Genomic DNA, 55736 nt, shown 5'->3' with positions numbered 1-55736 from the left:
GAACGGCATGTCGGATCAGTTCGTGGGTTCTGACATGAACGTCGATTCCGTAGAGGTGCTCGATGGCGAGCTCAAGCTCACCATCACCGGCACCGATGTTCCGATGAACGACATGGATAAACTGACCGGCGGCGGCGACTCCGCAGGCCAGGGCGGGGCTACTGGCAAGGGCGCGCCGCAGCGGGACGCGCAGAAGGAAGCCGTCTAAACCGCGGAAGCGGGAAACTCGAGGACCGGAAGTGTGGCTGCGGCCAACGCCGGTCCTTTTTTCATGCCTTCTTCACCGGCACCGGATTCTGCCCGATCCGCGGCCTCGCCGCTGTGCACGATGAGGCGCTGGTAGCCGGCTTGGTGGGCGGCGTTGATGGTGGCTTTGAGGGCGGAGTCGGCAAGCGGGGCGTCTGGCACAATGAGGCCCAAGCGGGCCGGATCCGGGCAGGCCTCGCGGATGGCAATGAGCTCAGAGAGCACGGCATTGGCATCCGTTAAGGTCTCATCGAGGCTGACCCACACCTCGCTGGCGCCCGATTGGATAGCCAGGCGGGCCTCGGAAGCCTTGATAAGAGTGTGGTGGCGGCCGGTGGGATAACCTGCGACGGAGATAATATCGTCCGCGCCGGCTCCCGCGGCAATAGAAACGTGGTGCGGGGAGACCACCACGGTACTATCAGCGGCGCAGTTCTTGACCGTCGCGGCCGAGGCAGCAAGCAAATTAAGCATTAGTAGCTGTAATCGCCGTTGATAATGGCCTTGAGTTGTGGGCGCACATCAAACCAGTACACGCCGGTAATAACCGCGCCGATCCAAGACAAAAAGGCCAAGCCGGTGACCATCGCTACCGCGGAGCCGGCCAGCAGGCCTACCCATACCCACTTACCTTGTCGGTCGCCGGCCCGGAAGGCATCCTCGCGCGTGGTAGCGGCGAGGACCGCTCCGACGATGGCGGTCAGAGCGAGGACTTGGAAGAGGTAGCTGTCTAGATGCAAGGCAAGATTATAAAGAAAATACATGTAGCTTAATTCTGTGGATCGTCAGTCTCGATTACTTCGCCATCGATAATATTATCGCCCTGCGAAGGAGCCGAATCCTGGCCAGGGCGCGCCGCATTCTTCTTTTCCGCACGGCGGGCCTGGGCGGAATTATAGGCGTCCATAACGCCCTCGCGGGTCTCGTTATAGGCCGTGGAGAACTTGCCCTTAGCGGCGTCGAAAGCAGCGGACTCACGGGTGCCATCCGCGGCCTTCTTCAAAGAGGCACCGAGCTCCTTCGCGGTGGTAGTGGCCTTATCCACCAAGCCATCCTTGTCAGATGCGCCATAGGGGCTGTTGGCCTCCGCGCCATGAGCGTACTGGGCGCGCTCCTCCTGCAGGCGTCCGCCGAAGTCCTTGACTACGTCAAAGGCAGCGCTGCCAGCATCCTTCAGGGAATCAAAAATCTTCTTATTATCGCTCATTGTTCATTACTCCTTTTGTCTAAGCGCCAAAGATAAGGTGATTGACCGCGAATATCACCAATCCTGCCAGGGAACCGACGACGGTGCCGTTTAAACGAATAAATTGCAGGTCCTTGCCCACCATGAGCTCGATATTTTGGGAGGCCTCCTCCGCATCCCAGCGCTTGATGGTCTCTGGAATAATCGCGATGATCTCCGGGGCGAATTTCTCTACGGCATAGCGCGCGGCCTTGTCCACCAGTGCATTGGCCTGGGCTAAAAATTCAGAGTCCTCGAGCAGACGGTGCGCCAGCTCCGTGACCTTGGCCGTAATCTTCTGTCGCAGGAAAGACTCTGGGTCATTGAGCTGGTCAATCAGCGTGGTAGATACCGTGCGCCACATGGCCGCCGGCGCCTGCTGCGCTTGCTCAGAGGCGAGCATCTTCTGCTTGATGCCCTCGATGCGCCCGCGCATTTCCTCGTCCCACTGCAGATCGGAGGCGAGCTTGGACAGATTGCGTCGAATGGCCAGGCGGGCCTCGTGGTTGCCATTGCGGCGGACCTCATCGGCGAACTCTACGAGCTCGCTATAAACCTTCTCCCCCACCATCTCGCGGGCAAAGCGCGGCGCCCAGCCCGGCATGCGCTCATCAATGGCGGTGACCACGGTGGACTCCATGCTTAAAATCTTGCCGTGTGCCCAGTCGATGAGGTCATCCTCCAGCGGACGCGCCTTACCATCTGCAATATAGCCCTCCAGCAGCCTGCCCAGCGGCGGGCCCCATTCCGGTTCGGCTAGGCGGTCCATTACCTGGGTGCGAATAAACTGCTCCGCCTCCGCAGGATCCAAATCTGACACCACGCTGGCCGCACGCTCACCAATCCACGCGGAGACCTCTTCCGCCTTGCCGGGTTCCACCCCCTGGCGTGCCAGCCACAATGGCAGCTCCGCCTCCCGCACCTTGGCGCTGAGCGCATCCGCGGTGAGGAAGTTCTCCTCCACAAAGTCACTCAGGGCATCGCCCACGCGGTCTTTGTTATTCGGAATCAGCGCCGTATGTGGGATGGGCAGTCCCATGGGCCGGCGGAAGAGCGCGGTCACCGCAAACCAGTCCGCCAGGCCACCTACCATGCCGGCCTCTGCCGCTGCACGCACGTAGCCCACCCACACAGGCGCCCCGCTTTCCGACGCCTGCCACCACGAACACCCCAAAAAGATCACCGCCGCACCAATCAGGAACGACAGCGCAATCGCCTTCCACCGCCGCAGGTCCGCCCGCCGGGCTTCCTGATTACCGGCCTGCGGCACGGGAGCAGCGCCCGACAATGCCGGCTCCGGTGCCGATGCGGTTGCCGATTCGAGGCCTTCGTCCGCGCGGTGCGTCATGAACTCTCCTTGGGATTGTGAAGATATTTTTGAGCTTTGTTCTCTAACCCTAGTGCCCGCACCGGACATGTCCGGTGGCAGCCATCGTTACAATGACTCCTCGAATCGCTATCACGCCCATCTGACATTGTCATTTGGACGGTGAGAGATCACGCAACCCCCGTCTCCTTGCATGGTTCGCATGCGAGGAGACGGGGGTGAGGTCGAGTCAGTACAGAAACTTGAGCAATGCCTAGGTGAGGCAAGCTCCTTAGTTAACTCGGCCGGTTTCCTTGCGGTACTTGCGGTAGTAGCGGCGACCGTAGTGGACGGTGCCTACTGCTGCGATAGCCACAATTACTAGGGCGATGATGCCGATGATCATGGTCAGGGTGTAGTCACCTTCGCCGGCGGTACCCAGCGGGGTATCCCACACGCCGAGGCCCCAGATGATGATTCCGGCAGCCGGAAGGCAAGACAGAATCAGACCCATGCCCACCCAGGTGGAGGTGCGCAGGAGAGAAGAGTGAGGAGCCCCGAAAGATACTGGATCGTAGCCCTCAATGTAGGTGTCCTGAATCTTGCCGGAGAACTCCGGGTAGGTCTCGCTGGCATAGTCAGCGACTGCGTGGGTGTTATCGCTCATGGCGGAGTCTTTCTGTCTTTCTCTCGTTCCTAGTATTCCTACGGAATAACCTTAGCTTAGTCGTCCTTGCCACGGAAAGCAGCACGTGCACGTTCGCGGGTAACCGCAGAAACTGCGGTCAGCGGAACGCCGGCCGGACAAACATCGGCGCACTCACCGTAAAGGGAGCAGTGGCCGAAGTTGGCTTCCAGGTCATCGACCATGTTGCGGGCGCGGCGCCCACGCTCTTCCTTGCCCAGCGGCATGAGGGAGAGGTGTACCAACTTCGCACCGGTAAACAGGTGAGCCGCGCCGTTCGGGCAGGCGGCAACGCAAGCGCCGCAGCCGATGCAGGCAGCGTGGTCCAGCGAGTACTCGGAAGTCTCATGGTTGACGTGCAGAGTATCCGCATCCGGAGCGGTACCTGCGTCCATGGAGACGTAACCGCCCTGCTCCATCACGTGGTCCAGTGCCGCACGGTCGACGATCATGTCCTTGATGACCGGGTAGGCAGCGGAACGGAATGGCTCCAGCTTGATGGTCTGTCCATCAGTGAAGTTGAACAGGCGCTGCTGGCAGGCCGGGGTGTTCTGGCCAGGGCCGTGTGGACGGCCGTTGATGGTCAGACCACAGGTACCACAGATGCCCTCACGGCAGTCAGAGGCGAAGGCGAAAGGCTCTTCGCCGCGCTCAATGTAGCCCTCGTTGACGTGGTCCAGCAGCTCCAGGATGGACATCTGCTCAGAGGCATCGTCTACCTGGACGGTCTCGAAGTGGCCTTCTTGGGTCGGTCCGGCTTGACGCCAGATCTCAAGTGTCAGTTTCATTACTTGTAGTTCCTTGTCATCAGCGGGATCGAATCAAAGTACAGCGGCTCGGCGTGGCGGATGAACTCGTTCTTATTAGCGCCCGGCTCCCAGGCGGATACGAAGCACCAGTTCTCGTCGTCGCGTTCTGCCTCGCCGTCCTCGGTGAGGTGGTCCTCGCGGAAGTGAGCGCCACAGGACTCGTCGCGATCCAGAGCGTCAACACACATGAGCTCGCCTAGGTCCAGGTAGTCAGCAACGCGCAGGCCGTATTCCAGCACCTGATTCATGTCGTTGGCCTCGCCCGGGATGCGGACATTAGCCCAGAAGTCCTCGCGCAGCTCACGGATCTTGGTGATGGCTTCCTTGAGGTCTTCCACGTTACGGGACACACCGCAGCCGTGGTACAGGATGTCGCCCAGCTGGCGGTGGTAGTAGGACGGACCGTGCGGGTTCTCGCCGCGCACACCCATGAGGCGGTCGATGCGCTCCTGGGATTGTGCCAGGGTTGCCTGTGCCTCTGGGGAATCCTCGGCCAGCTTCTCTTCGTTGAGGTGGTCAGCCAAGTAGTTCGGGATGGTAAACGGCAAGGTGAACCAGCCGTCGACGGAAGCCGAAAGCAGGGAGTTAGCACCCAGACGGTTAGCACCGTGGTAGGTCCAGGAACACTCACCGGCGGCGAAGAGGCCGTCGATGGAGGTCATCTCGTTGAAGTCGGTCCACAGGCCACCCATGGTGAAGTGGCAAGTCGGAGCGATACGCATCGGAGTCTCGTAGGCGGACTCGCCGATGGCCTCCTCGTACATCTCAATGAGGTTGGAGTAGCGCTCGCGAATCTTGTCCTTGCCCAGGCGCTCGATGGCGTCACGGAAGTCCAGGTACACCGAGTTGTGCAGGGGGCCAACACCCAGGCCAGCGTTAATCTGCTGGGAGATGGCGCGGGAAGCAACGTCACGCGGAACCAGGTTGCCGAATGCCGGGTAGCGGCGCTCCAGGAAGTAGTCGCGCTCTTCTTCCGGAATGGTATTCGGGTCGCGGTCGTCGCCCTCCTTCTTCGGGGACCAAATGCGGCCGTCGTTACGCAGGGACTCCGACATCAGGATGGTCTTAGACTGCCAATCGGAGTTGACCGGCAGGCCCGTCGGGTGGAACTGCACGAAGGCCGGGGAGGCCAGGTAGGCACCGCTGTCGTACGCACGCATCATGGCGCTGGCATTGGAGTTCTTAGCCAGGGTGGACATGTGGTAGACGTTGCCGTAGCCGCCGGTACCCAGCACGACTGCGTGGCCAGTGAAGGCCTTGAGCTCACCGGTAATCAGGTTGCGGGTAACGATGCCGCCTGCACGCTTCTTGCCATTGTCGTTGTAGACAATGATGTCCTGCAGATCATTATGGGCAAAGAGTTCTACGTTGCCCAGGCCGATCTGGCGGTAGAGCGCAGAGGTGGTGGACAGCTGCAGCTGCTGGCCTGTTTGACCACGGGTGTAGTAGGTACGGGAGACCTGCACACCACCGAAGGAACGGGTAGCCAGGGTGCCGCCGTACTCGCGAGCGAACGGTGCGCCGATGGCGTTCATGTGGTCAATAACGCGCACGGACTCGTTGGCCAAGCGCCAGCAGTCGGACTCGCGGCAGCGGTAGTCGCCACCCTTGACGGTGTCCTTGGTGTGGCGGTAGGCGGAGTCATTGTCCACCTTCTTGGCACGGGAGGCGTTGACGCCACCCTGCGCGGCGATGGAGTGCGCGCGGCGCGGGGAGTCGTGGTAGGTAAATACCTTTACCTTGTAGCCCAGCTCGCCCAGTGCGGCCGCAGCGGCACCGGCGGACAAGCCCGTACCAACCACGAGGACCTCAAACTTGCGGCGGTTTAGCGGGGAGACCAGCTGCATGTGGTCCTTTTGGTGGGACCACATGTCCTTCATTGGCACGCCGTGCGGTTCGTGGGATTCCAAGATGTTGCCGGCGGATACGCCCGGAACGATGGACTGTGGATGCGAGAACTTAGGGTGCTCGCGCTTGAGTTCAGTATTAGTCATGGGTTTCTAACTCCTTTAGCTGACCAAGCCCAGGGCAACGGACAAAGGCATAACGATGTTGCCGATGCAGACAACGGCCGGGATGACGTACGCCAGGATCAGGAAGGTCTGACGCCATTTAGCACCGGTGATACCCAGGTCAGAAGCAGCAAGGCGAATGCCGTGGGTGAGGTGCAGGAACAGGAAGCACATGGCGATCACGTACACGATGGTGACCGGCCAGCGGCTAAAGGTTGCAATCATATTGGCCTTTACTGCACCCTCCACAAAGTCACCTGGGGCGATGGGCTGCACGCCCATAGTCAGGTCCAGCAGGTGGAAGATGATGAACAGCAGCAAGACGATGCCGGAAACCAGCATGGACTTGGTAGCGAAGGAATCAAGGCCGCCCATCAGGTTGCTACGGCGGAACTTGCCGCGGGATGCCTTGGATCGTGCGGTGAGAGCAAACGCGCCGTAGATGTGGGCGATGATGGCAACCAGCAGGACCGCGCGGATAATCCACAGCAGGCCCTCGTGCGGGAACAGTGGCTCGCCCATGGAACGCAGGAATGCACCGTATTCATCCAGTGCCTCCTCGCCGCCGTGAGCAGGCAGGTACAACTTCAGGTTGCCGGCCATGTGGCCGACGACGAAAAGTGCAAACAGCAGGCCGGTGACGGCCATTATGAGCTTCAGAACCCAGGAGGGCACTCCCGGCTTCTGACGGATTGGTTCGTTAGTAATGTGGCCGTGAGCTACTGCCTCACGGTCGGGATTTCTTAAAGTCATGACACCTCCATTGTCGCCCTCACTTTAACTGGGCTTAACCGCTGGTTACCAGTCAATTCCTATGGTGTTTCACCTAACGGTACGGCGGTACGGTTAAAGCCAGAATTCTTTTAGGTAAGGGTTACCTTAGAAGGTTTGAGGCAAAACGTCGCTACCTTGGCCGCTCGCAATTCCGAAATATCTACGTTGCGTAATTCGCTTTCCAGATGTGAACTTGATCACCCAGTGTTACTAGAGTGACCGCCTTACCCCTTTATGTGTCAAACTTTCGCATGAAACCCACATGCGCCCCACAGGCGTGGTGAATATTCTTCGCAAGATCTTTGCGATTAAGGTGCACACCCGCAGGCCACCCAGTAACCTTTCCGGCATGAGTAAGACGTATGTGGGATCCCGCCTTCGCCAGCTTCGCCGCGAGCGCGATCTAAGTCAGGCATCCCTTGCCGCAACGCTTGGACTCTCCGCCAGCTACGTCAATCAGATCGAACACGACGTTCGGCCTCTGACCGTTCCGGTACTCCTCCGCATCACCGAGGTTTTCGGTGTTGATGCCACCTTTTTCTCTCGCGACGATGACTCCCGCCTCCTCGCCGAGATCCAGGACGTCATCCAAGACAAGGAGCTGTGCCCCTCCCCCGTCGAGTTGCAGGAGCTCTCCGAGCTGGTCTATAACCATCCCACCGTTGCCCGCACGCTGGTGGATGTCCACCGCCGCTACCGCAACGTGCGCGATAAGCTCTCGCTCGCCACGGATACCCGCCGCACCACAGAGGCCACCCAGGCCCTGTCCATGCCGCACGATGAGGTGCGCGATTTCTTCTACGCCCGCCAGAACTACCTGGACGACCTGGACCACCATGCGGAGCAGCTTGCCGACGCCCTCTCGGTCACCCAATTCGGCATCCGCGACACCGAACACGCCCTAGCCCAGCGCCTGCGCGATCACCACAACGTAGACATCCACATAACTTCACAAATGGATGGCACCCTGCACAGTTTTGACCGCGAGACCGGCGAGTTCCGACTCGCCTCGCGCTTGAGCGAGGGACAACGCGCCTTCCGCATGGCTGCGGAACTGAGTTTCCTCGAGGCTGGGGATCGCATCTCCTCGCTAGTAGAGGAAGAACCATTTACCTCGGACGCCTCACGTAACCTAGCGCAACGCGGCCTGGCCAGCTATTTCGCCGCCGCCACCGTGATGCCCTACGCCCTGATGCATTCCGAGGCCGAGCGCTCCGGCTACGACGTGGAATACCTCTGCCAAGTATTCGGCGTGGGCTATGAATCCGTCGCCTCCCGCCTGTCCACTCTGCAGCGCGATAATCTGCGTGGCATTCCTTTTACCTTCGTCCGCGTCGACCGCGCAGGAAATATGTCCAAGCGCCAGTCCGCCACCGGTGTGCACTTTTCCAATAATGGCGGCACCTGTCCGCTGTGGAATGTCTACGAGACCTTCACACAACCTGGCATCATCTCCCGGCAGTTGGCCCAGATGCCCGATGGCCGCAATTACCTGTGGATCTCGCGCGCCGTCCAGCACCATCAGGGACGCTTTGGCGATACCGATAAGCTCTTCGCCATCGGCCTTGGCTGCGAGGCCCGCCACGCCGACCGCACCGTCTACGCCGAGGGCCTTGATCTCAAAGACCTCTCCTCCGCGACCCCTATTGGCTCCGGTTGCCGCACCTGCCCGCGCGAGAATTGTGCGCAGCGCGCCTTCCCACCCATTAACGAGGTCATCAACGTCGATGCCCACCGCTCCGCCGTGGCACCGTACTAATTACGCATCGCCACGACGAACCTTTCGGGGGCGTAGACATACAAACGGCACCGCGGTCCCTCTGCCCGGTGGGCGGGGACGGCGCGGTGCCGTGGGCGTCGCTTCACGGCGACGTCGCCAAGCAGCCCTGCTTAGAGGTTAATCATGTGGCCGCCGATGCCTTCGGCAGCTTCCTTCATGGCCTCAGAGAGGGTTGGGTGGGTGTGGACGTTGCGGCCGATTTCCTCAGCGGTGAGGTCAAAACGCTGTGCCAGGGTCAGCTCCGGCAGCAGCTCGGAGACATTGGAGCCCACCATGTGGCCGCCGATAAGCTCGCCATACTCGCCATCCGCAATGAGCTTGACAAAGCCCGCGGTCTCGTTGAGGCCAGCAGCCTTGCCGTTAGCGGAGAACGGGAAGGTAGCAACCTTGATATCGCGGTCCGCGAACTTCTCCTTGGCAGCCTCTTCGGTGTAGCCGAAGGAAGCGACCTGCGGGTTGCAGAAGGTAGCGCGCGGCATATTCATGTAGTCACCCAGAAGCTGGGTCTCTACACCGGCGATGGTCTCTGCGGCGACAACGCCTTGTGCCTCAGCAACGTGTGCGAGCTGCAACTTCGCGGTGACGTCACCGATGGCGTAGATGTGGTCCACGTTGGTGCGCATGGTGTCATCGATGGCGATGGCGCCGCGCTCGGTGAGCTCAACGCCGGTGTTCTCCAGGCCGAAGCCCTCGGTGCGCGGGGCGAAGCCGATGGAAATCATGGCGCGGTCCACGGTAAGGGTGTCCTGCTTGGAGCCATCCTTGGACTCGACCTCAACGGTGACATTGTCGCCGTTGTCCTTGACGGAGGTGGTCTTGTAGCCAGTCAGCAGCTTAACGCCGAGCTTCTTGTACTCCTTAGCGATGGCCTTGGAGACGTCCTTGTCCTCGTTCGGCAGGACGCGGTCCATGAACTCCACGATGGTGACGTCCACGCCGTAGTTGGACAGAACATAAGCAAATTCCATGCCGATGGCACCGGCGCCAACGATGACCATGGACTTCGGGGCCTCATCGTTGAGGATCTGCTCCTCGTAGGAGACGATATTGCCGCCCAGCTCTACGCCCGGCAGAGACTTGACCACGGAGCCGGTAGCGATGATGCAGTCATCGAAGGTGACGGTCTTGCCCCTGTCATCACCGTCGGTGATTTCAATGGTCTTATCATCCTTGAAGGAGCCCAAACCATTGATCTCGGTGATCTTATTCTTCTTCATCAGGTAATGAACGCCCTTGACGATGCCCGCGGAGACCTTGCGGGAACGCTTGTGGGCAACACCGAAGTCGAAGGAGACATCGCCGGAGATGCCAAAATCCTTTGCTTCGTGATTGAAGGTGTGGGCAACCTCAGCATTCTTCAGCAGCGCCTTGGAAGGGATGCAGCCTACATTCAGGCAGACACCGCCCCAGTACTGCTTCTCGATTACGGCAACTTTCTTACCAAGCTGAGCTGCACGGATGGCGGCCACGTAGCCGCCAGGGCCCGCGCCGAGTACTACTACGTCATAATGTTCATTAGTCACGCCCTACAGGATACGTAACTTTCCCCTCCATGTCGCGCATTGGGTCACACTCCTATGCCCGAGCACCCCACGCTTCGGGGGTAAAACGCACAAAGGCCCTGCACGGGGGGCGTCGGCAAGCGCGCGACGCCGTGCAGGGCTATGGGCTCGGTGTTTTAGAACAGGCCGAGAGCCAGTGCGGCGGCGGAGGACATGGAGGAACCCATGTGCAGGAACTGGCCCAGAACTTCATTGATGGACACGAGGATGGAATCGAAAACGTTCATTGTGCTTCTTTCTGTGTTTTTACTTGCCTAGAGCGAGGTATGGGCCCGCGGACGGGACCGCACTTTCACACGTTTAGTACTAGCGGAGATTCTAGCGCCACCGTTACATACGCGCTGCGTTCAAAATTATGACATACAAACCACATGTGTCACAGGTTTTGCTACATTAAATAGGGACTATTAAAGCATAGAGCCTTGCTGATACTCTCGTTTTACGGAACGATATCTACTGAGAAGTTTCTTCTAATTCGAGGATGCAAAAATATGCATACCTTGCACTCAACCGGTTCCCGCGTGGTAGGCATCGCTATTGCGGCCGGAGGCCTCTCCACCACTCACGCCTCCGCCGTAGAGCCGGCCGAAATTCAGGGTGACCCCACCCCGTCCACCATCCGCGAGGCTAACCTCACTACCCCAGCAGATGCGGAAAACATCAACTACGTTATCACCACCGAGGGCGAAATCCTCGCGGTAGATATTGCCGGACTGAAGAACAAGGACAAGTGGAAGGGCCTCGCCTTTGGTCACGGCAGTGGCCAGCGTAAGCACTACGGCACCCCTGTAAAGGCCCTAACCGCCACCTCCGCCACTCTGGGCGGCCGCGAGGTTCCGCTTGCGGTCATCACTCCGAACGGCAACTTTGATAAGAAGCGCTCCACCCTGCATTTACTCAACGGCGCGGGCGGCGCTGAGCAGGACCTGTCTTGGCTGACTAACACCGTCAACCACGACATCGACCCCAAGACTGAGGGCGCACAGAACATAGTGACTTTCAACACGTCCAGGGATGCCAACGTGGTCATCCCGCGGGCCGGCGCTTTCCTTATTACACCGCCTGGGTATCTGCCCCAGGAAATAGCTACCTCAAGGTCCCCAGAAGTGGGAAACCTTCCTGACCAAGGAATTGCCAGGCGCTCTAGAGGCCCATATCGGAGGCAATAGCAAGCGCGTCATCGCTGGCATGTCTTTGTCCGCTACCTCCTCCCTGCTGTTGGCGGAGCATATCCCGGGCTTCCACAACGCGGAGGGCTCCTTCTCCGGCTGCGCGGCCACTTCTCGCCCGCTGCCACGCCTATACGCCCAGCTGACCGTCAACCGCGGCGGGGGCTCGGCCGATCAGTTGTGGGGCACCATGGGCAGCGAATACAACGTGTACAACGACGCGTTGGTCAATGCCACCCCGACGAATTTGCGCCCATCTGGGACTTACGATTCCGTGAACAGCGGTTTGGGCGGTACTAACGACCGGGGCGCACAAGGTTCCCCTACGCTGCTGGTTGAAAACGGTGTCATCGAGGCCGCAATGAGCCCCTGCATCTACAACCTCAAGGCCAAGATAGATTCCTAGGGCATGAAGGCGGACTGGAACTTCCGCAATACCGGCACCCACTTCTGACCAAGCTGGCACAATGACCTCTCCACCTCGTGGAAGACCTTCGAACGTGGCTTTGCCAAGGACGCCACAGAAGCACCGGCCTCACCCGGCTCACCGGCGGTAGAGGCTATTGAGCTTTCCATTCATGCGCCGCAAGCTCAGGAAAATGCGCAGATCAAGGACGCCCGGAGCACCGCTGACCAATCCCCGGATAAGGACTACGTCGAAGATATGACCACTCGCACTCCGGAGACCGCCGGCACTGCGGAAAAAGCAACGCTGCAGTATAATTAGCTAGTCCATAAACTACAGGAAGTAGTCTATTAACTACAGGAAAGAAGCACTATGAAGCATCTTAGCTCCATCCTTGCCTCCACCGCCGTGTGCGCAGGCTTGGCTTGCGCCCCGCTGGCGGGCGCCGCACAGCTCACCCCGCAGCAGGTAGCGGGCAATGCTGCCCAGTCCACCCTAGCCCCACTAGAGGTCACCCCGGAGTTGGAGCAGAAGACCTGGTACCAGAAGTACAAGGACGATCCGCGCGTCGAAAAGCTGCAGGCTACCTCCCCGGCCATGGACGGCCGCAAGATTCCGCTGGCGGTCATTCGCGCGACGGACGAGAACCGCCCAACCATTTACCTGCTCAACGGTGCAGGCGGCGCAGAGCAGGACATGGACTGGCTGAAGCTTTCTGATGCCGTTGATTTCTACCACTCCAAGAACGTCAACGTGGTAATCCCGCAGGCCGGTGCCTTCTCCTACTACACCGACTGGGTTTCCGAGCCAAACTCCAAGTACCTCAAGGGACCGCAGAAGTGGGAAACCTTCCTCACCAAGGAGCTGCCAGGAACTATCGAGGGCCACATCAAGGCCGATAACCACCGCGCCATCGCGGGCATGTCCATGTCCGCTACCTCCTCCCTGCTCTTGGCAGAGCACAACCAGGGCTTTTATGACGCCGTCGGTTCCTTCGCGGGCTGCGCGGCTACCGCCTACCCGCTAGAACACAAGGCTGTTGAGCTCACCGTCAACCGCGGCGGTGCTACCGCGGAGCAGATGTGGGGCCCGTTCGGCTCCCCCACCAACCGCTATAACGATGCGATGATGAACCATGAAAAGCTGCGTGGCACGGAACTATACATTTCTTCTGGTTCCGGTCTGGCTGGCAAGGAGGATACTTTCTCCTATAAACTGTCTGAGGGCAATAACCCCGTAGCGGCCGCTGCAGGCTCCGCCGTCCTGCAGGGTGAAGGCGGCGCCATTGAAGCGGGTGTGAACTACTGCACCCATAACTTCAAGGCCAAGCTGGACCAGGCCGGCATCCCGGCTACCTATAACTTCCGCAATACCGGCACCCACTCCTGGCCACATTGGATAGAGGATCTCAAGGATTCCTGGCCGGTGTTCGAGCGCGCTTTCAATAAATAAGCTCGTTTCTTTCCCCGGCTAAAAGGGCGGTAGGCTTGCAGCATTATGAAGTTGCTTCCTACCGCCCTTTCGCGCACTCATACCGATCCTTATACCGGCGTGGATTTTAACCTCGGTTTTGAGGTATCCCACTACACGCTGGATCTAACCTACCGCGTGGAGCCCAACCTGCTCCACGGCGAGGCCGTTTTAGCGATCCGAGCAACCGCTAATTTGACGTCCTTGACCTTGGACCTGGGCGGGGCGATGGTGGCCCGCCGCGTGACCGCGAAGGGCGCGCCGCGGGTGGCCAAGTTCCGCCAGTCTTCCGGCAAGCTGCGTCTTCGTTTCGCTGCAGAAATCGCTGCGGAGACGGAGTTTGAGCTGGTCATTCGCTACGGTGGCAGCCCGCGGCCAATCCGCACCACCTGGGGCGAGATTGGCTGGGAGGAAACCGAGTCCGGTTCGCTGGTAGCCAGCCAGCCCAATGGTGCGCCGAGCTGGTTCCCCTGCGACGACACACCTTCTGCAAAGGCGCTATATGACATCATCATTACGGCCGATGACCCCTTCATCGTGGTCTCTAATGGAGAACTGATTTCCCGCCGGGCGGGCGGCTCCACCACGCGCTGGCATTTCCGCACCCGCGAGCCCATGGCCACCTACCTGGCTACGGTACAGGTAGGCGAGTTTTCCAGTTTTGCCTTGGGCCCTTCCGCTCGGGCTTGGGCACCGGCCGCGCTGCGCGAGCGCGTCTTGGATGAATTTGCCCAGCAGCAAGAGATGGTGAACTTCTTCTCCTCCATTTATGGCCCGTACCCGTTTGCGGATTACCAGGTGGTCATCACGGAAGATGAATTGGAGATTCCACTGGAGGCGCAGGGCCTGTCCATCTTTGGTTCCAACCACATTAAAGGCGACCACGCCTTCGAGCGCCTCATTGCCCACGAGCTTTCCCACCAGTGGTTTGGCAATTCCGTGGGCCTAGGCGAGTGGAAGGATATCTGGCTCAATGAGGGCTTTGCCTGCTACAGCGAGTGGCTATGGGCCGAGCATAAGGGCGAGACCACCGCGCGCGAGGCGGCACGTTCCCACTACAACGTCCTAGGCCGCAAGGCGCAGAACCTCACCGTTTCTGACCCGGGTGCGCGCGATATGTTCGATGACCGCGTGTATAAGCGTGGCGCCTTGACCGCGCACGCCATTCACTGCCTGCTTGGCGACGCCTTCTTTACCACCCTCCGCAGCTACCTCACCGAGCACCAACATTCGGTGGTGGAGCCTTCCATGTTGCTAGATTCCTTCCGCGCCGCTGCGCCCGATGCCGCGCTTTTCGACGCCACCGTAGACGCTTGGCTCAACCAAAAGGCCCTTCCTCCATTCCCGAATTAGTGGTTTCAGCCCCGTTTCGCGGGATTTAATCTGCGTTTGTTTGGGGAATGTCTAATCTATTGAACACCCTCTTCTTTCCTGTTGACGGGGTGTTTTATCTAGGTAAAATAGAACATGTAAACGAATGGGAAAGGAGGGATTATGCAGACCACCAAGCATGCGGAGATAGACTCCGCCATCGCACAGGTTGCCACTGGGCTAACCCAACTGCGCGACCTCATGCAGGATCCTTCCGACTTATCTTTCGAGCTTCTTCACCCCCATTTCGAGCACTTGGAAAGGGCCTTGGGCAACAAGGCCGCTATTGACGCTGCCTTTGCTTTCATCGCGGAGCGCGATGACGCTGGTCGCCGCGTAGGCTCCTCAAAGGCCAAGGACTACCTAACCACCCGCCTAGGCCTTAGCGATGCCGAAGCGGCCGCTCGTCTGCGCAATGGCAAGAATCTCTTCGCGCCCCTACCCGAGCCGGAGCCCACTCCCCCACCTGCTGATCCCGATGCCGATGACGCTGCACGCGCACAGGCCGAGGAAGAAGCTCGCCGCCGCGCTGACCGTGAGCGCCGCGAAGAGGAGAAGCGCCGCAAGAAGCTCTTCGAAGAAGAACCCATTCCCGAGCGCGTCCTCAATCTCATCGAGAACGAGCTACGCAGTCTCAGCAAGTACGCCATTCCCGGCCCAAGCGAACTGCGCAACCAGGCCCTCGAACAGGCCAAGCGCCGCTCCTTAGATTCCCTGCGCGAGTGGCTACGCAAGGCCATCCGCAAGGCGAATAAACATGCCCTCAATCCTGCCGGCGAGCCCGATCCACACGCCGCAACCCGCAAGCGACGCTTCAGTATTTCCCGCCAAGACGCAGACGGCGGTGTGCACATCTCCGGATACCTCGACGCCTCGTCCGCCGCCATCCTCGCCAGCGCCTTTGCCCCTGCGAAGAATAAGGGCAGCGCCGATCTCAGCGCCGAGGATGATACCCGCACTTATGCCCAGCGCATGGCGGACCAATTGACCGCTGCGCTGTCGAGCTACCTTTCTGCCACCCAGAAGACCTCCGACGGCCTCGGTTCCTTCTTTGTCGCCACCACCTTGGAGGAACTGGAGGCGATGGGCGGAGATACCCGCTTCGCCACCAGCACTGGCATCGAGCTCACCCCGCTCGATCTCCTCCGCTTGGGTGCCGCGCAGCACGATTTTTTCTGCGCCGTGGACGAGAAGGGCTTTCCGCTCGAACTGGGCCGCACCAAACGCACCGCGTCCCTCTGGCAGAAACTCGCCCTCGCGGCCTCCGAACTTGTCTGCACCCACCCAGAGTGCCACCGCCCCTGGCAGGACTGCGATGTCCACCATCTGCAAGCGTGGTCGCACGGCGGCGCCACCGACCTCAAGAACCTCACACTCCTGTGCCGCCGACACCACGTGGACAATAACGACTACCGCGATGGCCGCAACGGAATGGGTCACGCCGAACGGGACCCCGGCACCGGCCGGGTGGGCTACCGAGCCGCCCACACGAGCGGCCTATCGCCCACGATAGAGGTCAACGAACACCCCGCCGCGGAACAAGCCCCGGCTCGCAGGCTCACCGATCCACCTTCGCCGCCTCCGTCACCCCCAGGCGCAGCCTGACCTCTTCCACGCGAGCCCGCGGCCTGCCACAGCCGTGCGCTCGACTGCCCTACACTGGATAACCATGCAAACGATGCTCGTCACTGGCGGCGCCGGTTTTATCGGCGCCAATTTCGTGCGCCTCATGCGCCAGGCGCGCCCCGATACCCGCGTTACGGTGCTCGACAAGCTCACTTACGCTGGAAACCGCGCCAACCTCGCCGATCTGGATATTGACTTCGTCGAGGGTGATATCGCCGATCCCGCCACCGTGGCACCGCTCGTCGCTGCCGCCGATCTTGTCGTCCACTTCGCCGCCGAATCTCATAACGACAATTCTTTGCGCGACCCTTCGCCCTTCCTCCACACGAATATCATGGGTACGTTCACCCTGTTGGAGGCGTGCCGGAAGCACGATACTCGCTTCCACCATGTTTCTACCGACGAGGTTTTCGGCGACCTTGAGATCGGGGCAGCGACCAAGTTTAATGAGAACACCGCTTACGCACCTTCCAGCCCGTACTCCGCTACCAAGGCAGGTTCTGACCACCTGGTGCGCGCGTGGGTGCGTTCTTTTGGGCTGCGCGCCACCATCTCGAATTGCTCCAATAATTACGGGCCGTACCAGCACATCGAGAAGTTCATTCCCCGTCAGATCACCAATATCCTCTCCGGGCGCACCCCCAAGCTCTATGGAACGGGCGAGCAGGTGCGCGATTGGATCCACGTCGATGATCACAATGAAGCGGTGCTCGCCATCCTAGAGTGCGGCCGGATTGGCGAGACCTACAATATCGGCGCTGACCAGAAGGATATTAATAATAAGCAGGTCATCGAGCTCATCTGCGAAATTATGGGCCACACCCGCGATGGGCGCGCCCTCTATGAGCACGTAGCGGACCGCCCAGGGCATGACCAGCGCTACGCCATGGACGCCACCAAGCTGCGCCGCGAGTTGGACTGGAGCCCGCGCTTCACGGATATCCGCACCGGCCTCGAAGACACCATCGCGTGGTACCACGACAACGAAGACTGGTGGAAGACCGAGAAGGAAGACGTGGAAGCCCGCTACAAGCAGCAAGGACAGTAGATATGCGTATTACCAAAACCGCCATCCCGGGACTGCTCATCATCGACCTCGACGTGCACGGGGATAACCGCGGCTGGTTCAAAGAGAATTGGCAGCGCGAAAAGCTCGCCGCACTCGCGCCCGAGCTCGCAAGCTTCCAGCCGGTGCAGAACAATATTTCCTACAACCACGCCGGATCCACACGCGGCCTCCACGCCGAGCCGTGGGACAAACTGGTCTCGGTGGCACAGGGCAAGATCTTTGGCGCGTGGTGCGATTTACGCGAGGACTCGGAGAGCTTTGGCGAGGTCGTTACCCATGAGGTCGGGCCGGAGACTGCGGTGTTTGTGCCGCGGGGCGTCGCCAATGGCTTTCAGGCCTTGGAAGAAACCTCGTATTGTTATCTGGTCAATGAGCATTGGTCGGCCGAGGCTCGCTATGCCGCAGTAAACCTCAACATCGTGGACTGGCCACTGGAGCCCACCGAGATTTCGGAGAAGGACAAGCAGCACCCCGGCCTCAAAGAGGTGAGCCCGATGCCCGCCCGGCGCATCCTTGTCACGGGCGCGAATGGGCAGCTGGGGCGGGCATTGAAGCGTCTGCTTGCCGACGCCGAATTTTGCTCCCACGCCGACTTCGACATCACCAATCCGCCGGAGCGGAATTGGAAGCAGTACTCGGCCATCATTAACTGCGCGGCGTATAACGATGTCAACGGCGCCGAAAGTAACCGCGCCGCAGCCTGGGCAGTTAACGCGGAAGCGCCCGCAAAGCTGGCGCGCATCGCCGCGGAAAACCAGATCACGCTGGTGCATGTCTCGAGCGATTATATCTTCGATGGCACTAACGAGGTCCACACCGAAGAGGAGCTACCGTCGCCGCTGAGTGCCTATGGGGCGTCGAAAGCCGCGGGCGAGACGGCTACCCAGACTGCGCCCCAGCACTACGTCATTCGGACCTCGTGGGTCTTTGGCGATGGTGAAAATTTCATGTCCACCATGCGTCGGCTAGCCAATAAAGGCGTAGAACCGAAGGTCATCCACGACCAACGCGGGCGGCCTACGTTTGCCGAGGATCTAGCCAAGGGCATCGTGCACCTGCTCGACTCCGGTGCGGAGTACGGCGTATATAACCTGTCCAATTCGGGCGATACCGTGGGCCGCGATGAGATTGCTATGGCCGTCTTCATCGGGCTCGGCCACGACCCGTCCGAGGTAACGCCGGTAAGTACTGAGCAATACCGCGAGATCACAGGACCTGAGGCTCCGCGCCCCAAGGAATCCACGCTTGCCCTGGACAAAATCGAGGCCACCGGCTTCAAGCCGCAAAATTGGCGCGCGGCCCTGGCCCTGTACCTGGCGCTGTACCCGGAGGACTAAATGAAGGGCATCATCTTAGCCGGCGGTTCCGGCACGCGGCTCTACCCGATTACGAAGGGCATCTCAAAACAACTCATGCCCATCTATGACAAGCCGATGATTTACTATCCGCTGACCACGCTGATCCAGGCGGGTATTCGGGAGATCCTCATCATCACCACCCCGGAGGATGCGGGTGCCTTCCAACGCCTCTTTGGTGACGGCTCCCAGCTCGGGCTCATGATCGATTATGCGGTCCAGCCGCGGCCGGAGGGGCTCGCGCAGGCCTTTTTGATTGGCGAGGATTTCATTGGCGATGACAGCGTCGCACTCGTGCTCGGCGATAATATCTTCCACGGCTTCGGCGGCGAGCTCGCTAACTGCCAGGATCCGGAAGGCGGCATCATCTTCGCCTACGAGGTTTCGGATCCGCAGCGCTACGGAGTCGTGGAATTCGACGCCGCGGGCCGTGCCCTGAGCATCCAAGAAAAGCCGGAGGTCCCGCGGTCGAACCACGCGGTGGTGGGCTTGTATTTCTATGACAACTCCGTCGTGGAGATAGCCAAGGGCATCGAGCCCAGTGGCCGCGGCGAATTGGAAATCACGGCCGTGAACGAGGAGTACCTGCGCCGCGATGAACTGAATGTCCAGCGCCTGCACCGCGGCAGCGTGTGGCTCGATACGGGAACGGTGGACTCGATGAGCGAGGCTTCCGCCTATGTCGAGGTAATGCAAAAGCGCACCGGGATCGTTATCGGATCGCCCGAGGTCGCCGCCTATGAGGCGGGCTTTATCGACCGCACCCAGCTAGAAGCACTCGCCGAGCCACTGCTTAAGTCCGGCTACGGCGAGTACCTGCGGGCGTACTAGCGGTTAGGGCTACCGGCTAGGGCTAGCGGTTAGAACTAACGGCCCAGGCTAGTAACCGCGCTCGATGTATTCGTCGATGCGCGCGGCCTCTGCACCGACCGTAGTGGCGTCGCCGTGTCCCGGCAGGACCTTGGTGTCCTCCGGCAGCGTGAAGACGACGTTTTTCAGCGACTCGATGATGACGTCGAAGTCGGAGTACTTGCGGCCGGTGGCGCCTGGGCCGCCGTTGAAGAGCGTATCGCCCGATAGCAACGTCTCGCCCACGTGCAGCACCACGCAGCCCGGTGAGTGGCCTGGGGTGTGGTAGACCGTGATCTTCTCGCCGCCAATATCGAACTGACCGCGATCCGCCAGCGGCGTGTAGGGGGCATCGCCGTTGGATTCTTGCCACAGCATGTCATCGTCCGGGTGCAGATAGACCTCGGTATCGAAGCGCTTGGCAGCCTCGGGGGCGAGCTCGCAGTGGTCGTTGTGCGCGTGGGTGAGCAAGATGCCTTCCACGCGGCGGTCGCCAACCAGCTCCGCTACGGCATCGAGGTCGTGCGAGGGATCCACCACATAAACGCTCGAGTCATCGCCTACGACGTAGACGTTATTGTCCACGTCCCACTCGCCGCCGTCGAGGCGGAACTTACCAGAAGCAACTGTGCTATCGATGCGCATTAGAACTCCACCACCGAACGCAGGACCTTGCCGGACCTCATGGTGGCGAAGGCCTGCTCGACGTCGTCAAGCGCAATGCGCTCGGTAACGAACTTGTCCAGCGGGAAGTTGCCGGCCTTGGACAGCGCTACATAAGCGGGGAAATCGCGCTCCGGCAGGCAGTCGCCGTACCACGCTGGCTTGATGGAACCGCCGCGGCCGTAGAGGTCGATGGCGGGGATGTCCACGTGGTCGGTGAGGTTAGGTACGCCCACCATGACCATGCGGCCGGCGTGATCGCGAGAATAGAAGGCCTGGCGCCAGGTGGGCTGGATACCCACGGCGTCGATAGCAACGTCGGTGCCGAAGCCGCCGGTGAGCTCGCGGACGGCGTCGATGACTTCCTGCTCCGACAGGTCCTTGGAGCAGATGGTATCGGTCGCGCCGAATTCGCGGGCGGTCTCCAGCTTGGACTCGTCGATGTCCACGGCGATGATCTTCGCCGCGGCTGCCAGCTTGGCGCCTGCAATGGCAGCCATTCCAACGCCGCCGCAGCCGAAGACGGCAACGGACTCGCCGAGCTGAATATCACCGGTATTCACGGCCGCGCCGAGGCCCGCCATGATGCCACAGCCCAGCAGGCCAGCAGCGGCTGGGTCGGTATCTTCCACCTTGGTGCACTGGCCCTCGTGGACGAGGGTCTTCTCTGCGAAGGAACCAATGCCCAGCGCCGGGGTGAGCTCGGTGCCGTCCTCGAGGGTCATCTTCTTAGAGGCATTGTGGGTATTGAAGCAGTACTTTGGCTCGCCCTTCTTGCAGGCGCGGCACTCGCCGCAGACGGCGCGCCAGTTCAAAATGACGAAGTCGCCTTCCTCCACGTGGGTTACCGCAGAACCTACGGTTTCTACCACGCCTGCGGCCTCGTGGCCGAGCAGGAAGGGGAAGGCGTCTTCGATATCGCCATCGCGGTAGGCAAGGTCGGTGTGGCATACACCGCAGGCCTGTACGCGCACGATGACGTCATTAGGGCCGGGGTCGGGGACAACGATATTGACGGTTTCGACTTCCGCGCCCTTGGAACGGGCAATAACAGCTTTTACAGTCATGCGCCCGAGCGTACCGATATTTTCAAAACCGGAGCATTATTGAAAATTCTTTTTAGGAGCGAGCGATGACATTGGCCGCATGCTCGTGGCCACGCTGGTTCATGTGGATAGGCAGGTTACCGTCGCCTGCGGTAAAGTCCACCAGACCAGCCCACATGCGCTGATTTGCATCGGCACACATGCCGTTATTGCGGGTGGTAGGCTTCATATCCAAGAACTGCACGCCGGTGCGCGCCGCCAAGTCCACCTGCATCCACTGCGCCTTATTCTCAAAGTCCTGGATTCCCGGCAGGAAGGTGGAATCGGCCGGGCGCGGTCCGAAGTGGAAGAGGCAGTAGTACGGGCCGGAACCGATGGTGGGATATCCCACGATCTGGACGCGCGCATTCGGAGCCGCACGCTTAATGCGCTCAACCTGTGGGGCGGTACGGTCCGCGAACTGCTTGCGGATCTGCGGCAGGTTCATATCGCGGTGATTGTAGGTGTCATTAAAGCCGGTAGTAATTACCACGCGGTTGGTAGCCGGGCTCAGCGCGCCACTGCGAATGGCAGCATCCACCTGCTGGGAAACCTGGGGGCCAGGGGACATGGACACGGCACCGGAGCAGGAGAAGTCTCGCACCGGCAGGCGCAGCTTGGCGCCGGCGCGCTTGGCGTAATTATTGGAGGTGGGGCAATCTACGCCTACACCCTTAGAGGGATCGAAACGGTGAGCAAAGTAAGAGCCAGCGTCTGGATCCGCGAGGACGGAATCGCCGAAGGCTACTAGGTTGCGCTCCGCGGCGGCGGCCTGTGGCGCTGCTACCACACCTACGACGGCCAGCGCGGAAGCCACTACGGAGAGGACTTTCAGCTGCAGAGATTTCATGAGATCCTTTTCTAGAAACACCAGTAACTTCAGGTCACTGCAGTCGCTTCTGTAACATATTTCGAGTTGGCGGCAACACAGCGCGCCTCTCTCACGATATCGTCCATGGTTATCCTTTTGTTATCTTCGCTTATTTGGAGCTACCCCGACCGTGAATTTTTCCGATTTTAAATTCCACGCAGCAGCCCTCGGCCGGTTCGTTCCGGCGCTTTATAACGCCGGACTCTTCAGCCACCAAGGCGGCGCGAGGGCCCAGCTTAGTTTGCTACCCAACCTGGCCCGCTACCGCTTCACCACCGCGCGCGAAATCGAACAGGGCTACCTCACCTGCCCAGAGCGCCTGGCGCTTATCGACGACGACGGCACCCTCACCTACCGCCAGCTGCGCACCCACACCCAGGGCTTCGCCCGCTACCTCCGCTCGCTGGACCTGCCCGAGATCCGTCTTGGCGTGATGGCACGCAACGGCCGCGGCATCATCATTCCGCTCGGCGCCAAAGGCTATGCGGGCGCTTCTATTTACCTGCTCAACGTTGGTTCCTCCCCGGAGCAGTTAGCGGGCTGCATCGAGGAAAACGGTATCAACGTCCTCGTTGTAGATGATGAATTCATCGACCGTGTGGACACCGATATCCCCGTCATCATCGCGCACGATACCGGGGCAAGTGATCTGCCAAAGCTAGACAAAATTGTGAAGAATCCACCGGCCGCGACGCTGCCACGATTCCCCAAACACGGCCCGATCGTGCTCATGTCTTCCGGCACCACGGGCATTCCGAAGGGCATTGTGCGGCCGGAGCCAACTCTGCCGGTGGTACTGGCCTCCATCGTGAACACGATTCCGTGGCGCGGCGACCAACGCCTGCAGCTGACTGCCTCTATCTTCCATACCTGGGGTTGGGCCTGCATCAATATTGCACTGGGCCTGCGCAATACCATTGTCACCCGCCGCGTATTCGACGCGGAGCAGGTGCTTGACGATGTCCAGCGCTACCGCCTCGATGGCATGATCTCCTCCCCCATCTTCTTCAAGCGCTTGGTGGAGCGGGATCCGGCCGGTGAGTTCGATACCTCGAGCTTGAAATTCATCGCCTCGGCCGGCAATGCGCTGACCCCGGAGGTGGTCAAGGAGACCAATGCGCGCTTCGGCGCCATCCTCTGCAATGTCTATGGCTCCACCGAGCTCGCGCTGGCGACGACCGCCACCATGGACCAGGTGGCCGCGAACCCCACCATCGCCGGACGCGTGGCCTCCGGCACGAAGCTGCGCATCCTCGATAAGGAAGGCCACCCGGTGCCGCGCGGCGAGCTGGGCGAGATTTACCTGACCAACTCCACCGCCATGACTGGCTATACCAACCCGAATCTGCGCCTCAATAAGGTGGACGGGCTCATTTCGATTGGGGACTTGGGCTATATCGATGAGCACGACTTCCTGCACGTGGTCGGCCGCGCCGATGACATGATCATCGTCGGCGGCGAAAACGTCCACCCGCAGTCCGTCACCGAGATCCTCGAGGCCATGCCCGGCATTCACGAGGTTCACGCCGGCGGTGTTGAAGATAGCGAAACCTTCCAGCGCATCGCCGTGTGGGCGGTGCCTACTGCCGACGCCACCGGAAAGGCCCTGACCGCCGATGCCATCCGCGAATGGGTCCGCACCAAGCTCGCTGACCACTCCGTGCCGCGCGATGTGCACTTCATGGACAAGCTCCCACGCAATGCCACCGGCAAGGTGGTCCCGCGCCTGCTGCACAATCACAGCGAGGCTTAACGCGCTGCCCCCACCGCCGCGCTTACAACAACAAAAGGCCGCAGGCTATTCACCTGCGGCCACTATGGAGCCGCCTGCGAGAATCGAACTCGCGACCTTTTCATTACGAGTGAAATGCTCTACCGACTGAGCTAAGGCGGCACGCTGCTTGGCATGCGCCAGTGCAGCAAGAGAAAGTTTAACCTAGGGGCGCCGCGGAATAGAAATCGGGCCCCGAGCGGGCACCCGTTTATAGGCACGCGCGGCGCAGGCGGCCCACCAGCCCATCAAAAGCAATTTGCGTGCCGACGTTTTGCGTCAGCTGTTCGCGGCATAACGTGATGGCCGCTTGGCAGTCCAGCAGGCCCTCCTCGCTCACGCGCTGCGCGAGCTCGCCAGAAAGACCAGCGAAGTCCGGATGAGTCAGATCCACCTGCGCGCCCACCTTCTGCATGAGCGCATCGCGGTATACGCCAGAGAGATCGATGAGCACTAGGTCCAGGTTGTCAATGACTCGGCGCTTCGCCCGCTTCTTGTGCTGGTCCTGGAGATCCTTGATGGCGGAGCGGGCGTCGCGCTGTGCTTTGGCCGCACCCTTGCCCTTCGCACCGACACCGAGGGTCTGCTCCAGCTTCGCCAGTTCGGCTTCTTCCTGTTCCTTATGCGATTCCTTTGCCTCCGAATCGACCAATTTCAGCAGCGAGGTCACCGCCTGGAAACCCTGGGAGCCGTGGAAGACCTCTTCTGCCAGGTTGATGGCCACCGCGCGGCGCTTTTGCACCGCCGGGTCGTTGACTAGGCGCCGAGCCCTGCCGACGTGGCGGAGGGAGGTGAGGGCGGCCAAGTGGGCGTCGTGATCCGAGGCGCCTTCGCTGACCAGCTGGGCGGTAATGCTCTCCACCGACGGGGAGGGAATGTAGAGGTGGCGGCAACGCGAGCGGAGGGTCTGGGAGAAGTCCTCGGGGGCGTCGGATGGGGCACACATAATGATCACAGTGCGCGCCGGCGGCTCCTCCACCGTCTTAAGCAGGGCATTCGCACCGTTATTATTGAGGCGGTCGGCATTGTTAAAGATCACCACGCGCCACGGCGCAACCGTGGGCAGGCTCGCGGCCCGGCCGATAACCTCGCGCACCGTATCCACCGGAATAATGACTTCCTGCGGATCCACCAGCACCAAGTCAGTATGCTGCTTAGCTCCCAGCACCGCCTGGCAGGCCTCGCACCGGCCGCAGCCCGGCTCCTCCGGGTCCGTACACATGAGCGCGGCCGCAAAATCGAGCGCGGCCAGGGAACGGCCGGAGCCCGGCGGGCCGGTAAACAGCCAGGAATGGCTCATCGCCCGCGGATCTGCCCCCGCCATCCCCCGCGCAGCCCGGGCGGCATCCAGAATGGTGCGGGCCACACCTGGGGTATCTGCCAATCTTTGCGCAACGCTTCCGGTATTCACTCGCCCTAGCCTACTGGTCTTACTAAAGTATGAAGGCATGAACAGACTACTGCGCGGCGCACGATGGCTCATGGGTACCCAATGGCCGGTCTATGCCGCCTTAGTCCTCGGCGCCAACCTTATCGGTGCCATCGCGATTATGACCTTTGTCCTCTATTTCCTGCCGATGCCGGAGATTAAAGACTTCGCCGCCGAATTGCCCAGCCTCATGGGCGTCGCCGCGGTGTATCTGATTTTTGCCGTGATCATTGGCATCGCCGTAACCCTGCTGCTATTCCGCCCGGTGCTGGACTGGCAGCGAAACCCGGACGAGCACGATCCGAATATGGTGCGCAACTTGGTGCTGCGCATCCCCGTCTACCAGTCCGTGGTGGCGGCCGCGGTGTGGCTCATCGGCATCATTCTCGCCGTGGTGATTTCCGGCCGGGAATCCGCCAAGCTCGGGCTCGTCGTGGGTGTTTCCGCAACACTCGCCGGTCTCGTGGTCATTATCTTGACCTATCTACAGGCTGAACGCCTTGTGCGCCCGGTCGCCGCCCAAGCGGTGGCACGGCGATTTGAGGATTCCACTCTCGAGCCGCCCATCAAATATCGCCTGATTTCTACCTGGTTAATGACCTCCGGCGTGCCACTGGTGGGTATCCTCCTCGTGCTCATCGCGCAGCGCACCGGACTTTTTCACGGCACTGCGGGAGACCTCGTCCCTGCCATTACCGCACTCGCACTGACCGCCCTGGCTACCGGGTTTATCGGCACCAGCTTCGCCGTGATGAGCGTGGTAGATCCGATCCTAGAATTGCAGGACGCTATCAAGCGCGTGCGCCGCGGAGAGACCAATGCCGAGGTCGATATCTACGATGGCTCCGAATTGGGAGTGCTGCAGGCCGGTTTTAATGAAATGATGCGTGGCCTGCGGGAGCGCAACCGCGTGCGCGATATTTTCGGCCGCTACGTCGGCAGCGAGGTGGCCCAACGTGCGCTGGAGGAGCGCCCAGAATTAGGCGGCGAGGATCGCAAAGTTGCGGTGCTTTTTATTGACGTCATCGGTTCCACCACCTTCGCCGTCAACCACTCCCCCGAGGAGGTGGTGGAGGAACTCAATAAGTTCTTCGAGCACGTCGTCGAGGTGGTGCACCGCAATAAAGGAATTATTAATAAATTCCAGGGCGATGCAGCCCTCGCCGTTTTTGGCGCTCCCCTCAATGTTTATGATTCCACCTCCATGGCCCTCCAGGCCGCCCGGGAGCTGCGCAGTGAATTGCGCGGACTCGAATTGCAAGCCGGCATCGGGGTGGCCGCAGGACACGTCGTCGCCGGGCATATCGGTGGTGCGGACCGCTTCGAATACACCGTCATTGGAGATGCCGTGAATGAAGCCGCGCGCCTGACCGAGCTGGCCAAGGACACCCCGGGCCAAGTGCTCACCAATGCCGCCACACTCAAGACCGCTAACGAGGCCGAGCAGGCCCGGTGGACTATGATGAAATCCATTGAGCTACGCGGTCGCCATCGCATGACCCAGCTGGCTCGCCCTATCCGCGCTACCCTGGCAGAACGTTCCGAGGTATAACGAGGTTTTAAGTGAGCTCAGCTCCTCGGCCCCGCATGATCGCGCCCGATGTGGCACGCGGCATGGCCCTATTAGGCATCGCCATGGCCAATATGACCACGGCGTGGATTATCACCACCGACCGGCCAGCAAGCTATTTCGGTGGCATCATCGACGGCAGCGCGTGGGACAAGGCCGCCGTCGTCTTCGGCGCCTTCTTTGTCCACAACCGCGGCCTACCCATGTTTTCTACGTTGCTGGGCTTTGGTGTGGGGCTCATCGCGTTGAGTCTGTGGCGGCGTGGCTTTCCGGTGCAGGCGGCGCGCGGGGTCATCGCCAAGCGCTATGCCTTCTTGGCTCTGATGGGCGCGGTGCATATGGTGCTGCTGTTTTGGGGCGACATCATGTTCTTCTATGGCGTGGCCGGAATCGTGATTGCATTCCTGCTGCGCAAGCGGGATTCTACCCTTATGCTCGTGGCCTATATTCTGTTCGCACTGTGCGCGCTGGGCGGGATCGTGGCCTTCATTTCCGGCGCTATGGATCCCCTCGGCGTGGTGGCTACGGAAGGCATCGGCACCATCGAGTCCTACCCCGATTTGCTGCTCAGCCAGCTTGTCACCCTAGGCAGCCAGGTTTTAGCCACGCCGATCATTTTGCTGATGTACCTGCCTGTCATGCTGGTGGGTTTTGTGTGGGCGCGCCAAGGCGTGCTTGCCGACGTCCCTTCTCACCGCCCCACCCTCCTCCGCTGGGTTGCCATCGCGGTGGTCATTACCGTGGTAATCGGCGCCCTGTGGTCTTTGAGCACGCTTGGGGTCATCGAGCAGCGCTGGGCGAATGCGGCCAATAATGCTAACTCTTTCCTCGGTGTCTTCACCGGCCCCGGCATCCTGGCCGGGCTCGCATTAGTGCTGCAGCCAGTACAGGAGCGACTCTCGGCCGGCGCACCGCTGCCCGCGGTATTGTGGCCCTTTGCGGCGCTGGGCAAGCGCTCCATGAGCGGCTATGTGGGCCAGTCCATCTTCTTTTTCTGCCTCGTACACCCGTTCATGCTGGACTTTGGCCACGAGCTAGGGGCTTTTTGGCCAGGCCGCGCTCGCTTTCGCGGTATGGCTGGCCACGCTCATCTTCGTCTGCGTGCTGGAGGCCTACGGCCGCCGCGGCCCCATCGAGTCCGTGCATCGCCGCTTGTCTTATGGCCCGACGATGCAACCGCAGTTACCGGGTGCGGCGAAGGCCGTCAATCAGCAGCAGGTGTCCGATAACTAGGGCGCTGGCTTCGGCCGCACGCACTAGCCGCGCCTTGCGCTTTCGCTGCTGCAGCGCCGCACGCAAGGCCGTTAGCCCCTCGGCCGCGACGAGCAGGTTGGCGCCGTGGCCAATGCCCTTGCCGGCGTCGGTGCGCAGCGCTGGGTCGCCCGCCAGTGCCGAGGTGGCAAGCACGGCCGCGCCACCTACTGCAACCGCGGCGGCCGTCGGCTGGGTACGGGTGGCGGCAACGCCCGCTCCCCATGCTGCCGCGCGCAGGCCCCAACCTAGGGCATCATTGCGCGCGCCGCGGCGATACAAACTCCAGGCATAGGCGGTGTGGCCTGCCGCCACGGCCGCCACTCCCAGCACAGAGGGGCGGATCAGGCGGCGGGTCTTTTCCACTCGAGCAATGACTCCGGTCAGGACTGCGGTGCCCACGGCGGGCTCCTCGCAGACCGAGGCGAGCAGCTGTGGCTGTGCGCTGATATCGGATACGGCGCGTCGCAGGGCCGCAGCGCCTTCCTGGGTGCGGGCAAGAAAATCGTTCATGCCCGCCACCTTACGCGGTTATTTCTTGCGCGAGCCGGCCTTCACCACGTTTTTCGTGCCGGGCGAAGGCTTCTTGGTTGCCTTCTTGCCGGCCTTCTTCGTGGACTTTTTGGTGACCTTCTTAGTCGCCTTCTTCTTCGTCGTCTTTTTAGAGGACTTCTTTGTGGACTTCTTCTTGGTCTCGCCGGATGCTTCCTTGGCGCGGCGCTCGGAAAGGAGCTCGTTTGCGCGGGCGTCGGTAAGCTGCTCCGGGTCATCGCCGCGGCGCAGGGAGGCATTGGTGGTGCCGTCGGTGACGTACGGACCGAAGCGGCCGTCCTTGACGGTCATGGGCTTGCCGGAGACGTCATTATCGCCCAGCTGCTTGATCGGCGGCTGGGCCGCGGCGCGACCACGGCGCTTCGGCTCGGCATAGATCCGGCGGGCCTCGTCCAAGGTGATGGTGAAGATCTGCTCTTCCTTGGCCAAGGAGCGCGAATCGGTCCCCTTCTTCAGGTACGGGCCGTAGCGGCCGTTCTGCGCGGTGATCATCACGCCGTCATCCTCGCCCACCTCGCGCGGCAAGGAGAGCAGCTTGAGGGCTTCTTCGAGGGTGACCGTAGAGGGCTCCATCGAGCTAAATAGCGAGGCCGTACCCGGCTTCAGCTTGTTCTCGATGTACTCCTTGACGCGCTTTTCCTTCTGCTTCGCGGCAGTTTTGGTTTCCCAGTTCTTAGCGCGCTTGCCTTCCTCGGCGCGTTGCTTGTCTTCCTCGGCACGCTCCTTGGCGACGACCTCCTCGGCCTCACACTCAGCCTTTTCCCGCTCATCATCGCGGACGACCTCGGTAACATATGGGCCAAAGCGGCCCTCCTTAGCCACAATCATGCGGCCATTTGCCGGGTTTTCACCCAATTCGCGGCCGCCCTGCGGGGTCGCGAAGAGCTTTTCTGCCAGCTCCTCATTCAGGCCATCAGGGGTGACGGTTTCAGAGAGGTTAGCGCGCTGGTATTCGATGGTGCCGTCCTCATTGGTGCCGACGGCGCGCTCGATATACGGGCCGTAGCGGCCCACGCGGACAAAGACATCGCGGCCCTCGGTATCGGTATAAAGGCGCAGGGAGTTGACCTTGCGAGCATCGATGGCTTCTAGGTTGACGTCGATAAGTGACTTCAAACCACCGTGACGGGCAATAGAGGCCGCCTTTTGCTCGTTAGCCTCAGCATTGCCGAAGTAAAAGCCGTTGAGCCAGGCGGTGCCGTCCTCGATACCGGTAGCAATCTGGTCGAGCTCATCCTCCATGGAAGAGGTGAAGTCATAGTCCACCAGCTCGGTGAAGTTCTCCTCCAATAGGCCCACGACGGCAAAGGCAACCCACGATGGCACCAGCGCATTGCCGCGCGAGACCACATAGCCGCGGTCCTGGATGGTCTTGATGATGGATGCGTAGGTGGACGGGCGACCGATGCCCAGATCCTCCATCTTCTTGACCAGGCTGGCCTCGGTATAGCGGGCCGGTGGATTGGTGGAGTGGCCTTCCGCGGAGACTTCCTTGGCCTTTAGGGCGCGTCCCTCCTCCAAGTGCGGCAGGCGGGTCTCGCCCTTCTTATCGCCCTTGGCGTCATCCGCGCCGTAGGCCTTCAGGAAGCCGGGGAAGGTAATGGTGCGGCCGGTGGCGGAGAATTCCACGTCATAGCTGCCATTATCCGTGGTGGCCGTGCCGGCCACGGTGACCTTCATGGAGGTTCCCTTGGCATCGGCCATCTGGGAGGCGACGGTGCGCTTCCAAATCAGGTCATAAAGCTTAAACTCCTCCGCGTCCAATTGACCGGAGAGCTGGCCCGGGGTGGCGAAGGACTCGCCGGCCGGGCGGATGGCTTCGTGAGCCTCCTGGGAGTTTTTCACCTTGCGGTCATACACACGCGGGGAATCAGAAACGTACTCTGCGCCATAGATGCTGGTAGCGGAGTTGCGCGCGGCTGATAGGCCCTGCTTGGACAGCGAGGTGGAATCGGTACGCATATAAGTAATGTGGCCGTTTTCGTACAGTCGCTGCGCAATGCGCATGGTGCGCTCAGAGGTAAAGTGCAGGCGGCGGCCGGCCTCCTGCTGCAGCGTAGAGGTCATAAACGGCGCATAAGGCTTGCGCGTATAAGGCTTGTGTTCTACCCCAGCAACCTGCATATCCGCGCCGCTCAGCGCGGTTTCTAACGCCTTGGCCTGCGGCTCGGTAATGACGATGACGTCTTTGCTCTTGACGTTGCCGCGGTCATCAAAGTCGCGGCCCAAGGCCACGCGCTTGCTATTGACGGCGGTAAGGCGGGCGTCGAATGTAGCGGGATTATCCGCATCCGCAGCGCCGGTATCTAGTGTGGCGGCTAGGTCCCAGTAATCGGCCGGGATGAATGCCATGCGCTCGCGCTCACGTTCGACGATGACGCGGGTGGCCACCGACTGCACGCGGCCGGCAGAAAGCCGCGGCATGACTTTCTTCCACAGCACCGGGGAGACCTCGTAGCCGTAGAGACGGTCGAGGACGCGGCGGGTTTCCTGGGCGTCGATAAGGTTGTAATCCAGATCGCGCGTATTATCCGCAGCTTCCAGGATGGCAGACTTGGTGATTTCATTGAACACCATGCGGCGCACCGGGACCTTGGGCTTTAAGACCTCGAGCAGGTGCCACGCAATGGCTTCACCTTCGCGGTCGGGGTCTGTTGCGAGGTAGAGCTGGTCGCACTGCTTCAGCTTGGACTTTAGGTCCGCGACTTTCTTCTTTTTATCTGGGCTCACCACATATAGCGGGGCGAAGTCATCCTCCGGGTTCACGCCGAGGCGCGCCCAAGATTCCTTCTTATACTTAGCCGGAACGTCCGCAGCGCCGCGGGGAAGATCGCGGATATGGCCCACGGAAGCCTCCACGATGTACTTATCCCCGAGGTAAGGCTGGATCTTCTTCGCCTTCGTCGCCGACTCGACGATCACCAAGGTCTTTCCCGGCCCGGCTGCTTCTGCCACTTCGACTTCATCCCTTTCGATGATGCGAACAATAAGGTTTGCACGCTTTCAGCAATCGCCCCTAGCGTACACAGATGATCTGCGTTTTCTTTCTCGCACCATATACGCGGTTGTGCCAAATGGCCGTTTTCAGGGGCACTATGTACCCCCACGGAACCGGTCTATACTGGCCTACTTAGAACGCCCAGTAGCTGTGAAAGCATTGTGGGGCACGATAGCACACCCAAGACGACGCCCGCGGAGGATACATGGTCGACACCATCACTATGTGGATCGAAACCGTCATGTCCACAGAGTGGATCTACCCGCTGGTAGGCGCACTGATCTTTGGTGACTGCTTCTTCCCCGTGCTGCCCTCTGAAATCCCGCTCAATATGGCCGGCGCCTGGTCCGGCTCGCAGGGCTTTCCACACCTGCCCACCATGTTTTTCGTAGCGCTAATTGCCGCCATGATGGGAGATAATCTCTGCTTCCTATTAGGCACACGGTTCATGCCCCTGCTCAAGCGCGTGCCTAAGGGATCCAAGGCCTACGAAGGGCTGAGCTGGGTCAAGCGCAATATGCGCCGCGGCGGCGGTGCTGCCATCATTATCGCGCGCTTCATTCCCTCCGCCCGGCTCTTCATGACTATCCTGCTGGGATCCATGCGGTTTCCCTGGCTGGTCTTCTTATTCTTCGACACCATCGGCGTGGCCCTCTGGGCCGCCCAAGCGCTAGCAATCGGCTATCTCGGCGGCATGGCCTTTTCCGATTCGCCGGTGCTGGCGGTGGTGGTCAGTATTATCGCCGCCGTCGTCATCGGCGTAGGCCTGCAGAAACTGCAGAATAAATTCACCGAGTGGTGGGATACCCGCCGCGGCTACGCCGAAACGCCGTAGCGGGGGAAGGCAGCCTAGATAACGGAAACGGACTGGGCCTGCTCGCCCTTCGGGCCGGAGCCAACCTCGAAGGTGACCTGCTGATTTTCCTCTAGGGTGCGGAAGCCGCTGCCCTGAATCTCGGAGTAGTGGACGAAGATATCGCCGGCGCCATCCGCGCGCTCGATGAAGCCGTAGCCCTTTTCAGAGTTAAACCACTTAACGGTTCCTTGTGCCATGGTGTGCAGTCCTTTTCTTGCTTATTGGTGCGGCGATTCCACACCGAGGGAGGTTTCGGTAAATGCGTCCTTTAGCAGTACCTTAAAGTGTAAACACCGCACCAAGACATCATTGGCCTCATATCAGTGTGACACGTTCCACGCCAAAGCGATAGACCTAACTCACGAGGGGGGTAGAAATTGGCTCACCCGGAAACGGATAATCCCCTAGGAAAAGAGCTCCTCGAGTACATCCAGCGCCGCCTTGATGAGTCTACTCTCACCTTTCACACCACCCTGCCACCGCAGCGCGCCCAGTATGCGCAGTGGCCAGAATGGGTGCTGCCAGAGTTGCGGGAAAAGCTGGAGGATGGGGGCGTCGCCAAGCTGTATAGCCACCAAGCGGAGCTGGCGCAGGCCGCCTGGGAAGGCGAGGATACGGTGATTTCTACCGGTACCTCCTCGGGCAAATCGCTGGGCTACCAGCTGCCCATTTTGAGCCGGTTGGCGCAGGACCCGACCGCCTGTGCGCTCTATATCACACCCACCAAGGCGCTGGGCTCGGACCAGCTGCAGGCGGTGCTTGAGCTGTGCCGGGGGATTCCGGCGCTCAAGACTGTGGTGCCCGCGCCCTATGACGGCGATACGCCGCAGGAATCCCGCGCGGGCGTGCGCGATCATTCGCGGTTTATTTTCTCCAACCCGGATATGGTGCATATGTCTCTGCTGGCAGCGCATGCGCGGTGGGCGCGGCTGCTGCGGCACTTAGAGTTCATCGTTATTGATGAATGCCACTCCTACCGGGGTGTATTCGGCGCGAACGTGGCACTGGTGCTGCGGCGCCTGCTGCGTCTGTGTGAGCACTATGGCTCGCGGCCGACGGTGATCTACGCCTCGGCCACCATGAAGGACCCGGCCCGGCACGCGCAGCGCCTTAGCGGCCGGCCGGCCCGCGCGATCACAGAGGACTCCGCCCCCACTGGCGCGCGCACGGTAGCGCTGTGGGAACCGGGCTTCATCGAGGGCGCTGAGGGCGAGCACGGGGCGCCGGTGCGCCGCGCCGCCACCACCGAGGCGGCCGAGATGATGGCTTCTTTCATCGCTGAGGGCGCGCGCACCATGACCTTTGTGCGTTCGCGTCGCTCGGCCGAGGTGGTGGCGATGCGCGCGGCCGAGGTGCTCTCCGGAAGCCTCGGCCGGCCCGATTTTGCCCAACGCATCGCCGCCTACCGCGCGGGTTACCTGGCCGAGGACCGCCGCAAGTTGGAGCGCGCGCTTGACGACGCCTCCTTGCTCGGCGTCGCCACCACCTCCGCGCTCGAACTGGGCATCGACGTCGGCGGGCTCGATGCCGTGGTCACGGCCGGCTTCCCCGGAACCGTCGCGAGTTTTTGGCAGCAGGCAGGGCGCGCTGGCCGCCGTGGGCAGGGCTCGCTCATAGTGCTCATCGCCCGCGATGAGCCGATGGATACCTACTTAGTGCACCACCCCGAGGCGCTGCTTGGCCGCCCAGTGGAGGCCAGCGTATTCAATCCGGCCAATCCCTATATCCTCTTTGGCCACGTCTATTGCGCCGCGGTGGAAAAGCCGCTGGATGATGCCACGATTGCTGCCTGGGGCGCACAGGATGTGGTCCACCAGTTGGCCGAATCTGGCCTGCTGCGCCGCCGCGAGCGCGGCTGGTTCGCCGTACCCATTCCTGCCCACTCGCCGGAAGAACTCTCCCCGGAGACGGCGCATTCAGCGGTTTCCCTGCGCGGCGGGGCGGGCGAGGAAGTGATGATCGTGGATTCCTCCGATGGCCGCCTGCTCGGCACCATTGACGCCGCGCGCGCCACCAGCCAGGTGCACCCCGGCGCGGTGTACCTGCACCAGGGCGAAAGTTTCGTCATTGAGGAGCTCATTCTCAGCGATTACCTAGCACTGGCCCGCCCCGAGGCCCCGGATTATTCCACTACTCCGCGCTCCACCACGGATATCCGCATCCTGCGCGAGGCCGATAACCTGATCAACTACTCTCCGGGCCTGTGGGTGGCGGACGTAGAGGTAGAAGTCACCGATCGCGTCACCGGTTACCAAGTGCGGCTTGCCGATGGCACCATTGGCGATGACATACCCCTCGATCTTCCCGAACAGCGCCTGGTTACTCGGGCGGTGGCCTATACCATCGACCCGCTGGTGCTTTCGGCCATGGGCGTGACTGCTTCCGATACCCCCGGCACCTTGCATGCGGCCGAGCATGCCGCCATCGGCCTGCTGCCGCTTATCGCCACCTGCGACCGCTGGGATATCGGTGGCGTTTCCACCGCGCTGCACCCCGATACGCAGCTGCCCACCGTTTTTGTTTACGACGGCCATCCCGGCGGTGCCGGCTTTGCTGAAGAAGGCTTTCGCCGCTTTCCTGAATGGATCGAGGCCACCTTCGAGGCGGTGCGCTCGTGTCCATGCGAATCCGGCTGCCCTTCGTGCGTGCAATCGCCGAAATGCGGAAACGGGAATAATCCACTCAGCAAAGACGGTGCGATCAAACTACTCGGTGCGCTGGTCACCATGACGCAGGGCTAGCCGCGCTACCTATTTCCGCCGGCTCACACCGGCCCAGCTTTCGCCTGGGTAGAGCGTCCGCGGACCACGGCGGTGACAATGACATCGCGACCAGATTCGGTGCAGGTTTCTAAGGTGGCATCGTTTAGCGCGGCCGTATCGCGCGCGGCGGTGCAGGCGTCCTCACCCGTGGCAAGGGCCCAGGCACCAGCGACCGCAGCGAGATCGGCCGCCACTTGCGCCTCGTGGCGCGCGGCCACGCGCGAGCCCACTGCCGCGACGAGCAGCAGTAGGCTTACGATGGCGACGATGATGCCGGCTGCGGCAATAGTGGCATAGCCTTCCTCGCCTCGGCGGTGCGGCTTATTCATTTCCGCCCACTTCGGCGGGAAAGACTGCCTCGGAGCGCATGGTTCCAACGGGCGCCTCTACGCTTACCGACGCCCTTACCAGCCCACCGCTTTCCTCCACGCTGATCTGAGCATCCTCGCGCGCCGGATGGTATTCGACGCCGATGGCATGCGAACGCGCGGCCGCGCCCGCCATATCTACCGCGGCGATATAGGATGCCAGCGTGGCAATGGCACCCACGATTCCCGCCGCGACCACGACCAGGGAGCTTAGAGCCAAGGCGGCCTCGATGGTCACGGAACCATCGTCATCAAATACCCAATGCATCATTCCTCCCTTCTGCCGGCAGGATGAGCCCGCCGGCCTTCATTGGGTCGCGGTGCTAGCTTGGGGTATTCGATAGGGCGTCGGTAATGATGCCTTCGATGGCATCCACCACCCCGCCGCCGTTGATGACCATGTAGAGCACCCCGGCGAGCGCGGCAGCCGCCAGAGAGCCCATGGCATACTCGATGGTGCTCATACCCTCATCATTGCGAATGAGCTGGGAATACTTAATGAGTGCGTGCATGATTAATGTCCTTTCAAGTGAGGTTTAGAGAAGTTGCGCGCCCAAGCTGATGACTACGGGCGCAAGTCCTAGAACGATGAATGCCGGCAGGAAGCACACCGCCAGCGGGAGGGCGATAAATACTCCTGCGCGCTCCGCCTGGGCCGTGGCATGGGCGGATGCTTCCGCGCGCAAAGAAGTACAGATTCGGTGACATCCGGTCGCAATGGTGGCGCCGGATTCGCCCGACATGATGACAAGCTGCGCTAAGTCCTCCAGCCCCGCGTGCCCCTTCATGTGACCCCACGCAGAGTGCGTGAGAACGCCCACACCCAGTAGCGCGGCCACGGTCTCCCACAGGTCCTGCGTCTGAGCATCCGCAGTGCGGGCCACCGCGGTGGCGGCGCCGTGCGCGGATAGCCCTGCGGCCAGGCAAGCTGCGAAGAGTTCGATGTCGCCGGCTACCGCAAGTGGGTCCAGCGGTGCTGTGGGCTTGAGCTTGCTTATCAGTCCCCCACGCGCAGTCGGGCCATCGCGCGGGGTCTTGGCGGAGTCTTTGGTAGCGTTCGCAGCTGCTAACCGAGCACTGTGTGGTGGTAGGCCAACGAGGACCGCGAGGGCGATACAGATAAGCGTGGTCATGCGGCCACCTTCCGAATGATGACACGCGACCAGGCGAATCCACCGCAGGCCAGGGCCACGCCTACTACGAGGAGGATGCCGCCCAGTCCGCCGCCGAAAAGGAAGCCCAGCGAGTTGGCGCCCATGGCCCCGCCCATGGCGATGCCGGCTATGGGTAGGCACGCGAGCACCGTGGCGGTGGCTTGGGGACCTTGCAGGCTAGCGGAGGTGGATTGCTGGTGGCGTCGGGAAGCGTCGAGGCGATTTTGGGCTTGGTCGAGCAAGCTAGCTACCGCAATACCGTGGTAGGTGGAAAGCTCCAGCAGGTGGCCTAGGCGGGTCAGCTCCGGCAAGGAGGCTTCGTCGTGCGCATCTGTCAGCGCCATATGCGGCGGCGCACCGCGGGCTGCGAGGGTGGCGGTCGATTCCAGTGCGGTGATTACCTCGCGCGGGGTCGTGGCTGGTAGGGAGTCCACGCCGCGGGCGAGCGCTCCGGTCAGGGTCGCCCCGGCACGCAGGTCCGCTGTGACAACGCCCAGGTAGGCTGCCAGCCCCTCGCGGCCGCGCCGCTGCGTGCGCGCGGCCACCATGTCTTTGGCGTACCAGGACACGCACCAGGCGATTATGGCGGCGGCGATAGCGATGCTGATGCGACCTACCGAGTAGAAGACCAAGCTGCCGCAAAACACCGCCCCCAAAATGACCACGGAGCTGGTTTGTACCTGGCGCGTGGCCGATGCCAATCGGCCTGCAATCGAGGGTGCGGGTAGAAGCAGCGCGGCGGCCAGTAAGAGGAAGCTAAGCATGGCTTTCCTCCCCGCCGGGCTCGCCTAGAAGTTGTGCGGAGAATTCCGTGAAGCCTTCTGCTGGGCCGTGCTCGGCGCTCCAGATGATGCGCGGGGTTACTGGGTTTCCCTCGAGTACTCCGATATGGGCGAGGCGGCGGCCCTGCGGAGTGCGTTCCATAGCCAGCACCATGTGCACGGCCGCGGCTAGTTGCGAGTGCAATGCCGCGCGACCCAGGCCGCCGAGGGCAGCAAGGGCCTCCATGCGGGCGGGAACTTCAAAGAGGGAATTGGCGTGCAGCGTCCCGGCACCGCCGTCGTGGCCGGTGTTGAGCGCAGCGAGGAGATCCACCACTTCACGTCCACGAATTTCGCCCACCACGATGCGGTCTGGGCGCATGCGCAGCGCTTGGCAGAGCAATTGTGACATCGTGACTTCACCGCTTCCCTCCGCGTTGGCCCGGCGCGAGACCACGCTGACGCAGTGCGAGTGATGTGGGGAGAGTTCGGCGGTGTCCTCGATGACAAGGATGCGTTCGCGCTCGGAGACGGTTCCCAACAGCGCGGATAACAAAGTAGTTTTGCCAGAGCCAGTTCCGCCGATAACCAGGAATGAGATGCGCTGGTTCACCACGGCGCGCAGTAGCGCAGCGATATCCTCTGACACCGTGCCATTTTCTACTAGCTGAGGCAGAGTGGTTTGTGCTTGGCGCAGTACGCGCAGGCTCAGGCAGGTTCCGGCCACCGCAGGCGGGCTCAGCAGGGCGTGGACGCGCAGGACAACACCATCGGGGCGGGTAACGCGGCCATCAGCAAAAGGCTGTGCATCATCGAGCCGCGTGCCTGAAGCTGCCGCCAGCCGGCTGGCTAGCTGACGGATTTCAGCATCATCACGGAAGGTAATGTCGGTGCGCTCGAGCCCGTCACCGCGGTCCATGAATACCGCGTGCGGCCCGTTAACCACGACGTCCGTGACTCCCTCGCGCCCCAGCAGTGCATCGAGTGGGCCCATACCGGTGGAATCTTGGCGCAGGCGGCGCAGCAGGTCGAGCACCGCGACGTCACTAATCACGCCGGCTTCTTGGCGGATCCGCCGGGCTAGGGCTGCCGCATCGTGCACCAAGTCGGGTTCGGCGGCGATGATACGCTGCATCTTTTCAAGCACTTCCTGTGTTGCTTGCTGCTCGCTCATGCGCCGACCTCCTCGAGTACCGCGCTTGCGGCCTTACGCAAGGCAGCGGGGAGACGCTGCGGCAGGCCGCCGATTTCCACCGCGCGCGTGAGCCCCCGCAGCGTCGGCAATTCTGCCAGCACCGCGCTATGGACGATGCGTTCTACTTCCGCTGCGCTTAACGACGCCCACTGGCGTTGCCGCAGCACCACCACACAACTGCGCCGCGCGGCATCGAGCTGGACAAGAAGCTGCGCAGCCGCTGCGGCCGACCGCACCTCCGCGGCCACCAAGACAACCACGTGGGTACACGCATCCGGGATGGTCTCTGGAGTGCAATCCACCACGCATAATCCTTCACCAGCGTGAGCCGCGCCTACCACCCGTGCGAGCAGGTCCTTTTCCAAATGGAAGGGATCCGCGACGGTGCTGCGCGCGGCAGATAGCACCGCTACCCCATCCGGTGCGCTCGGCAGCGCGCGGTGAAGATCGGCGGCATCGATGCTGCCATCACTTACGGTAAGCTCCGGCCAACGCGCCCCCGGTTCGGCTTCTACGCCAAGCAGAAGGTCGAGCCCGCCGGAGTGAGGGTGGGCGTCGACAAGCAAGGCGCGGCCATCGGTAGCGCATTGGGTGCGGGCCAACGCGGCGGCAAAAGTAGAGCTCCCCACGCCGCCGCTCGCGCCAACCACTGCGATGGTGGCGCTACCCGGCCGCGTTTCCTGCGGGGCGCCCGCCGCGGCAATACTCGCAAGCAGCTCCTTGACCTGGGCGGGAATAATAAAGGCACTCTCCGCGTGGCAGGCCAACGCCGCCTCATAATCAATCGGCCCGGGATCGGCAGCGAGGAAAAGCACCGGCATAGACGCGGTGTGGGTGCGCTGCGCTGCCGCCACCACGCGAGCCATGAGGGAATCAACTAACACCGCATAGGCCCCCGGCAGGCTGCGCGGGATATCGCGGGGATCGGTCACAGTAAGCACATCGTGGCTGGTAGCCGCCGCGGCGTGGACGGCCTCGGCGCGCAGTGCCTCATCACCAATGGCTACGACAATGGCTGCGGATTCAGGGTGTAATGCGTTCATGCCTCATAGCCTGAAGCATTCGCGCAACCGCAGTAAGCCACCGCAGCCAACGCTGTGGATAACCCTGCGCCGATCACTACCTAGGCCCGATTTTGTTGCTATTTCAACCAAAATTCTGTGGATAACTTTCTCCACACGGCGGTAGATATAGGTGACGGCCCGCGCATCGGGGGGTGTGCGCGCGGGCCGTCAGTAACCCGGCCTCGGGGGGTGAGCCGGGGCAGGCCGCACGGTATATCGGGGCCTTGCACGCATTATTATGACATGATCACTACTCAATCACAACAGCTAACAGGAGAATTCCACAGCCATGGCGCTGACCTGCACCGAATGCATGTTCACTAAGTACCACTCCGCGTGGGTCACCATTCCCTCATCATTGACACGCAAATCACCATTAACGGCAGCCACTTCTACACCACCAAGTACGAAGGGCGGCTAGACTCGGCAGCAGATCATGACTAATTCCCGCGAGCCCCATCAGTCCCGCCCCGCTAGCATGACTCGCGCCGGCGGTGACCACGCACGCACCGCGGCGTTTTTCGACCTCGATAAAACCATAATCGCTACCTCCTCGGCCTATGCTTTTGGCCGCGAGTTCCTACACAACGGGCTCATCTCCCCAACCGAGGCACTACAGCTCTCATTGGCTAAGGCCAGCTATATGTTTTCGGGCCTTTCCAGCGAAGGCATGGATACCACCCGCGATCAACTCACGGCGATGATTACCGGCTGGTCTGTGGAGGAGGTGCGCGCCATCGCCCGGGAGACCATGCACCAAGTAGTCACCCCCTCTATTTATGCCGAAGCCCGTGAGCTTATTCGCGCCCACCGCGCCGCTGGCGATCACGTCGTCATTGTCTCTGCCTCTGCCGCCGTGCTGGTAGACATAATCGCAGAGGAACTCGGCGTCGAGCACGTCATCGCCACGGAATTGGCAGAAGAGGACGGACTTTTTACCGGCGAGGTGCTCTTTTATTGCAAGGGCCCACATAAGGCGAAGGCGCTGGAGCGCACCGCAACCGCAGAAAACATCGACCTCAGTGCCAGCTACGCCTATTCGGATTCCGCTACGGATATCCCCATGTTAGAGAAGGTCGGCCACCCCGTTGCAGTCAATCCAGACAAGCACTTACACCGCCACGCCCTAGCCCACGAGTGGGATATACGTTCCTTTAAGGACCCAGTGCCACTATTGCCCGCTCCGTCTGCCAAGAAAATTGGCATCGGTGCCTCCGTACTGGCAGGGACCGCGGCGGCTATCGGCGCCGGATTGTGGCTCGCCCAGCACCCAAACCGCTTTGGGCAGCTAAAGCGAGACCCATAGCGCGCCTTCTAGGCCGCTCTGGCAATCGCGTCGGCTTCTTTGCCGCCGGCGGCCCAAGCGGCGAGGTGTGTAACAAGTGCTTCAGCAGACGCGGTGCGGTAGTTGTCTACCGCGGCGGCATATTCGCTGCGGTGGCGGGTGAAGTAAACCTCGGGCACAGCGAAACCGCGCGGATCCAAGCCTGTATGCACTGCGGCAAGGCGGGAAGCCACGCGGGCGACGAGGCCGCTGCGAGGGCCGAAAAACTGGCTGGCAGCAATTTCGGCATGAACCACGCTCGGCAGCAGGAAGTCGAAGGCAGGACCGCTCCCCTGCGCGATAAGCCGACCCAGCCCTTGCAGTCGTGCGCTTTCGCCGACTGGGATACCGGTGCCACCGGCCGCGACGTCGATGCGCGCTAATACCTGCAGTGGCGCCCGGGCGAAGGAGCGCACCGTGGCGTCGAGGAGCTCCGGCGCGGCCACGGAATAGGCGCTAACGGCGCTGGCCAGCGGTCCATCTTTCATATCTTCTGGGCCCGGATGTGGGGGGATGGCGTGTCCATCCAACGCCACGCTGGCACGGGCGCCGCGTATGAGGGACTCTGCGGAGATGACCTTAAACTTCCGCAATCCTGCAGGTCGGCGGTGCGCTCGGGCGATGGCGGCGGCGGCTTTTTCTGCACTTTCTTTCACCCCCGGCAGGCGAAACAGCGGGGATAACGCGTCATTTTCTGACATATCCATTAGGATAGCCGTGGAAGTCCCTAAGCATGCGTGGCACCATGGGATAATAGTGATTCCATTATTATTAGGGACATTACAAGGTTTAGATAAACGCGAGGAGATTTAATCGTGAGCAACGATGGACTTTTTACCGACGGTACTGATCAATTTGCACCGAAGGTGAACTCTATCCCTTTGAGTGACGTGGATACATCCTCGTCCGAGACTTCGGTGGGCCAGCTGGTCTCCAATGCTACCGAGCAGATGTCCCAGCTCGTGCGCTCCGAGGTGGAGCTGGCTAAGACCGAGCTGGCAGAGTCCGCAAAGAAGGGCGGCATCGGTGCCGGCTTCTTCGGCGGCGCTGGCACCATCGCGCTGTATAGCTCTTTCTTCTTTTTCTTCTTCTTGGCAGAGCTCCTCGCCGTCTGGCTCGACCGCTGGGCAGCGTTCCTGATCGTCTTTTTGATCATGATCGTGATCGCCGGCATCCTGGCCTTCGTTGGACTGAAGAACGTCAAGCAGGTCAAGGCCCCGCAGAAGACCATTGACTCCACCAAGGAACTCAAGAACCTGGTTCCGGGCAAGGCGCAGAAGTCCCTGGACCGTAAGAACACCCACGGCCTCTACACCTAAACCAACACGCGCCACGCACACGCACCACGCCACGCGTTCGTGCACTCTCTATCCGCCCTAGCTAGCCTGGGGCGGATTTTGTGTACTTCCTCCCTTTCCTCTACCGTTTCTGCCCCAACTATAGAAAGGCGGCACAATGGCCTTCGCACCCTTGCCTCCCTCAACGGTGGAGCTGGATGGACCGTTTGCGCATGAGTTCGTCCACACCCGCGGCATCCGCTTACACGTGGCCACAGCGGGCGATAGCTCGCACCCCCTGGTGGTGCTAATCCACGGCGCCTTCGGCGGATGGTTTGACTATCAAGACGTCATTGCGCCGCTTGCGCAGCGCGGTTTTCACGTCGCGGCCGTGGACATGCGAGGCTTTGGCATGTCCGATAAGCCGCCCATCGATGCGGGGCAGGATATCCGCACCTTGGTAGGAGATATTAGCGGCCTCATCCAGGCCTTGGGCCATGACGACGCCTTTGTAGTAGGCGCCGATACCGGCGGCGCGGTAGCGTGGTGTCTGGCTGCTGAGCGCCCCGAGCGGGTACGCGGCTTGGCTTCCATCTCTGCCGCTCACCCGGTAGATTTGCGCCGCGCGATTGCCGCCCGCCCGTGGGATTTCGGGTGGATCAACCTGCGTTCCCTATTGTGCCGCCTGCCCCGCATCACCCGCGCGCAGAACCTGCTGCTCAGCCCGCGCGCCTACCGCAAGGAACTGGAGCTGGATACGGGCGCTTCGCTTGCCGGAGCCACCTTTGACCGCATCCTCGATCTCCGCCTGCGTGCCTCCCGCATCGGCAGCGTGCGCCGCGGCATCCTCTGGAACCACCGCATGCGCACCGCAGTTGTACCCCTGACCTGGGTGGAATTAGCGGTAAAACGACCTGTACTTTTTATCCACGCCCAGCAGCGGCTGTGGAACCCCGTCGTCCGCCGCGCCGCCATGCGCGCCGGCCGCGAATTTACCGCTACAACCGTCCCCGGTGCGAAGAACCTACCGCACCTGGAAGCACCTGCGGACTTCATCTCCACGCTGGCGGCGTGGCTACGAGAACATAGCTAGTGCGCCACGCACTCCCCGGTATCTACCGGGTGGGTAAGCTGCGTGACATCTCCGACCTGGCGGTTGACCTCATCAGCAGTTAGGGCATAGCCCGTCTCGGTGTCATCTACCGAGGCGCCAAAGACCACGCCGAGGACCTCGCCGGCCGTATTGACCAGCGGTCCGCCGGAATTTCCTTGCTGGATATTGCCGCGCACGGTGTAGGAATCGCGCTCCACATGCCCGTGGGAGTAAATATCCGGGCCGGAAATGGTGATGCGATCGCGCACACGTGCCATCTCGGCGTCAAAAGGACCGGAATGCGGGAAGCCCATGACCATGGCATCATCGCCCGTCTGGGCCGAGGCCTGGGCCCACGGCAACGGATCGATGCCCAGATCGCGCGCATGTAGCACCGCCACATCCACGTCCGGGTTGTAATAGACCACGGTGGCGTCCTTAAGACCCAACTTGGTATCGAGGCGCACAGTCTGCGTACCGGCCACCACGTGGGCATTGGTAATCACGTAGTCATCGGCCGTTACGAAGCCGGAACCCATGAGGCGGCGGGAGCACTCTTCGGCGTCGCCTAGCACGTGAATAATGGAGGGCCGCATCCGGCGCACCAACTCCGGATCCTGCACGTCTGGGTCCGGCTCTTCTACCTCCTCAGTACTAATAGAGTTTTGCCACGGCGACACTAATGGCGGCAGGCCGGACTCATTGAGCATCGCCGCGACGCCATTAGGCAGCGCCGCTACCCGCGCCGGCGCGGCCGAGTTGAGGTTGCCCAGAATGCGCGATTCACGCAGCCCCTGACCAGCCGCGCCGCCTAAGTTGGTAGCCACGGGGATAGAAATCAACCAGATAACCACCAGAGCGGCAAATGCTTGGAATACCGCACCCACCGCAGAATCGAGGCGCTGCGTCGTGCGCGCCTTCATGCGGTCGCGCACACTGCCACCCAACGAGGAGCCGATGAGCTGTCCGATGCCCACAAAAAGCACCAAAATTCCTACCAAAAGCAGCAAGCGCAACGAGGGCTGTTCCACCAGACGCAGCGCGGCCGGTGCCACGGCAATGCCCAACACTATCCCAGCGCCGACGCCAATGGAGGCCAATACCGCCGCGAGGGCGCCATTGCGCCACCCACTCAGTAGCGCCACAAGGACGGCGACCACGATCAGGCCGTCAACGATAAGCGCAGGAGTCATGGCTATGGGTTCTTTCTATCTGGGAGTTAAGACGTACACGTACCGCGGCACAAGCGGTTAGGACATCTTCTCATTATTGCGGGAGTTTTTGAGGGAGTCACGCAGGTCCATGACTGAATTGTTATCCCAAGGAACACTCCACCCGGAGTGTTGCAAGAGCGCTGAAAGCACTCCGGCGGTAAAGCCCCAAATAACATAACCATTGGCATGGAATGCTGGTCCTTGCCATTTTCTAAAGCCCACCACGAAGCGATTGCGTGGATCGACCAACTCCCGGATGGGCATGAGAAATACGTCATCGGTTTCATCTGGGCTGGCGGGATAGACCTCCCCCGGCTGGGTCCAATGCGCCAGTATCGGGCTCACCGGATTGCCGGTGGCGCGAATATGCAGCTGGTCCCACTGTTCCAATGGGGTCACGGAATTTCGCTGCAGGTCCGTTTCTTCCCAGGCTTCCCGCAGCGCAGTATCCACCAGCGAGGTATCAGCGGGATCTCGGCGGCCGCCTGGGAAGGCGATCTGCCCGGAGTGCGAACGCATGGACGGCGAGCGGTGCGTGAGCAAGATGCTGCCGTTCTCCACGCTCTCGCCGCTAAGCAGCATGAGCACGGCCGCCTCCCGTTTGACCGGCACCTGCACATTGGTGCCATTGAGCGACGAGGCTTGGCGGTTGTCAATGAGCTCTTGCACCTGACTGGGGTCTACGCCCAACGCCGGCTTCAGCCATTCTGGCGTGCGCTCGGGAAGCAGTTGGCTCATGCCGCAATCGCCTCCTCCACGGCTTTTTCAATCTCCGCAGCGGAGCTAAACGGCTGTGCAAATTGTTTGCGCACCTTACCGTTCTGGAGCACCACGGTGACCGGTACCACGCCCGGCAGCCCCAGCTCACCGGCAAATTTATTATCCGAATCCTGGAAGCTCGGCAGATCCACTCCCAAGTCATTCAAGAAAGCCGCACCATTTCCCGCGTTCTTATCCGCGTGCACACCCACGACCTGCCATTCTGGGTGCTCCTCCGCCACCTCCTGCAGATAGGGAAGCTCCGCGCGGCACGGCTGGCACCACCACGCCCATACGTTGACTACGCTCACGCCTTCATCGGTGTGTTTTCCGGCGGCTTCACCGCCCAGACACTCCAGCTCCACCCCGGCCACGGTGCCAGACGGGCAGTCCGGGCGCTGCGGTATTTCTTGCGGGCTTGCCTCGCCTGACGGCGCCCCCTCATCTCCGTCCCCACCCCGCAATTGCAAGACGCCCACTACCGCGATAACGGCAACGAGGATCGCGGCAATCACCGTGCCAAGGACGTAGTTCTTCATACCGTTAGCCTAGCGCCCAACACCGGTCGGGCACATATCCCGCAGCACGCATGCTTTACACTCCGGCGTGCGCGCATGGCATATCTGACGCCCATGAGAGATGACGCGGTGCGAGAACATCGTCCACTCTTCTTCTGGCAAAAGCTTGGCGATGTCCCGCTCAATCTTAACCGGCGTCTTCTCCCCCGTTAGCCCGAGCCGCTGCATGAGGCGGCCGAAGTGCGTATCCACCGTCAGCCCGGGAATCCCGAAGGCGTTTCCGAGCACCACCAGCGCGGTCTTGCGCCCCACGCCGGGCAGGCTAGTGAGCTCTTTGACCGTGCGCGGGACCTCGCCTGCAAAATCTGCCACCAACTTCTCCCCGATGCCCAAAAGATGGCCCGCCTTGGCGCGCTGAAATCCCAAGGGGCGCAGGATGCGTTCCAGATCCGAGCGCTGGGCCGCTGCATAATCCGCCGCCTCTGGGTACCGGGCAAAGAGTTCAGGGGTCACCGAATTCACGCGTTCATCCGTGCATTGGGCCGACAATACCGTGGCTACCAAGAGCTGCAGTGGGGAGTCATAGTCCAAGGCGCATCGCGCATCCGGATACTCCTGTGCCAAGCGGCTATTTATCTCTGGTGCCCGTAACTCCGGCGCGCTGGCCGCAGACAGTGCTGAATTCATGGGATAAAGCTTAGTAGACTAGGAAAACATGATTTCACTCGTAATTCTGGTACCGCTTGCCATCGCCCTTTTTGCCCTTTTGATGGAAAAGCTCGAGGCGGTCGTTTTCGCTGACTAAGCAGCAAACCTGCTGGCCGGAATCGTGCCTTTAGCACGATCAGAGTTTCTATACTGTGACAAATATTCACTAAAATACCAAAAGTGACCAATTACACTGTAAGATGAAATGCGTTACACAGTGACCCCGCTTGTTCCGCATTGTCGAGTGCATGAAAGACCGCACCCAGATGTGGCACAGGCTCATCTATGGACTTTCGTAGTCGACATCCAAGGAGTAAAACGTGGAAGGCGTACAGGACATCCTCTCCCGCGCCGGAATCTTCCAAGGCGTTGATCCCGTTGCAGTGCAGCATCTAATCGAGCAGATGGAGACCGTGCGCTACCCGCGCGGAACCACCATCTTCGACGAAGGCGAGCCTGGTGACCGTTTGTACATCATCACCTCGGGCAAGATTAAGCTCGCCCGCCACGCTCCGGATGGCCGCGAAAACCTCCTGACTGTCATGGGGCCGTCCGATATGTTCGGCGAGCTATCCATCTTCGATCCGGGCCCGCGCACCTCCTCCGCAGTATGCGTGACAGAGGTTCAGGCAGCCACCATGAACTCCGAGCTGCTCAAGAAGTGGGTAGGTGACCACCCCGAAATCGCGCAGCAGCTACTGCGTGTACTGGCTCGCCGCTTGCGCCGTACCAATGCCAACCTGGCCGATCTCATCTTCACCGATGTTCCGGGCCGCGTGGCAAAGACCTTGCTGCAGCTGGCTAACCGCTTCGGCGTCCAGGAAGGCAGCGCTCTGCGTGTAAACCACGATCTCACTCAGGAAGAGATTGCCCAGCTGGTCGGCGCTTCCCGTGAGACCGTCAACAAGGCGCTCGCTACCTTTGCACACCGCGGCTGGATCCGCCTCGAGGGTAAGTCCGTGCTCATCGTCGATACCGAGCACCTCGCTCGCCGCGCTCGCTAACCTCAGGCCAGCTCATCACCCCGCTGCGGCGGGGTTTCGCTGGTTTTCACCGCGTTTGCGCGGCATCACCAGCCCTGGGCATAATTAAGCCCCTCTTCCCGCAGTGTCAGGAGGAGGGGCGAATGGAGATACTACTTATTTAGCCTCACCATCCAAGTACTTCAGCGCGGTGCGTGTGGACTGCTCCGCAGCGTGGCGTAACACCGGATCCACATCGTCATACATTTCATTGACCAGGGTATTGAGATCTACGTCCTCACCCAGGCGGGAGCGGATCTCCTTGATCTGGCTCAGGCGGTAATGGCGGCGGTCAATGTACTTGCGAGCCACCTGGGAGGTGTCATCCAGGTCCGGACCGTGCCCTGGGAACAGCGCGATGTCTTTGCCTCGCTCTTCTAGGGTATCCAGGGTCTGCAAGTAGTCGGCCAAGTTACCGTCCGTTTCCGAAAGGAGGACGGTGTGGCGGCCGGCGATGGTGTCGCCGGAAATGATGCCCTCAAGGCGAGAGTTTTCTACTTCACCACTCCACACGAAAAAGCAGGTGGAATCCGCGGTATGGCCCGGAGAGTGAACTACCTCGAGACGCGGGGTAATGCCATCGAGGGAGATATGCTCACCATCCTGGAGAGCCTCAGCACCATTGCAGTAGCTCGGATCGAAGGCACGGATGGGGGCGCCGGTCATCTGCCGCAAGCGCTGCGCTCCTGAAGCATGGTCATCATGGCGGTGGGTAATCAAAATCAAAGCCACCTCGCCTGCGTTGCGGTGCACAACGTTGAGATGGCCTTCGTCCTCGGGACCGGGATCCACGACGATCGCCCGAGAGTCTTCAGCGGCGCGAATAATCCAGGTATTCGTACCCTCAAGAGCGGTGTAGCTGGGATTATCGCAAAGGACAACGCCAACGGATTGGCTGACGGGACGCAATTGACTATATGCAGGGTGCTCCATAGTTACTAGCCTATCCGATCAAGCAGCGATTTCTACGATTAGTTCGATCTCTACCGGCGCGTTCTTAGGCAACGCAGCCACACCCACGGCGGAGCGAGCATGCGTGCCGGCGTCCCCAAAGACGTCACCGATGAAATCGGAGGCACCGTTGATCACAACCGGCTGATCTTCAAAGTCCGGGTCAGAGGCCACGAACCCCACGATTTTTACCACGCGGGAAATATTATCCAGGCCCACCTCGGCATCGATGGCTGCGAGCGCATTCAGCGCCGCGATGCGAGCCTGTTCCTGGGCCTGCTCCGTGGTGAGATCGGCACCGACCTTACCGGTCAACGGCAAGGCACCTTCCACCAAGGGGAGCTGGCCCGAGGTCCAGACCTGATTACCCACGCGCACGGCCGGCACATAGGAGGCTAGCGGCTTGGCGACGCCCGGTAGCTCGTACCCCAGCTCCCGCAAGCGAGCATGAAAGCCCATTTACTCTGCCACCTCGCGCTTGAAATAGGCCACCACGTTTTCCGGGTTAGGGCCCGGGGTGACGGTGACCAGTTCCCAGCCGTCTTCACCCCAAGAATCGAGGATCTGCTTGGTGGCGTGGGTAAGGACAGGTGCGGTTGCGTATTCCCATTTAGTCATAGGGCCTATTCTATCTATTAAACACGCCCCACGCCGTCTAAATTCTTAAATCCCGACGAGCTCGCCGCCCTCGGCCAAGTAGTGCGCCCAGTCGGTAATGTGGGGGTTCTTACGCAGCAGGGCACGGCGCTGACGCTCGGTCAGCCCGCCCCAAACGCCGAACTCGACGCGATTATCCAGAGCATCGGCGCGGCATTCGTTGAGCACCGGGCAGTGGCGACAAATGACAGCCGCCTTGCGCTGTTCTGCACCGCGCACAAATAGGGCATCCGGGTCACCCTTGCGGCATTTAGCCTGGGTAACCCACTCACCACGCTCGGGATTTCGGGCTGTATTAGACATTCCAGCAGTCTTCACACGAACGGTCATGGGTGAGTGTGCTCCTTCCCAGACGGAATACTATGTAACGCACCTCAGTCTATTCATCCAGGCAGAAGATTGTCTAACACGTCACACTTTAGGGGGTGCGAGTGATCTTCCACCTACCAAGGCCGACCACGTAGTGTATTGGGCGTGACTGTCTTCAAATCTTTGGCCAAGATAGCCCTGTCCACGGTCTTGGTAGGTGCGCTTATCGCCCTGGCTCTTGCCCCCTTTGCGGGCATTTCCGGGGTGGCGATTGCCCGCACTAACGAAACCATGCAATCTGACCTGCAAGATCTGACCGCCGGCAATATCCCTGGCGTAACCACGATCAAGGACGCCAAGGGCAAAAACATGGCCTATGTCTTCAGCCAGCGCCGTCACCCGGTGGAGAGCAAGAAGATTTCCTCAGCCATGAAAGACGCCATCGTCTCCATTGAGGACGAACGTTTTTATGAACATGAAGGCGTGGACTTCCAGGGCAATTTTCGCGCCCTGTGGACCAACCTGACCTCAGGCGGCGTCTCCCAGGGCGCTTCCACCATCGATCAGCAGTACGTAAAAAACTACTTATTGCTGGTCTCTGCCACCACTGATGAAGAACGCGCCGCAGCCACCGAGCAATCCATAGCCCGCAAGCTGCGCGAGATGCGCATGGCCACCAAGATGGATGAAGAGCTAGATAAGGATGAAATCCTCACCAACTATCTCAACTTGGTGTCCTTTGGTAACCATGCGTATGGCGTCGAAGCAGCGGCCCGCACCTACTTTGGCACGCATGCTTCCGAGCTGACGGTACCGCAAGCAGCGATGCTGGCCGGCATGGTCCAATCCTCTGAACGCCTCAACCCCTATACCAATGCCGAGGAAGTAACCCAGCGACGCAATCTGGTCCTGCAATCCATGGCGGAGAACGGCCATATCGAGCAGCAGGAAGCGGATAAGTATAAGGAGGAGAAGCTGGGCGTCGGCAAGAAGCCCAAGACGCTTGCCAATGGCTGTATCGGCGCAGGCGACCGCGGTTTCTTTTGCGATTATGTACTAAAGTACCTGAATAAGAAAGGTATTAGCGAGGAGCAACTGGCACGCGGCGGCTACACCATCAAGACCACACTGGACCCAACGGTGCAGGATAAGGCGCTTCAGTCCGTGCAAAGCCACACCAGCCCAGACGCGCAAGGCGTGGCCGAGGTCATGAACGTCATCAAGCCCAGCAAATCGGACCGCAAGGTGCTGGCCATGGTCTCCTCCCGTGACTATGGCCTAGACCTAGATAAAAATGAGACCATCTTGCCGCAGCCCTATTCCCTGGTGGGCAATGGCGCAGGTTCGGTTTTTAAAGTCTTTACCGCCGCGGCCGCACTCGAGGCAGGCTACGGCATCAAAAATACCGTGGACGTACCCACCCGCTATGAGGCAGAAGGCCTGGGCCATGGCGGCGCTGAAGGATGCCCGGCCAACCGCTACTGCGTGGAAAACGCCGGCTCCTACAAGGCCACGATGACGCTGCAAGAAGCGCTGGCACACTCACCCAATACGCCGTTTATCAAGCTCACGGAGCAGGTAGGCGTGGCTCCCATCGTTGATATGGCCGTGCGCTTAGGTCTGCGCTCCTATGATGATAAGGGCAGCTTTGATAAGGACACCTCGATTGCCCAGCACACTAAGGAAGCCAATTCGGGTTCCTTTACCCTAGGCCCGGACCAGGTCAACCCGCTGGAGCTATCCAATGTAGGCGCCACGCTGGCTGCGGATGGTAAATGGTGCGAGCCCAACCCTATCTCCCAGGTCACGGATAAGGAAGGCAATGAGGTCTACCTGAAGGAAACCCCGTGCGAGCAAGCAGTAGATAAGGGCGTCGCCCGCGCCATGAGCAATGCCCTATCCGAAGACGCCAAGCAGGGCACGGCCAAGGATGCAGCCCAGGCAGCCGGCTATTCCAGCCCAATCGCGGCCAAGACCGGTACCACCGAGTCCAACCAATCCTCTGCTTTCCTGGGATTCAACGAGGGCATTTCCGCAGCGCCTTATATCTATAACGACGGCACTTCCACCGTCCCACTGTGTACCGGACCAGTACGCCAGTGCGCGGGTTGGGGCAACCTCTATGGTGGTTTGGAGCCGGCGCAGACCTTCTTCAGCATGGCCTCGCAGTTGCCCATAGCAACCAAGGCCGGACTGCCTAATTACGACAAGAAATACGACAACGGCACCACGGCCGATAAGACCTTGGATAGCCTGCGGGGCAAATCCGAGGCCGAGGCGCGCCAAGCCTTGGAGTCAAAGGGCTACGTGGTGAAAACCTCCCGCGTGATAGGCGGCGATGTGCCTTATGGCCGCGTGGTGCGCGCCATTACCGGCAAGGACGGAAAGAAGAAGGGCGCGGAGATTACGCTGCAGCTTTCCGACGGCGCCGGGGCCTCCCAATCCCCCTCCTCCGGCGTGGCCGACGCTAACTCCACCGGCGCACAAAATAGCACCGGCGGCGGTGCTGCCGACGGCGCTACTAACCCGGGCCGCTCAACTGGCGGTACAGGCGGTGGAAATGGCAACGGCGGTGGCGGTCGCGGTGGGTTCTCGCCAGAGGACTTTGGCATCCGCCAAGAGGATATCGATAATTTTGCCAACGATATCCGCAGCCTACTTGGCCGCTAGGCTCCACCCGTTACGGTCTCGCCCGCTTTAGCTCAGCTGGGCCTTGACCTCCGCGGATAGGCGCTTGCCGTCCGCCTGGCCGGCAGCCTTAGCATTGGCCACCTTCATTACTGCACCCATCTGCTTCATGGTGGGTGCTTCGCCGTTTTCGGCCTCAACCTCTGCAATGGATTCCTTTACCAAGGCCTGCAGCTCGGAGTCGTCTAGCTGGCGGGGCTGGTAGGCCTCGAAGAAGGGGACGTCGGCAAGCTCGGCTTCAGCCAACTCTGGACGCCCATTTTCCGCATAGACCTCGGCGGACTCGCGGCGCTTTTTAATTTCGCGCGCAATGACCTTAAGGATGTCGGCGTCCTCCAGCTCGTGCCGGGAGCCATTGGTTTCCTCGGCCTGGATGGCAGCCAACAAGGCACGGATGGCGCTGGTGCGCTGCTTCTCCTTCGCCTTCATTGCGGTTTTCAGATCTGCACGGATGGTTTGTTTTAGCTCGCTCATGCCTATCAATGTACGCCAGGTAGGGTGGTAGCCGTGAAACTTTTACGTATTCTTGGCGGCCTCACCGCTGCGGGCCTGGGCGCCGCGGCCTGGGGCTATAGCGAACTGACCAAATTCGAGCTCAAGGAATATACGCTCCCTCTCCTGCCCAAGGGCGCCCTGCGTGGCAAGCCGGAATTTCGGCTGCTCCACCTTTCTGATCTGCACATGATTCCGGGCCAAGAGACCAAGATTGCCTGGGTCTCCGCCCTCGACGCCTTGGAGCCGGACCTCGTAGTCAACACCGGCGATAATCTCTCCGATCAGCAGGCCGTACCCGATACGCTGCGTGCTCTCGGTCCACTGCTGGCCCGGCCCGGTCTCTTCGTCTTCGGTACCAATGACTACTGGGCTCCACAGCCGGTCAATCCCTTCAAGTACCTGCTGGGCAAAAAGCGCGAACCCTCCTATGTAGATCTGCCCTGGCGCGGTATGCGCGCCGCATTTTTAGAGCATGGCTGGCGCGATGCCAACCAGGCCCGGCATGAATTCAAGGTGGGAAATGTCCGCCTCGCCGCCGCTGGCGTGGACGATCCACACCACGATCTGGATGACTACTCCGAAATCGCGGGTCCGCCCAACGAGGATGCCGACTTGTCCTTAGCTCTCCTCCACGCTCCCGAACCCCGCGTGCTGGAGAAATTCGCGGCCGACGGCTATCAGCTCTCGCTGTCTGGCCACACCCACGGCGGCCAAATTTGCCTGCCTGGATCCCGTGCGCTGGTGACCAATTGCGGCATCGATCGCGACCGCGTGCAGGGCCTCCATGATTTCGGCCCAATGAAGATGCACGTCTCCAATGGCTTGGGCACCTCCAAATTTGCTCCCGTACGCATCTTCTGCCGGCCTTCCGCCACACTGCTGAAAATCACCGAGAAGGTCTAAACCCAGCCACCTGCCGTTTTGTTGATTGCGCTCAGGTTGCGTTAAAGTATCCGAGTACCGCTTTTCAAGGCGGAACGCCGGGATATGGCGCAGCTTGGTAGCGCGCTTCGTTCGGGACGAAGAGGTCGCAGGTTCAAATCCTGTTATCCCGACCATCAGCCCGCAGCTTTGCTGCGGGCCTTTTTCATAGCTACGCCAGCATTCCCGTAAACAGCGCTACGGCGACCAAGCTGGCGGAAAATAGCCACGCAATGGGGAAAGCCAGCTTGAGATATTTACCCATCTGACCTTCCGCGAGCCCCAACGCCAGCCATAATGCGGGCGAGAAGGGCGAGACGAAGGTGCCCACCACGTTGCCAATGATGAGCGCGCAGGCCGCTCCCATACCACTGACCCCAAAGCTTTCTACGGTTTCCTGGACAATGGGAAGGACCGAGAAGTAATAGGCGTCCGTCGAGGTCAACAAGTCAAGCGGTACACCAAAGAAACCCACGATGACGTGCAGATGCGGTGCGACGCCCTCCGGCAAGACGTTGACTAGGGTCAGGGCAATCTCTTCGAGCATCTTCGTTTCATTGAGAACGCCAAGGAACATCGCCGCCGCAAGAATGACGCCTGCCATGGCCAATGCATTAGGCGCATGACGCCGCAGGGCCTCGCCTTGTTCCATGGGACCACTGAAGTTAATGGCCAGGGCAATCGTGGTGGCGACGAGGAAAGCTGGGGCGGGCGGGACTACACCGGATAGCAGAGCAACTAAGACCGCGAGAGCAACCACGATGTTGACCACGGTAACCCAGCGTCCGGTGCGAAAGTGGTATCCCAATTTATGTTGTTCGCGCACCTGTGCAGCTGCGAATTCCTCGGCCAATTCATTAACGTCTACTGCGGTGCTGCCTGCTATTTCGCCGCTTTCCCGCAAAGTCGCCACACGGCGCTGTTCCTTCCATCCCAAAAGCGCAGCCAAAATGAATACCAACACAATCGCTACGCCTTGAATAGGTAGAAGCTGCACCCAGATAGCATTGGGCTCTTGATCGACCACGGCACCAGCCCGGCCAAGCGGGCCTCCCCAAGGAATCATATTCATTACGGAAGCGGCCATCGCCACAATGGTGATAAGCACGTAGCGCGACATATTCAGCGCACGATAGAGCGGGAGTAGCGCGGGGATGGTGATAAGGAAGGTGGTAGAACCAGACCCATCGAGGTGCGCCACTATGCCAATCGCCGCAGTACCCAACGTTACGGCCATGATTTTTCCGCGGGTGGCCTTGATGAGCGCGCGGATAACCGGGGTAAACAGGCCAACATCTTGCAATATGCCAAAGAAGATGATGGCAAAGATAAACATCACCACAACGTTGATGACGGAACTTAAGCCTTCGCTGAAAAAGTCAGAAATTTCACCTAGACCAAATCCGCACACTAAGGCACCGACTACGGGTACCAATGTCATGGGAATGATGGGATTTACCCGGCCGCGGATTAAAATTCCCACCGTCACGAAGATAATGATGAGGCCCACGACCGTGAGCCCGAGCGGGGTCTGCATAGTGCTCCTTCATAAATCGACAGCCCGCCATGTCGCATGCGACAAAGATAGGCGGGTGTGACTCAGATTAAACCCTAGCCATTGGTAGCACTACTACCACCCCCCAAAAAATTCACACCGCTTTGAATTGAATTGCCTATAGATAAGCGTCGCCAAAAGCGGCATGCAAAGCGCGGAAACTAACCCACCCCGAAAACGG

The 55736-nt window shown here is 60.9% G+C and carries 57 protein-coding genes, 2 tRNA genes and 1 pseudogene (1 of these 60 running past the window's edge); 23 read left to right on the top strand and 37 right to left on the bottom strand.

From position 1 onward, the window contains the following. Positions 1-208 carry the final stretch of an LmeA family phospholipid-binding protein gene (locus L8V22_RS04325; RefSeq protein WP_238800547.1) on the top strand. The gene continues 644 nt to the left of window position 1, outside the view, so 208 of the gene's 852 nt are visible here — the last part of the coding sequence; its start codon lies beyond the left edge, outside the window; its stop codon occupies positions 206-208. Here the strand turns inward: L8V22_RS04325 and L8V22_RS04320 are convergent. From L8V22_RS04320 to L8V22_RS04285, 8 genes are all read right to left on the bottom strand, one after another. Continuing rightward, a complete protein-coding gene (locus L8V22_RS04320; protein WP_238800549.1) occupies positions 205-720 on the bottom strand; it encodes a beta/alpha barrel domain-containing protein in 516 nt (171 codons plus the stop codon). The two genes, L8V22_RS04325 and L8V22_RS04320, sit on opposite strands and share 4 nt — an antisense overlap. Beyond that, on the bottom strand, positions 720-1010 hold the full coding sequence (locus L8V22_RS04315; RefSeq protein WP_238800551.1) for a DUF2516 family protein: 291 nt from the start codon (positions 1008-1010) through the stop codon (positions 720-722). Before L8V22_RS04315 ends, L8V22_RS04320 begins: the two co-directional genes overlap by 1 nt. Before the next feature lie 5 nt (positions 1011-1015). After that, positions 1016-1453 (bottom strand): CGLAU_01105 family protein, encoded by a 438-nt coding sequence (locus L8V22_RS04310; RefSeq protein WP_238800553.1) that lies wholly within the window; start codon positions 1451-1453, stop codon positions 1016-1018. A 19-nt stretch (positions 1454-1472) separates the two neighbouring features. Then, positions 1473-2819, bottom strand: a complete 1347-nt coding sequence (locus L8V22_RS04305) for a DUF445 domain-containing protein (RefSeq protein WP_238800555.1) — start codon at positions 2817-2819, stop codon at positions 1473-1475. Between the two features lie 250 nt (positions 2820-3069). Beyond that, positions 3070-3444: a hypothetical protein gene (locus L8V22_RS04300; protein WP_049377823.1), complete on the bottom strand. Its 375-nt coding sequence runs from the start codon at positions 3442-3444 to the stop codon at positions 3070-3072. 56 nt (positions 3445-3500) lie between these two features. Continuing rightward, on the bottom strand, positions 3501-4250 hold the full coding sequence (locus tag L8V22_RS04295; protein WP_238800557.1) for a succinate dehydrogenase/fumarate reductase iron-sulfur subunit: 750 nt from the start codon (positions 4248-4250) through the stop codon (positions 3501-3503). After that, a complete protein-coding gene (locus L8V22_RS04290; RefSeq protein ID WP_023020451.1) occupies positions 4250-6265 on the bottom strand; it encodes a fumarate reductase/succinate dehydrogenase flavoprotein subunit in 2016 nt (671 codons plus the stop codon). Before L8V22_RS04290 ends, L8V22_RS04295 begins: the two co-directional genes overlap by 1 nt. 15 nt (positions 6266-6280) lie before the next feature. Further along, the gene (locus L8V22_RS04285; RefSeq protein WP_238800559.1) at positions 6281-7036 is read right to left on the bottom strand and encodes a succinate dehydrogenase cytochrome b subunit; all 756 of its coding nucleotides are present in this window, start codon (positions 7034-7036) and stop codon (positions 6281-6283) included. Between the two features lie 370 nt (positions 7037-7406). Between L8V22_RS04285 and ramB the strand changes: the two genes are divergently transcribed. Next, positions 7407-8816 carry an acetate metabolism transcriptional regulator RamB gene (gene ramB, locus L8V22_RS04280; protein ID WP_238800561.1) on the top strand — a complete coding sequence of 470 codons (1410 nt, stop codon included), beginning with the start codon at positions 7407-7409 and terminating at the stop codon, positions 8814-8816. A 131-nt stretch (positions 8817-8947) separates the two neighbouring features. Here ramB and lpdA read toward each other — a convergent pair whose 3' ends face one another. Continuing rightward, on the bottom strand, positions 8948-10360 hold the full coding sequence (gene lpdA / locus L8V22_RS04275) for a dihydrolipoyl dehydrogenase (RefSeq protein ID WP_238800563.1): 1413 nt from the start codon (positions 10358-10360) through the stop codon (positions 8948-8950). A gap of 530 nt (positions 10361-10890) precedes the next feature. Between lpdA and L8V22_RS04270 the strand changes: the two genes are divergently transcribed. Beyond that, positions 10891-11568, top strand: a complete 678-nt coding sequence (locus tag L8V22_RS04270; RefSeq protein WP_269966407.1) for a hypothetical protein — start codon at positions 10891-10893, stop codon at positions 11566-11568. Continuing rightward, complete coding sequence (locus L8V22_RS04265; RefSeq protein ID WP_238800567.1) at positions 11531-11974, top strand: alpha/beta hydrolase-fold protein; 444 nt, start codon at positions 11531-11533, stop codon at positions 11972-11974. The genes L8V22_RS04270 and L8V22_RS04265 overlap by 38 nt, the downstream gene beginning before the upstream one ends. Here the strand turns inward: L8V22_RS04265 and L8V22_RS04260 are convergent. Next, entirely contained in the window at positions 11971-12144 is a 174-nt protein-coding gene (locus tag L8V22_RS04260; RefSeq protein WP_238800569.1) for a hypothetical protein, read from the bottom strand. The genes L8V22_RS04265 and L8V22_RS04260 overlap by 4 nt on opposite strands. Before the next feature lie 202 nt (positions 12145-12346). Here L8V22_RS04260 and L8V22_RS04255 point away from each other — a divergent pair, with 202 nt between their 5' ends. The 6 genes from L8V22_RS04255 to rfbA all read left to right on the top strand — a co-directional run bounded on the left by L8V22_RS04255 (position 12347) and on the right by rfbA (position 19696). Next, positions 12347-13426, top strand: a complete 1080-nt coding sequence (locus L8V22_RS04255) for an alpha/beta hydrolase (RefSeq protein ID WP_238800570.1) — start codon at positions 12347-12349, stop codon at positions 13424-13426. Positions 13427-13471: 45 nt separating this feature from the next. Further along, positions 13472-14797: a M1 family metallopeptidase gene (locus L8V22_RS04250; protein ID WP_238800572.1), complete on the top strand. Its 1326-nt coding sequence runs from the start codon at positions 13472-13474 to the stop codon at positions 14795-14797. A gap of 141 nt (positions 14798-14938) precedes the next feature. Continuing rightward, complete coding sequence (locus L8V22_RS04245; protein WP_238800573.1) at positions 14939-16420, top strand: HNH endonuclease signature motif containing protein; 1482 nt, start codon at positions 14939-14941, stop codon at positions 16418-16420. Between the two features lie 73 nt (positions 16421-16493). Further along, positions 16494-17489 carry a dTDP-glucose 4,6-dehydratase gene (gene rfbB / locus L8V22_RS04240; RefSeq protein ID WP_238800749.1) on the top strand — a complete coding sequence of 332 codons (996 nt, stop codon included), beginning with the start codon at positions 16494-16496 and terminating at the stop codon, positions 17487-17489. A gap of 2 nt (positions 17490-17491) precedes the next feature. Beyond that, positions 17492-18847 (top strand): dTDP-4-dehydrorhamnose reductase, encoded by a 1356-nt coding sequence (gene rfbD / locus L8V22_RS04235; RefSeq protein WP_238800574.1) that lies wholly within the window; start codon positions 17492-17494, stop codon positions 18845-18847. Then, the gene (rfbA, locus tag L8V22_RS04230) at positions 18848-19696 is read left to right on the top strand and encodes a glucose-1-phosphate thymidylyltransferase RfbA (RefSeq protein WP_238800575.1); all 849 of its coding nucleotides are present in this window, start codon (positions 18848-18850) and stop codon (positions 19694-19696) included. Positions 19697-19744: 48 nt separating this feature from the next. Here the strand turns inward: rfbA and L8V22_RS04225 are convergent, their stop codons facing one another. Genes L8V22_RS04225 through L8V22_RS04215 form a run of 3 tightly spaced genes read right to left on the bottom strand, consistent with a single transcriptional unit; the run spans position 19745 to position 22312 of the window. Then, positions 19745-20359 carry an MBL fold metallo-hydrolase gene (locus tag L8V22_RS04225; RefSeq protein ID WP_238800577.1) on the bottom strand — a complete coding sequence of 205 codons (615 nt, stop codon included), beginning with the start codon at positions 20357-20359 and terminating at the stop codon, positions 19745-19747. Next, a complete protein-coding gene (locus L8V22_RS04220; protein ID WP_238800579.1) occupies positions 20359-21444 on the bottom strand; it encodes an S-(hydroxymethyl)mycothiol dehydrogenase in 1086 nt (361 codons plus the stop codon). Before L8V22_RS04220 ends, L8V22_RS04225 begins: the two co-directional genes overlap by 1 nt. Before the next feature lie 52 nt (positions 21445-21496). Next, positions 21497-22312 carry a GDSL-type esterase/lipase family protein gene (locus L8V22_RS04215; RefSeq protein ID WP_238800581.1) on the bottom strand — a complete coding sequence of 272 codons (816 nt, stop codon included), beginning with the start codon at positions 22310-22312 and terminating at the stop codon, positions 21497-21499. 151 nt (positions 22313-22463) lie between these two features. Between L8V22_RS04215 and L8V22_RS04210 the strand changes: the two genes are divergently transcribed. Then, positions 22464-24086: an AMP-binding protein gene (locus L8V22_RS04210; protein WP_238800583.1), complete on the top strand. Its 1623-nt coding sequence runs from the start codon at positions 22464-22466 to the stop codon at positions 24084-24086. 65 nt (positions 24087-24151) lie between these two features. Here the strand turns inward: L8V22_RS04210 and L8V22_RS04205 are convergent. Together L8V22_RS04205 and L8V22_RS04200 are read right to left on the bottom strand one after the other, a co-directional pair. Further along, positions 24152-24227, bottom strand: a tRNA-Thr gene (locus L8V22_RS04205). A gap of 88 nt (positions 24228-24315) precedes the next feature. After that, positions 24316-25515 (bottom strand): DNA polymerase III subunit delta', encoded by a 1200-nt coding sequence (locus L8V22_RS04200; RefSeq protein WP_420839951.1) that lies wholly within the window; start codon positions 25513-25515, stop codon positions 24316-24318. Positions 25516-25552: 37 nt separating this feature from the next. Here L8V22_RS04200 and L8V22_RS04195 point away from each other — a divergent pair, with 37 nt between their 5' ends. From L8V22_RS04195 to L8V22_RS04185, 3 genes and pseudogenes are all read left to right on the top strand, one after another. Then, on the top strand, positions 25553-27085 hold the full coding sequence (locus L8V22_RS04195) for an adenylate/guanylate cyclase domain-containing protein (RefSeq protein ID WP_238800586.1): 1533 nt from the start codon (positions 25553-25555) through the stop codon (positions 27083-27085). A 35-nt stretch (positions 27086-27120) separates the two neighbouring features. Then, positions 27121-28089: pseudogene (locus L8V22_RS11675) on the top strand (DUF418 domain-containing protein); the annotation flags it as partial. Positions 28090-28204: 115 nt separating this feature from the next. Beyond that, the gene (locus tag L8V22_RS04185) at positions 28205-28336 is read left to right on the top strand and encodes a hypothetical protein (protein WP_269966406.1); all 132 of its coding nucleotides are present in this window, start codon (positions 28205-28207) and stop codon (positions 28334-28336) included. Here L8V22_RS04185 and L8V22_RS04180 read toward each other — a convergent pair. Then, complete coding sequence (locus L8V22_RS04180) at positions 28286-28867, bottom strand: hypothetical protein (protein ID WP_238800587.1); 582 nt, start codon at positions 28865-28867, stop codon at positions 28286-28288. The genes L8V22_RS04185 and L8V22_RS04180 overlap by 51 nt on opposite strands. Before the next feature lie 18 nt (positions 28868-28885). Further along, positions 28886-31861, bottom strand: a complete 2976-nt coding sequence (gene topA, locus L8V22_RS04175; RefSeq protein ID WP_238800588.1) for a type I DNA topoisomerase — start codon at positions 31859-31861, stop codon at positions 28886-28888. Positions 31862-32109: 248 nt separating this feature from the next. Here topA and L8V22_RS04170 point away from each other — a divergent pair, with 248 nt between their 5' ends. Next, positions 32110-32739, top strand: coding sequence for a DedA family protein (locus L8V22_RS04170; protein WP_238800589.1), 630 nt, complete (start codon positions 32110-32112; stop codon positions 32737-32739). A 14-nt stretch (positions 32740-32753) separates the two neighbouring features. Here the strand turns inward: L8V22_RS04170 and L8V22_RS04165 are convergent, their stop codons facing one another. Beyond that, a complete protein-coding gene (locus tag L8V22_RS04165; protein WP_238800590.1) occupies positions 32754-32957 on the bottom strand; it encodes a cold-shock protein in 204 nt (67 codons plus the stop codon). Between the two features lie 180 nt (positions 32958-33137). On the opposite strand from L8V22_RS04165, the gene L8V22_RS04160 reads away from it, so the two are divergent. Continuing rightward, positions 33138-35501 carry a DEAD/DEAH box helicase gene (locus tag L8V22_RS04160; RefSeq protein WP_238800592.1) on the top strand — a complete coding sequence of 788 codons (2364 nt, stop codon included), beginning with the start codon at positions 33138-33140 and terminating at the stop codon, positions 35499-35501. Positions 35502-35524: 23 nt separating this feature from the next. On the opposite strand, the gene L8V22_RS04155 is transcribed toward L8V22_RS04160, so the two are convergent. The 8 genes from L8V22_RS04155 to L8V22_RS04120 form a co-directional block, all read right to left on the bottom strand. Next, positions 35525-35851, bottom strand: coding sequence for an Rv3654c family TadE-like protein (locus L8V22_RS04155; RefSeq protein WP_238800594.1), 327 nt, complete (start codon positions 35849-35851; stop codon positions 35525-35527). Then, on the bottom strand, positions 35844-36158 hold the full coding sequence (locus L8V22_RS04150) for a hypothetical protein (protein WP_238800750.1): 315 nt from the start codon (positions 36156-36158) through the stop codon (positions 35844-35846). The genes L8V22_RS04155 and L8V22_RS04150 overlap by 8 nt, the downstream gene beginning before the upstream one ends. A 55-nt stretch (positions 36159-36213) precedes the next feature. Then, positions 36214-36402 (bottom strand): DUF4244 domain-containing protein, encoded by a 189-nt coding sequence (locus L8V22_RS04145; protein WP_238800596.1) that lies wholly within the window; start codon positions 36400-36402, stop codon positions 36214-36216. 24 nt (positions 36403-36426) lie between these two features. Beyond that, positions 36427-37023 (bottom strand): type II secretion system F family protein, encoded by a 597-nt coding sequence (locus L8V22_RS04140; RefSeq protein ID WP_238800598.1) that lies wholly within the window; start codon positions 37021-37023, stop codon positions 36427-36429. Beyond that, positions 37020-37808 (bottom strand): type II secretion system F family protein, encoded by a 789-nt coding sequence (locus tag L8V22_RS04135; RefSeq protein WP_238800600.1) that lies wholly within the window; start codon positions 37806-37808, stop codon positions 37020-37022. The genes L8V22_RS04140 and L8V22_RS04135 overlap by 4 nt, the downstream gene beginning before the upstream one ends. Continuing rightward, positions 37801-38979, bottom strand: a complete 1179-nt coding sequence (locus L8V22_RS04130) for a TadA family conjugal transfer-associated ATPase (RefSeq protein WP_238800602.1) — start codon at positions 38977-38979, stop codon at positions 37801-37803. The genes L8V22_RS04135 and L8V22_RS04130 overlap by 8 nt, the downstream gene beginning before the upstream one ends. After that, the gene (gene ssd / locus L8V22_RS04125) at positions 38976-40043 is read right to left on the bottom strand and encodes a septum site-determining protein Ssd (protein WP_238800605.1); all 1068 of its coding nucleotides are present in this window, start codon (positions 40041-40043) and stop codon (positions 38976-38978) included. Before ssd ends, L8V22_RS04130 begins: the two co-directional genes overlap by 4 nt. Before the next feature lie 288 nt (positions 40044-40331). Then, positions 40332-40454 carry a hypothetical protein gene (locus L8V22_RS04120; protein WP_255711698.1) on the bottom strand — a complete coding sequence of 41 codons (123 nt, stop codon included), beginning with the start codon at positions 40452-40454 and terminating at the stop codon, positions 40332-40334. A 46-nt stretch (positions 40455-40500) separates the two neighbouring features. Between L8V22_RS04120 and L8V22_RS04115 the strand changes: the two genes are divergently transcribed. Continuing rightward, the gene (locus tag L8V22_RS04115) at positions 40501-41370 is read left to right on the top strand and encodes an HAD family hydrolase (RefSeq protein ID WP_238800607.1); all 870 of its coding nucleotides are present in this window, start codon (positions 40501-40503) and stop codon (positions 41368-41370) included. An 8-nt stretch (positions 41371-41378) separates the two neighbouring features. On the opposite strand, the gene L8V22_RS04110 is transcribed toward L8V22_RS04115, so the two are convergent. After that, positions 41379-42095, bottom strand: coding sequence for an oxidoreductase (locus L8V22_RS04110; protein ID WP_238800609.1), 717 nt, complete (start codon positions 42093-42095; stop codon positions 41379-41381). Positions 42096-42203: 108 nt separating this feature from the next. Here L8V22_RS04110 and L8V22_RS04105 point away from each other — a divergent pair, with 108 nt between their 5' ends. Both L8V22_RS04105 and L8V22_RS04100 read left to right on the top strand, forming a co-directional pair. After that, complete coding sequence (locus L8V22_RS04105; protein WP_420839948.1) at positions 42204-42707, top strand: phage holin family protein; 504 nt, start codon at positions 42204-42206, stop codon at positions 42705-42707. Between the two features lie 136 nt (positions 42708-42843). Further along, positions 42844-43758, top strand: a complete 915-nt coding sequence (locus L8V22_RS04100; protein WP_238800611.1) for an alpha/beta fold hydrolase — start codon at positions 42844-42846, stop codon at positions 43756-43758. Here the strand turns inward: L8V22_RS04100 and L8V22_RS04095 are convergent. From L8V22_RS04095 to nth, 4 genes are read right to left on the bottom strand one after another with little or no spacing between them, the layout of a single operon-like run. Further along, positions 43755-44951 (bottom strand): MarP family serine protease, encoded by a 1197-nt coding sequence (locus L8V22_RS04095; RefSeq protein WP_238800613.1) that lies wholly within the window; start codon positions 44949-44951, stop codon positions 43755-43757. The two genes, L8V22_RS04100 and L8V22_RS04095, sit on opposite strands and share 4 nt — an antisense overlap. 57 nt (positions 44952-45008) lie before the next feature. Continuing rightward, entirely contained in the window at positions 45009-45710 is a 702-nt protein-coding gene (locus tag L8V22_RS04090; protein WP_269966405.1) for an NUDIX hydrolase, read from the bottom strand. Further along, on the bottom strand, positions 45707-46270 hold the full coding sequence (locus tag L8V22_RS04085) for a TlpA family protein disulfide reductase (protein ID WP_238800617.1): 564 nt from the start codon (positions 46268-46270) through the stop codon (positions 45707-45709). The genes L8V22_RS04090 and L8V22_RS04085 overlap by 4 nt, the downstream gene beginning before the upstream one ends. A gap of 9 nt (positions 46271-46279) precedes the next feature. Next, positions 46280-46936, bottom strand: a complete 657-nt coding sequence (gene nth / locus L8V22_RS04080; RefSeq protein WP_238800619.1) for an endonuclease III — start codon at positions 46934-46936, stop codon at positions 46280-46282. Between the two features lie 341 nt (positions 46937-47277). Between nth and glxR the strand changes: the two genes are divergently transcribed. Beyond that, a complete protein-coding gene (glxR, locus tag L8V22_RS04075) occupies positions 47278-47961 on the top strand; it encodes a CRP-like cAMP-activated global transcriptional regulator GlxR (protein WP_005323128.1) in 684 nt (227 codons plus the stop codon). Positions 47962-48096: 135 nt separating this feature from the next. On the opposite strand, the gene L8V22_RS04070 is transcribed toward glxR, so the two are convergent. From L8V22_RS04070 to L8V22_RS04055, 4 genes are read right to left on the bottom strand one after another with little or no spacing between them, the layout of a single operon-like run. Further along, positions 48097-48912 (bottom strand): MBL fold metallo-hydrolase, encoded by an 816-nt coding sequence (locus tag L8V22_RS04070; protein WP_238800621.1) that lies wholly within the window; start codon positions 48910-48912, stop codon positions 48097-48099. Between the two features lie 18 nt (positions 48913-48930). After that, positions 48931-49389, bottom strand: a complete 459-nt coding sequence (locus L8V22_RS04065; RefSeq protein WP_238800623.1) for a RidA family protein — start codon at positions 49387-49389, stop codon at positions 48931-48933. Then, positions 49390-49548: a Sp36 family protein gene (locus L8V22_RS04060; RefSeq protein ID WP_005323131.1), complete on the bottom strand. Its 159-nt coding sequence runs from the start codon at positions 49546-49548 to the stop codon at positions 49390-49392. A gap of 45 nt (positions 49549-49593) precedes the next feature. Then, on the bottom strand, positions 49594-49917 hold the full coding sequence (locus L8V22_RS04055) for a WhiB family transcriptional regulator (RefSeq protein WP_238800624.1): 324 nt from the start codon (positions 49915-49917) through the stop codon (positions 49594-49596). Positions 49918-50061: 144 nt separating this feature from the next. On the opposite strand from L8V22_RS04055, the gene L8V22_RS04050 reads away from it, so the two are divergent. After that, entirely contained in the window at positions 50062-52566 is a 2505-nt protein-coding gene (locus tag L8V22_RS04050) for a transglycosylase domain-containing protein (protein ID WP_238800625.1), read from the top strand. A gap of 27 nt (positions 52567-52593) precedes the next feature. Here the strand turns inward: L8V22_RS04050 and L8V22_RS04045 are convergent, their stop codons facing one another. Next, positions 52594-53058 (bottom strand): GatB/YqeY domain-containing protein, encoded by a 465-nt coding sequence (locus L8V22_RS04045; RefSeq protein WP_238800627.1) that lies wholly within the window; start codon positions 53056-53058, stop codon positions 52594-52596. A 33-nt stretch (positions 53059-53091) separates the two neighbouring features. Between L8V22_RS04045 and L8V22_RS04040 the strand changes: the two genes are divergently transcribed. Together L8V22_RS04040 and L8V22_RS04035 are read left to right on the top strand one after the other, a co-directional pair. After that, entirely contained in the window at positions 53092-53982 is an 891-nt protein-coding gene (locus L8V22_RS04040) for a metallophosphoesterase (RefSeq protein WP_238800629.1), read from the top strand. 78 nt (positions 53983-54060) lie between these two features. Further along, positions 54061-54137 (top strand) — tRNA-Pro (locus L8V22_RS04035). A 35-nt stretch (positions 54138-54172) separates the two neighbouring features. On the opposite strand, the gene L8V22_RS04030 is transcribed toward L8V22_RS04035, so the two are convergent. After that, positions 54173-55537, bottom strand: a complete 1365-nt coding sequence (locus L8V22_RS04030; protein WP_238800631.1) for a CitMHS family transporter — start codon at positions 55535-55537, stop codon at positions 54173-54175. Positions 55538-55736: the final 199 nt, after the last annotated feature.

It is taken from the genome of Corynebacterium yonathiae (assembly GCF_027570195.1).
Classification (GTDB): Bacteria; Actinomycetota; Actinomycetes; order Mycobacteriales; family Mycobacteriaceae; genus Corynebacterium; species Corynebacterium yonathiae.
This window is presented reverse-complemented; position numbering and strand designations above follow the sequence as displayed.

Coding starts and splice junctions, on each gene's coding strand:
- rfbB (WP_238800749.1), top strand. CDS start 16,494: ATGCTCGTCACTGGCGGCGCCGGTTTTATCGGCGCCAATTTCGTGCGC.
- L8V22_RS04165 (WP_238800590.1), bottom strand. CDS start 32,957: ATGGCACAAGGAACCGTTAAGTGGTTTAACTCTGAAAAGGGCTACGGC.
- L8V22_RS04180 (WP_238800587.1), bottom strand. CDS start 28,867: ATGAACGATTTTCTTGCCCGCACCCAGGAAGGCGCTGCGGCCCTGCGA.
- L8V22_RS04245 (WP_238800573.1), top strand. CDS start 14,939: ATGCAGACCACCAAGCATGCGGAGATAGACTCCGCCATCGCACAGGTT.
- L8V22_RS04250 (WP_238800572.1), top strand. CDS start 13,472: ATGAAGTTGCTTCCTACCGCCCTTTCGCGCACTCATACCGATCCTTAT.
- L8V22_RS04030 (WP_238800631.1), bottom strand. CDS start 55,537: ATGCAGACCCCGCTCGGGCTCACGGTCGTGGGCCTCATCATTATCTTC.
- L8V22_RS04055 (WP_238800624.1), bottom strand. CDS start 49,917: ATGACCGTTCGTGTGAAGACTGCTGGAATGTCTAATACAGCCCGAAAT.
- L8V22_RS04220 (WP_238800579.1), bottom strand. CDS start 21,444: ATGACTGTAAAAGCTGTTATTGCCCGTTCCAAGGGCGCGGAAGTCGAA.
- L8V22_RS04090 (WP_269966405.1), bottom strand. CDS start 45,710: ATGAGCCAACTGCTTCCCGAGCGCACGCCAGAATGGCTGAAGCCGGCG.
- L8V22_RS04145 (WP_238800596.1), bottom strand. CDS start 36,402: ATGCACGCACTCATTAAGTATTCCCAGCTCATTCGCAATGATGAGGGT.
- L8V22_RS04085 (WP_238800617.1), bottom strand. CDS start 46,270: ATGAAGAACTACGTCCTTGGCACGGTGATTGCCGCGATCCTCGTTGCC.
- rfbD (WP_238800574.1), top strand. CDS start 17,492: ATGCGTATTACCAAAACCGCCATCCCGGGACTGCTCATCATCGACCTC.
- ramB (WP_238800561.1), top strand. CDS start 7,407: ATGAGTAAGACGTATGTGGGATCCCGCCTTCGCCAGCTTCGCCGCGAG.
- L8V22_RS04270 (WP_269966407.1), top strand. CDS start 10,891: ATGCATACCTTGCACTCAACCGGTTCCCGCGTGGTAGGCATCGCTATT.
- rfbA (WP_238800575.1), top strand. CDS start 18,848: ATGAAGGGCATCATCTTAGCCGGCGGTTCCGGCACGCGGCTCTACCCG.
- L8V22_RS04320 (WP_238800549.1), bottom strand. CDS start 720: ATGCTTAATTTGCTTGCTGCCTCGGCCGCGACGGTCAAGAACTGCGCC.
- L8V22_RS04095 (WP_238800613.1), bottom strand. CDS start 44,951: ATGACTCCTGCGCTTATCGTTGACGGCCTGATCGTGGTCGCCGTCCTT.
- L8V22_RS04255 (WP_238800570.1), top strand. CDS start 12,347: ATGAAGCATCTTAGCTCCATCCTTGCCTCCACCGCCGTGTGCGCAGGC.
- L8V22_RS04065 (WP_238800623.1), bottom strand. CDS start 49,389: ATGGGCTTTCATGCTCGCTTGCGGGAGCTGGGGTACGAGCTACCGGGC.
- L8V22_RS04150 (WP_238800750.1), bottom strand. CDS start 36,158: ATGCATTGGGTATTTGATGACGATGGTTCCGTGACCATCGAGGCCGCC.
- L8V22_RS04115 (WP_238800607.1), top strand. CDS start 40,501: ATGACTAATTCCCGCGAGCCCCATCAGTCCCGCCCCGCTAGCATGACT.
- L8V22_RS04070 (WP_238800621.1), bottom strand. CDS start 48,912: ATGGAGCACCCTGCATATAGTCAATTGCGTCCCGTCAGCCAATCCGTT.
- L8V22_RS04285 (WP_238800559.1), bottom strand. CDS start 7,036: ATGACTTTAAGAAATCCCGACCGTGAGGCAGTAGCTCACGGCCACATT.
- L8V22_RS04140 (WP_238800598.1), bottom strand. CDS start 37,023: ATGACCACGCTTATCTGTATCGCCCTCGCGGTCCTCGTTGGCCTACCA.
- L8V22_RS04295 (WP_238800557.1), bottom strand. CDS start 4,250: ATGAAACTGACACTTGAGATCTGGCGTCAAGCCGGACCGACCCAAGAA.
- L8V22_RS04100 (WP_238800611.1), top strand. CDS start 42,844: ATGGCCTTCGCACCCTTGCCTCCCTCAACGGTGGAGCTGGATGGACCG.
- L8V22_RS04260 (WP_238800569.1), bottom strand. CDS start 12,144: ATGGAAAGCTCAATAGCCTCTACCGCCGGTGAGCCGGGTGAGGCCGGT.
- L8V22_RS04110 (WP_238800609.1), bottom strand. CDS start 42,095: ATGGATATGTCAGAAAATGACGCGTTATCCCCGCTGTTTCGCCTGCCG.
- L8V22_RS04215 (WP_238800581.1), bottom strand. CDS start 22,312: ATGAAATCTCTGCAGCTGAAAGTCCTCTCCGTAGTGGCTTCCGCGCTG.
- L8V22_RS04315 (WP_238800551.1), bottom strand. CDS start 1,010: ATGTATTTTCTTTATAATCTTGCCTTGCATCTAGACAGCTACCTCTTC.
- L8V22_RS04195 (WP_238800586.1), top strand. CDS start 25,553: ATGAACAGACTACTGCGCGGCGCACGATGGCTCATGGGTACCCAATGG.
- L8V22_RS04135 (WP_238800600.1), bottom strand. CDS start 37,808: ATGCTTAGCTTCCTCTTACTGGCCGCCGCGCTGCTTCTACCCGCACCC.
- L8V22_RS04155 (WP_238800594.1), bottom strand. CDS start 35,851: ATGAATAAGCCGCACCGCCGAGGCGAGGAAGGCTATGCCACTATTGCC.
- L8V22_RS04060 (WP_005323131.1), bottom strand. CDS start 49,548: ATGACTAAATGGGAATACGCAACCGCACCTGTCCTTACCCACGCCACC.
- L8V22_RS04170 (WP_238800589.1), top strand. CDS start 32,110: ATGGTCGACACCATCACTATGTGGATCGAAACCGTCATGTCCACAGAG.
- L8V22_RS04225 (WP_238800577.1), bottom strand. CDS start 20,359: ATGCGCATCGATAGCACAGTTGCTTCTGGTAAGTTCCGCCTCGACGGC.
- L8V22_RS04300 (WP_049377823.1), bottom strand. CDS start 3,444: ATGAGCGATAACACCCACGCAGTCGCTGACTATGCCAGCGAGACCTAC.
- L8V22_RS04310 (WP_238800553.1), bottom strand. CDS start 1,453: ATGAGCGATAATAAGAAGATTTTTGATTCCCTGAAGGATGCTGGCAGC.
- L8V22_RS04305 (WP_238800555.1), bottom strand. CDS start 2,819: ATGACGCACCGCGCGGACGAAGGCCTCGAATCGGCAACCGCATCGGCA.
- ssd (WP_238800605.1), bottom strand. CDS start 40,043: ATGAACGCATTACACCCTGAATCCGCAGCCATTGTCGTAGCCATTGGT.
- L8V22_RS04130 (WP_238800602.1), bottom strand. CDS start 38,979: ATGAGCGAGCAGCAAGCAACACAGGAAGTGCTTGAAAAGATGCAGCGT.
- L8V22_RS04290 (WP_023020451.1), bottom strand. CDS start 6,265: ATGACTAATACTGAACTCAAGCGCGAGCACCCTAAGTTCTCGCATCCA.
- L8V22_RS04045 (WP_238800627.1), bottom strand. CDS start 53,058: ATGAGCGAGCTAAAACAAACCATCCGTGCAGATCTGAAAACCGCAATG.
- nth (WP_238800619.1), bottom strand. CDS start 46,936: ATGAATTCAGCACTGTCTGCGGCCAGCGCGCCGGAGTTACGGGCACCA.